At 63.9% G+C, this 57,178-nt stretch carries 50 protein-coding genes (1 of these 50 only partly in view); 27 read left to right on the top strand and 23 right to left on the bottom strand.

Going from position 1 to position 57,178, the window contains the following annotated elements; genetic code table 11:
* Positions 1-311 carry the 3' portion of a WYL domain-containing protein gene (locus OKA04_RS18140; RefSeq protein ID WP_264502618.1) on the top strand. 25 nt of this gene lie to the left of the window's left edge, so 311 of the gene's 336 nt are visible here — the last part of the coding sequence; its start codon lies beyond the left edge, outside the window; it ends in the stop codon at positions 309-311.
* Positions 312-457: 146 nt separating this feature from the next.
* Positions 458-730, top strand: a complete 273-nt coding sequence (locus tag OKA04_RS18135; protein WP_264502617.1) for a histidine kinase dimerization/phospho-acceptor domain-containing protein — start codon at positions 458-460, stop codon at positions 728-730.
* 24 nt (positions 731-754) lie between these two features.
* On the opposite strand, the gene OKA04_RS18130 is transcribed toward OKA04_RS18135, so the two are convergent.
* On the bottom strand, positions 755-3,376 hold the full coding sequence (locus OKA04_RS18130; RefSeq protein WP_264502616.1) for a GAF domain-containing protein: 2,622 nt from the start codon (positions 3,374-3,376) through the stop codon (positions 755-757).
* A 141-nt stretch (positions 3,377-3,517) separates the two neighbouring features.
* Between OKA04_RS18130 and OKA04_RS18125 the strand changes: the two genes are divergently transcribed.
* On the top strand, positions 3,518-4,195 hold the full coding sequence (locus OKA04_RS18125; RefSeq protein ID WP_264502615.1) for a hypothetical protein: 678 nt from the start codon (positions 3,518-3,520) through the stop codon (positions 4,193-4,195).
* 13 nt (positions 4,196-4,208) lie between these two features.
* Here OKA04_RS18125 and OKA04_RS18120 read toward each other — a convergent pair whose 3' ends face one another.
* The 5 genes from OKA04_RS18120 to OKA04_RS18100 form a co-directional block, all read right to left on the bottom strand.
* Complete coding sequence (locus OKA04_RS18120; protein WP_264502614.1) at positions 4,209-4,337, bottom strand: hypothetical protein; 129 nt, start codon at positions 4,335-4,337, stop codon at positions 4,209-4,211.
* Between the two features lie 287 nt (positions 4,338-4,624).
* Positions 4,625-6,175: a glucose-6-phosphate isomerase gene (locus OKA04_RS18115; protein WP_264502613.1), complete on the bottom strand. Its 1,551-nt coding sequence runs from the start codon at positions 6,173-6,175 to the stop codon at positions 4,625-4,627.
* A 107-nt stretch (positions 6,176-6,282) separates the two neighbouring features.
* Positions 6,283-6,810: an adenine phosphoribosyltransferase gene (locus OKA04_RS18110; RefSeq protein ID WP_264502612.1), complete on the bottom strand. Its 528-nt coding sequence runs from the start codon at positions 6,808-6,810 to the stop codon at positions 6,283-6,285.
* 354 nt (positions 6,811-7,164) lie between these two features.
* Positions 7,165-7,509 (bottom strand): hypothetical protein, encoded by a 345-nt coding sequence (locus tag OKA04_RS18105; protein WP_264502611.1) that lies wholly within the window; start codon positions 7,507-7,509, stop codon positions 7,165-7,167.
* 21 nt (positions 7,510-7,530) lie between these two features.
* Complete coding sequence (locus OKA04_RS18100; RefSeq protein ID WP_264502610.1) at positions 7,531-8,151, bottom strand: acyl carrier protein phosphodiesterase; 621 nt, start codon at positions 8,149-8,151, stop codon at positions 7,531-7,533.
* A gap of 73 nt (positions 8,152-8,224) precedes the next feature.
* Between OKA04_RS18100 and OKA04_RS18095 the strand changes: the two genes are divergently transcribed.
* On the top strand, positions 8,225-9,034 hold the full coding sequence (locus OKA04_RS18095; protein WP_264502609.1) for an aminotransferase class IV: 810 nt from the start codon (positions 8,225-8,227) through the stop codon (positions 9,032-9,034).
* A gap of 79 nt (positions 9,035-9,113) precedes the next feature.
* Here the strand turns inward: OKA04_RS18095 and OKA04_RS18090 are convergent, their stop codons facing one another.
* Positions 9,114-10,220: an Ldh family oxidoreductase gene (locus tag OKA04_RS18090; protein WP_264502608.1), complete on the bottom strand. Its 1,107-nt coding sequence runs from the start codon at positions 10,218-10,220 to the stop codon at positions 9,114-9,116.
* 306 nt (positions 10,221-10,526) lie between these two features.
* Here OKA04_RS18090 and smc point away from each other — a divergent pair, with 306 nt between their 5' ends.
* Together smc and mnmA are read left to right on the top strand one after the other, a co-directional pair.
* Positions 10,527-14,306: a chromosome segregation protein SMC gene (gene smc / locus OKA04_RS18085; RefSeq protein ID WP_264502607.1), complete on the top strand. Its 3,780-nt coding sequence runs from the start codon at positions 10,527-10,529 to the stop codon at positions 14,304-14,306.
* 365 nt (positions 14,307-14,671) lie between these two features.
* On the top strand, positions 14,672-15,760 hold the full coding sequence (gene mnmA / locus OKA04_RS18080) for a tRNA 2-thiouridine(34) synthase MnmA (protein WP_343226906.1): 1,089 nt from the start codon (positions 14,672-14,674) through the stop codon (positions 15,758-15,760).
* On the opposite strand, the gene OKA04_RS18075 is transcribed toward mnmA, so the two are convergent.
* The 3 genes from OKA04_RS18075 to ybiA all read right to left on the bottom strand — a co-directional run bounded on the left by OKA04_RS18075 (position 15,706) and on the right by ybiA (position 18,280).
* Positions 15,706-16,854: an acyltransferase family protein gene (locus OKA04_RS18075; RefSeq protein ID WP_264502605.1), complete on the bottom strand. Its 1,149-nt coding sequence runs from the start codon at positions 16,852-16,854 to the stop codon at positions 15,706-15,708. The two genes, mnmA and OKA04_RS18075, sit on opposite strands and share 55 nt — an antisense overlap.
* A 281-nt stretch (positions 16,855-17,135) precedes the next feature.
* Positions 17,136-17,705, bottom strand: coding sequence for a 3'-5' exonuclease (locus OKA04_RS18070; protein WP_264502604.1), 570 nt, complete (start codon positions 17,703-17,705; stop codon positions 17,136-17,138).
* Positions 17,706-17,722: 17 nt separating this feature from the next.
* On the bottom strand, positions 17,723-18,280 hold the full coding sequence (gene ybiA / locus OKA04_RS18065; RefSeq protein WP_264502603.1) for a riboflavin biosynthesis intermediates N-glycosidase: 558 nt from the start codon (positions 18,278-18,280) through the stop codon (positions 17,723-17,725).
* 303 nt (positions 18,281-18,583) lie between these two features.
* Between ybiA and OKA04_RS18060 the strand changes: the two genes are divergently transcribed.
* The 3 genes from OKA04_RS18060 (at position 18,584) to OKA04_RS18050 (ending at position 20,714) form a co-directional block, all read left to right on the top strand.
* Positions 18,584-19,867, top strand: coding sequence for a chloride channel protein (locus tag OKA04_RS18060; RefSeq protein WP_264502602.1), 1,284 nt, complete (start codon positions 18,584-18,586; stop codon positions 19,865-19,867).
* Positions 19,868-19,960: 93 nt separating this feature from the next.
* Positions 19,961-20,233 (top strand): hypothetical protein, encoded by a 273-nt coding sequence (locus OKA04_RS18055; protein ID WP_264502601.1) that lies wholly within the window; start codon positions 19,961-19,963, stop codon positions 20,231-20,233.
* A gap of 70 nt (positions 20,234-20,303) precedes the next feature.
* Positions 20,304-20,714, top strand: a complete 411-nt coding sequence (locus OKA04_RS18050) for an NYN domain-containing protein (RefSeq protein WP_264502600.1) — start codon at positions 20,304-20,306, stop codon at positions 20,712-20,714.
* Positions 20,715-21,061: 347 nt separating this feature from the next.
* On the opposite strand, the gene OKA04_RS18045 is transcribed toward OKA04_RS18050, so the two are convergent.
* From OKA04_RS18045 to OKA04_RS18025, 5 genes are all read right to left on the bottom strand, one after another.
* Positions 21,062-21,196: a hypothetical protein gene (locus OKA04_RS18045; RefSeq protein ID WP_264502599.1), complete on the bottom strand. Its 135-nt coding sequence runs from the start codon at positions 21,194-21,196 to the stop codon at positions 21,062-21,064.
* Positions 21,197-21,500: 304 nt separating this feature from the next.
* Positions 21,501-22,283, bottom strand: a complete 783-nt coding sequence (locus OKA04_RS18040; RefSeq protein WP_264502598.1) for a TatD family hydrolase — start codon at positions 22,281-22,283, stop codon at positions 21,501-21,503.
* Between the two features lie 57 nt (positions 22,284-22,340).
* Positions 22,341-22,799, bottom strand: coding sequence for a RidA family protein (locus OKA04_RS18035; protein WP_264502597.1), 459 nt, complete (start codon positions 22,797-22,799; stop codon positions 22,341-22,343).
* Between the two features lie 72 nt (positions 22,800-22,871).
* Positions 22,872-23,951: a M23 family metallopeptidase gene (locus OKA04_RS18030; protein ID WP_264502596.1), complete on the bottom strand. Its 1,080-nt coding sequence runs from the start codon at positions 23,949-23,951 to the stop codon at positions 22,872-22,874.
* Between the two features lie 13 nt (positions 23,952-23,964).
* On the bottom strand, positions 23,965-24,450 hold the full coding sequence (locus tag OKA04_RS18025) for a hypothetical protein (protein WP_264502595.1): 486 nt from the start codon (positions 24,448-24,450) through the stop codon (positions 23,965-23,967).
* A gap of 291 nt (positions 24,451-24,741) precedes the next feature.
* Here OKA04_RS18025 and OKA04_RS18020 point away from each other — a divergent pair, with 291 nt between their 5' ends.
* The 4 genes from OKA04_RS18020 to OKA04_RS18005 all read left to right on the top strand — a co-directional run bounded on the left by OKA04_RS18020 (position 24,742) and on the right by OKA04_RS18005 (position 31,131).
* The gene (locus OKA04_RS18020) at positions 24,742-25,707 is read left to right on the top strand and encodes an AEC family transporter (protein WP_264502594.1); all 966 of its coding nucleotides are present in this window, start codon (positions 24,742-24,744) and stop codon (positions 25,705-25,707) included.
* Positions 25,708-25,777: 70 nt separating this feature from the next.
* Complete coding sequence (locus OKA04_RS18015) at positions 25,778-26,596, top strand: IclR family transcriptional regulator (protein WP_264502593.1); 819 nt, start codon at positions 25,778-25,780, stop codon at positions 26,594-26,596.
* Positions 26,593-29,556 (top strand): PSD1 and planctomycete cytochrome C domain-containing protein, encoded by a 2,964-nt coding sequence (locus OKA04_RS18010; protein WP_264502592.1) that lies wholly within the window; start codon positions 26,593-26,595, stop codon positions 29,554-29,556. Before OKA04_RS18015 ends, OKA04_RS18010 begins: the two co-directional genes overlap by 4 nt.
* Before the next feature lie 120 nt (positions 29,557-29,676).
* Positions 29,677-31,131: a DUF1501 domain-containing protein gene (locus OKA04_RS18005; RefSeq protein WP_264502591.1), complete on the top strand. Its 1,455-nt coding sequence runs from the start codon at positions 29,677-29,679 to the stop codon at positions 31,129-31,131.
* Between the two features lie 186 nt (positions 31,132-31,317).
* Here the strand turns inward: OKA04_RS18005 and OKA04_RS18000 are convergent, their stop codons facing one another.
* Positions 31,318-31,572: a CopG family ribbon-helix-helix protein gene (locus tag OKA04_RS18000; RefSeq protein WP_264502590.1), complete on the bottom strand. Its 255-nt coding sequence runs from the start codon at positions 31,570-31,572 to the stop codon at positions 31,318-31,320.
* 107 nt (positions 31,573-31,679) lie between these two features.
* Between OKA04_RS18000 and OKA04_RS17995 the strand changes: the two genes are divergently transcribed.
* From OKA04_RS17995 to OKA04_RS17980, 4 genes are all read left to right on the top strand, one after another.
* Positions 31,680-33,347, top strand: a complete 1,668-nt coding sequence (locus OKA04_RS17995) for a 4-alpha-glucanotransferase (RefSeq protein WP_264502589.1) — start codon at positions 31,680-31,682, stop codon at positions 33,345-33,347.
* A gap of 257 nt (positions 33,348-33,604) precedes the next feature.
* Positions 33,605-35,515, top strand: a complete 1,911-nt coding sequence (locus OKA04_RS17990) for a DUF1549 domain-containing protein (protein ID WP_264502588.1) — start codon at positions 33,605-33,607, stop codon at positions 35,513-35,515.
* A gap of 22 nt (positions 35,516-35,537) precedes the next feature.
* Positions 35,538-36,845 (top strand): DUF1501 domain-containing protein, encoded by a 1,308-nt coding sequence (locus OKA04_RS17985; protein WP_264502587.1) that lies wholly within the window; start codon positions 35,538-35,540, stop codon positions 36,843-36,845.
* 209 nt (positions 36,846-37,054) lie between these two features.
* Positions 37,055-37,606: a hypothetical protein gene (locus tag OKA04_RS17980; RefSeq protein WP_264502586.1), complete on the top strand. Its 552-nt coding sequence runs from the start codon at positions 37,055-37,057 to the stop codon at positions 37,604-37,606.
* A 173-nt stretch (positions 37,607-37,779) separates the two neighbouring features.
* On the opposite strand, the gene OKA04_RS17975 is transcribed toward OKA04_RS17980, so the two are convergent.
* The 3 genes from OKA04_RS17975 to OKA04_RS17965 all read right to left on the bottom strand — a co-directional run bounded on the left by OKA04_RS17975 (position 37,780) and on the right by OKA04_RS17965 (position 38,992).
* Positions 37,780-38,040, bottom strand: a complete 261-nt coding sequence (locus tag OKA04_RS17975; protein ID WP_264502585.1) for a Txe/YoeB family addiction module toxin — start codon at positions 38,038-38,040, stop codon at positions 37,780-37,782.
* Complete coding sequence (locus tag OKA04_RS17970; RefSeq protein WP_264502584.1) at positions 38,037-38,291, bottom strand: type II toxin-antitoxin system prevent-host-death family antitoxin; 255 nt, start codon at positions 38,289-38,291, stop codon at positions 38,037-38,039. Before OKA04_RS17970 ends, OKA04_RS17975 begins: the two co-directional genes overlap by 4 nt.
* A 152-nt stretch (positions 38,292-38,443) precedes the next feature.
* Positions 38,444-38,992 (bottom strand): rhodanese-like domain-containing protein, encoded by a 549-nt coding sequence (locus OKA04_RS17965; protein WP_264502583.1) that lies wholly within the window; start codon positions 38,990-38,992, stop codon positions 38,444-38,446.
* 73 nt (positions 38,993-39,065) lie between these two features.
* On the opposite strand from OKA04_RS17965, the gene pssA reads away from it, so the two are divergent.
* Positions 39,066-39,947, top strand: coding sequence for a CDP-diacylglycerol--serine O-phosphatidyltransferase (gene pssA / locus OKA04_RS17960; RefSeq protein WP_264502582.1), 882 nt, complete (start codon positions 39,066-39,068; stop codon positions 39,945-39,947).
* A gap of 9 nt (positions 39,948-39,956) precedes the next feature.
* Here pssA and lpxA read toward each other — a convergent pair whose 3' ends face one another.
* The gene (gene lpxA / locus OKA04_RS17955) at positions 39,957-40,733 is read right to left on the bottom strand and encodes an acyl-ACP--UDP-N-acetylglucosamine O-acyltransferase (RefSeq protein ID WP_264502581.1); all 777 of its coding nucleotides are present in this window, start codon (positions 40,731-40,733) and stop codon (positions 39,957-39,959) included.
* A gap of 138 nt (positions 40,734-40,871) precedes the next feature.
* On the opposite strand from lpxA, the gene OKA04_RS17950 reads away from it, so the two are divergent.
* The 3 genes from OKA04_RS17950 to dacB all read left to right on the top strand — a co-directional run bounded on the left by OKA04_RS17950 (position 40,872) and on the right by dacB (position 45,456).
* A complete protein-coding gene (locus tag OKA04_RS17950; RefSeq protein ID WP_264502580.1) occupies positions 40,872-42,581 on the top strand; it encodes a GspE/PulE family protein in 1,710 nt (569 codons plus the stop codon).
* Between the two features lie 41 nt (positions 42,582-42,622).
* Positions 42,623-43,945: a type II secretion system F family protein gene (locus tag OKA04_RS17945; protein WP_264502579.1), complete on the top strand. Its 1,323-nt coding sequence runs from the start codon at positions 42,623-42,625 to the stop codon at positions 43,943-43,945.
* 77 nt (positions 43,946-44,022) lie between these two features.
* The gene (dacB, locus tag OKA04_RS17940) at positions 44,023-45,456 is read left to right on the top strand and encodes a D-alanyl-D-alanine carboxypeptidase/D-alanyl-D-alanine endopeptidase (protein WP_264502578.1); all 1,434 of its coding nucleotides are present in this window, start codon (positions 44,023-44,025) and stop codon (positions 45,454-45,456) included.
* A gap of 273 nt (positions 45,457-45,729) precedes the next feature.
* Here dacB and OKA04_RS17935 read toward each other — a convergent pair whose 3' ends face one another.
* Positions 45,730-47,034: a putative porin gene (locus OKA04_RS17935; protein ID WP_264502577.1), complete on the bottom strand. Its 1,305-nt coding sequence runs from the start codon at positions 47,032-47,034 to the stop codon at positions 45,730-45,732.
* A gap of 267 nt (positions 47,035-47,301) precedes the next feature.
* On the opposite strand from OKA04_RS17935, the gene OKA04_RS17930 reads away from it, so the two are divergent.
* The 5 genes from OKA04_RS17930 to OKA04_RS17910 all read left to right on the top strand — a co-directional run bounded on the left by OKA04_RS17930 (position 47,302) and on the right by OKA04_RS17910 (position 53,604).
* A complete protein-coding gene (locus OKA04_RS17930; RefSeq protein WP_264502576.1) occupies positions 47,302-48,114 on the top strand; it encodes a phosphate ABC transporter substrate-binding protein in 813 nt (270 codons plus the stop codon).
* A gap of 97 nt (positions 48,115-48,211) precedes the next feature.
* Positions 48,212-50,149, top strand: a complete 1,938-nt coding sequence (gene pstC, locus OKA04_RS17925) for a phosphate ABC transporter permease subunit PstC (RefSeq protein ID WP_264502575.1) — start codon at positions 48,212-48,214, stop codon at positions 50,147-50,149.
* Positions 50,149-51,267 (top strand): PstA family ABC transporter permease, encoded by a 1,119-nt coding sequence (locus OKA04_RS17920; protein ID WP_264502574.1) that lies wholly within the window; start codon positions 50,149-50,151, stop codon positions 51,265-51,267. The genes pstC and OKA04_RS17920 overlap by 1 nt, the downstream gene beginning before the upstream one ends.
* The gene (gene pstB / locus OKA04_RS17915) at positions 51,261-52,028 is read left to right on the top strand and encodes a phosphate ABC transporter ATP-binding protein PstB (RefSeq protein ID WP_319800624.1); all 768 of its coding nucleotides are present in this window, start codon (positions 51,261-51,263) and stop codon (positions 52,026-52,028) included. The genes OKA04_RS17920 and pstB overlap by 7 nt, the downstream gene beginning before the upstream one ends.
* 106 nt (positions 52,029-52,134) lie before the next feature.
* Positions 52,135-53,604 carry a hypothetical protein gene (locus tag OKA04_RS17910; protein ID WP_264502573.1) on the top strand — a complete coding sequence of 490 codons (1,470 nt, stop codon included), beginning with the start codon at positions 52,135-52,137 and terminating at the stop codon, positions 53,602-53,604.
* Between the two features lie 235 nt (positions 53,605-53,839).
* Here OKA04_RS17910 and OKA04_RS17905 read toward each other — a convergent pair whose 3' ends face one another.
* Together OKA04_RS17905 and OKA04_RS17900 are read right to left on the bottom strand one after the other, a co-directional pair.
* A complete protein-coding gene (locus OKA04_RS17905) occupies positions 53,840-54,607 on the bottom strand; it encodes a hypothetical protein (protein ID WP_264502572.1) in 768 nt (255 codons plus the stop codon).
* Positions 54,607-54,966, bottom strand: a complete 360-nt coding sequence (locus OKA04_RS17900) for a HesB/IscA family protein (RefSeq protein ID WP_264502571.1) — start codon at positions 54,964-54,966, stop codon at positions 54,607-54,609. Before OKA04_RS17900 ends, OKA04_RS17905 begins: the two co-directional genes overlap by 1 nt.
* A gap of 118 nt (positions 54,967-55,084) precedes the next feature.
* Here OKA04_RS17900 and mutL point away from each other — a divergent pair, with 118 nt between their 5' ends.
* The gene (gene mutL / locus OKA04_RS17895) at positions 55,085-56,914 is read left to right on the top strand and encodes a DNA mismatch repair endonuclease MutL (protein WP_264502570.1); all 1,830 of its coding nucleotides are present in this window, start codon (positions 55,085-55,087) and stop codon (positions 56,912-56,914) included.
* The last annotated feature ends 264 nt before the right edge of the window (positions 56,915-57,178 follow it).

Genomic DNA, 57,178 nt, shown 5'->3' with positions numbered 1-57,178 from the left:
AGCCGGACGCCGACGAAATCCGCCGGGCCATCCGCGAGCATCGCCTCGTGGAATTCTACTACCTCGGTGAGCTCCTGACCGTGGAGCCCTATATCCACGGGATGGGCAGGCGCTATCAAGCTCCCGTGTTGCTGGCGTGGCACCCGACGAACGGCTGGAAGGAGTATAGCTGCATGCGCATCCGTCGGCTACAGGTGCAGGAGCGCCGCTACACGGAGTCCCAAGAGGACTACGATCCGCAGGACCCGCGCATGAAAAAGGTGGACCTCGCTGCAAAAGTCATCGGTCGCCACGCTTCGGTCGCGGGCTGACTGCTCGTGCGCACCGCTCTCTTTTCCTGACTATCAACCGGCCCGTGACGAAGAGGTTCGCTGCCGCATCGCCGCGGGTCGGAGTTTTTCATTTGCATCGAGTTGCACTTGAAATGGGATGATCCATAAATGATATGACCCCTCAAGTGACCCAACCCCCGGATAACCCAATCAGCGCTCCCGCCTTCCCATGGGACAAGGCGGTGCGCCAAGCCGTGCACGACATGCGGACGCCCCTCTCGTCCATGCTCACCACCGTGGCCGTGATGCGGCAGATGCAGGCAGCCGCATCGCTGCCTCCGCAATGGGAGCGCCTCATCGGGATGATGGAGCGTCAGGTGCAGGATCTATCAGGCCAGCTCTCGCGCCTGAATGAGTCGCCCGCCAGTTTCCTGAAGGAAGAGCAGACAGCGGAGTGATGCAGCCGGGCTCCCGGCTACCATTCATGGAAGCCGTGCCTGGATGTGGGTGCCTCGTTTGGAAGAGGAGTCGATGACGAGTGCTCCGCCGATGGCATTCATGCGCTCCTGCATGCCGAGCAGGCCGAGCCTGCGCTTCACGTATTGCGGGTGAAAGCCCACGCCATTGTCCGTGATGTGGATGCATACGGTTGGCTCGGTCTCCAGCGTCACCTGCACCTCGGTGGCGGAGGAGTGCCGGGCGACATTCGTGAGCGCCTCCTGCGTCACGCGATAGAGCGCGATCATCTCTTCCGGCTCCAGCGTTCGCATGGCTTTGCCGCTGGTGGTGAAGCTGGCGGCGATGCGGGTCTGCTCGCTCCACTGGAGCACGTAGTTTTCCACGGCCACCTCCAGGCCCAGCTCGTCCAGCTCCGCGGGGCGCAGCTCCCATGACTGCCGGTGGGTCGCCTTGATGAGGGCGTCCACCACCTTGCGGAACTCGTCCAGATCATGGCTGGCGGCCTCGTTGCCCGACTGCATGAGCCGCCGCTGGAAGCCCTCGAGATGCATCAGCACGGCCACCATGTGCTGGCCCAGATTGTCATGCAGTTCACGCGCGACGCGGGCGCGCTCGGCTTCCTGCAGGTGGACGATGCGTTGGAGGAGGTCGCGCCGCTCACGCTCGATCTTCTTGCGCTCATCCGCCTCGTCCTGCAGGCGGCGCAGTGCCCCGGCCAGCTCGCGGGTGCGCTCCTTCACGCGGGACTCCAGCGCATCGTGCGCCTGGCGGAGTTGCTCGGCATGTTCTCGCGAGCGGGTGTCGTCGTAGATCACGCCGGTGAGCCGCAGCGCGCGTCCGCCATCGCACTCGACCGTCTGGCCAAAGCTGCACATCCAGCGGACCTCGCCATTGTCCTCGCGGATGATGCGGAACTCGGATTGGAAAGCACGCGCCTCGGCGACGGCGCTCGTCAGCTCCTCCACGACGCGCTCACGGTCCGCCGGATAGACGTAGGTGGAGAATTCCTCGAGGCTCTTGTCGCGTCCGTCCGGCACCAGGCCGAAGAGCCGGAAGTGCTGGTCATTCCACTTAACGGAGTCCGTGCCCACCTCCCAGTCCCAGGAGGCCATCTGCGCGGAGTCCAGCGCGATGCGCAGCCATTGCTCGCTCTGGTGGCGCGCTTGCTCGGCGCGGGCGCGCTCCACGGCGTCCCACGTTCTTTCCGCGGTCTCTTCCACCAGCGCGATCTCATCCGGGTGCCAATGGCGGGGAATCTTGTGATGCGCCGCCATGATGGCGACATGCTTGCCTTCCTTCAGGAGCGGGACCGCGACGTAGGCCCCGATGTCGATGTTCGGATACGCGGAGCGTTCATCGGCGGTGAGGCGGGTGTCCCGGGCGACATCGTCCACCACCAGTGTCTTGCCCGCGCGCAGTTCGTCGAAGAGCGTGCCGCCGAAATCATTCGCCCGGTAGCTGCCGGTCAGCTTGCTGGCATCCGGAGCATGGTAGTGCTGCAGCACCACGTGGTGGTCACCATCCTCGCCGCTGCGTACCTCGACATACACGGCGCGGCTGGCCTGGATCTGCTCGCCGAGGATGCGGGCTGCCGCGCCCTGGATTTCCCCGGGATCGACAAGCTGGCGCAGCGTGTCCGAGAGCAAGACGCGGTAGGCATCCATCGCTGCGGACTGGCGGAGCTTTTCATCCGTCTCGATCCGCCGTGTGACGTTGCTGAAAAGGATGGCGACGTGATTGTCCCCCGGCTCATCGATGCGGAAGGCGAAGACATCGTACCAGCGGTGCATCAGCTTCGCCTCCGCGATGAAGCGCTCCGGCTTGCCGCTGCGGGCGATGCGACCGTAGGCCTCGAACCAATGCGGCTCGTGGTCCGTGGAAATCTCCCGCATCGTGCGCCCGACCGCATCCGTGATGCCGGTGAGGCGGATGAAGGAGGGATTCACCTGGAGGAAGCGGTAGTCGCCCGGGTAGCCGTGCTCGTCGAAGATGACCTCGATGGTGCAGAAGCCCTCATCGATGGAGTCGAAGAGCGTGCGATACCGGCGCTCGGATTCGCGGAGCGCTTCCTCCGAGGTGCGGCGCTCGATGAGATCCGCCGCCTGGCGGGCGAGCAGGTCGAGGAAGCGCAGCTCGTGATCGGAAGGACGGTGACTTTTCCTCCAGTGCGTGGTGATCATGCCGATGGGGCGGCCTCGACGGTTCACCAGCGGTGTGGACTGCGCGGAGTGGAAGCCGGCATCAAGCAGCGGCTGAAGCGAGGGATCGGCCTCCTCGCCAGAGGATCTGTCGTAGTTCACATACGCGCGCTGCTTCGTCTTCAGGGCAAGTCCGCAGGAGGTGGGGGAGCTGATGTCCACGTGGTGGAAGCGGGCGATGAGGGTTTCGCTGAAGCCCTTTGACACGAGCACGGACAGACCCTCGCCATCTGGCTCCACGACCTGCACCGATCCGGCATCCGCCTTGGCGAGGGTGATCGCCGCGGAAAGGATCTCCTGATAGATCGCGCCGATATTGCTCTCATCGACGAGACGCGCGCCGAGTTCGTGGAGGAGGCGGGTGTCTTCCAGGTCTGCCGCGATGCTGCGGCTCGAGGAGACGAGGGCGGAGAGAGGTGACTCCGTGGGATTCGGGCCGCTGGCCATGGCGTGGATCGTGCGGGTGGGTAGGGTGAGGCGAATGGGAGACGGGAGTGACCCGAAGCAATCGCGCTTTCACCGCGCCAGATCAAGATCCAATCCGGTGATGCAGATGTCTGTCCCCGTGCCTACAATGGTATCAATACGATGATGAACGAACTCTCCGAAGGCCTCTGGGCGCTGCGCTACCCGCTGAAGGTGCTGGGCACTTCCCACGGGCGCACCGTGACCGTGATCCGCCTGACCAGTGGTAGGCTGGTGATCCACTCGATGGCCCCGTTCACGCCGGAGGATCTCGCGCAGATACGCCGGCTGGGTGAACCGGGTTGGCTGGTGGAGGCGATGCTGCTGCACGATACCTACGCGAAGGAAGGCAGGGCCTGTTTTCCCGCGCTGCCATTCCTCGGGCCTCCGGGATTCGGTGACGTGGTGGGCTTTGAGACAGGACCGCTGTTGCCCGCACCACCGGAGTGGGGCGGCGAGCTGGAAGTGATCCGTCTGAAGGGCGCGCCGAAGTTGGAAGAGCACGCCTTCCTGCATGTGCCATCGCGCACGCTGATCGTGGCAGATCTGGTCTTCAACTTTCCTGCGGACGAGGGTCCGTGGAATCACTTCTTCCACCGGCATCTGGCTGGGATGAAGCGCTACCCGGGCATGAGCCGCGTCTTTCGCTGGTGCATCCGCGACCGCGCCGCCTTCCGCGAGTCGCTCTCGGAAATGATGAAGTGGGATTTCGACCGCATCATCCCGGGACACGGGGAGATCATCGAGACCGGCGGGAAGGAAGGCCTCGCCCGCGCGCTGGAGGATGCGGGGGTGATTTAACCCGTGCGCTTGATCACGTACATCCGCGCAGGAAGTAGAGGATGATGAGGATCGGCACCGGGACGCCGATGAGCCAGAGGAAGATCCAGCCGAGCTTGCCGGGCTCGGATTTCAGGCGGATTTTGGGTTGGTTGCTTTTCATGCACCTCTGCTTTCGCACGAGTCGTGCCCGCGGAAATTGGTAGCATGTTATCTAACAGTTGAATGAGTCGCTTGCGGGGAAGCGTTTAAGGGCGAATCTGTTAGCAAGTCGGGACATGGGTTTCCCCTCCCCGAACAAAAGAGCGTTCCCCATGGCAGGTTGCCGGGGAACGCTTCTTTTTGCAAAGGGTAGGCCGCTGTTGGCAGATACGAAGAAGCGCATCCGACGGTATGCCGGATGCGCTTGGAAAAATCCTGAGGCAGGATGCCTCGGCTAATTTTTCTCGATCAGAGCGAGAAGTTGTCCTCCTTCGGCGTGGTGCCGATGGAGATCTGGACCTCGCCGTTCGCGGACAGGTGGGTCAGGCAGTGATAGACGTCCTCGGGATCGGCATCTACCTCGAAGGCGATCTGGTCGGCGGTCTTCGCCTCGGAGACCAGACGGCTGCGCACCGCGCCGAGCAGGTCGAGGAAGACGGCCGCGGCCTTCTTCCCCGCCTCTACGCCGGGTTGGTGGTAGGCGTTGATATTCACCAGCGAAGCGTAGAAGGAAACGGTCCGCTCGAAGAGCGCGATCAGAACGCCGAGCTGGAAGGGCGTCACCTCCGGGATGGAGATCGTGATGGACTTTCGGCCGGAGTCGTAAAGCGCCTTGCGGGTGCCGCGCAGGAAGCCCTGCAGGTAGTCGGCGGAGCTGTTGCCCGGCTCCACCTCGATCGAGTCACCGTGGCGGCCCTTGCGCACCTCGATGAAGGTGGCGAAGAAATTCGCCACGCCGTCGCGGAGCTGCTGCACATAGGCATGCTGGTCGGTGGAGCCCTTGTTGCCATAGACGGCGATGCCCTGGTTCACCACGGCACCGTCCAGGTCGTGCTCCTTGCCGAGCGACTCCATCACGAGCTGCTGGAGATACTTCGAGAAGAGGACGAGCGAGTCCTTGTAAGGGAGCACCACCATGTCCTTCTCGCCCTTGCCATTGCCGGAGGCATGCCAGGCGAGCGCGAGGCGCATGGCGGCATTGCCGTCGCCGGTCTTGCGCGTCTCGGCGTCCATGGCCGCGGCACCGGCGAGGAAGGCATCGATATCGATGCCCTGCAGCGCGGCGGGCACCAGACCCACGGTGGACATCACGGAGGTGCGGCCGCCGACCCAGTCTTCCATGGGGAAGCGCACGAGGAAGCCTTCCTTCTCCGCATACTGGTCGAGCTTCGAGCCGGTGCCGGTCACGGCCACGGCGTGCTTGCCGAAGTGCAGGCCCGCGGCGTCATAGGCGGCCTTTGCCTCGATCATGCCGTTGCGGGTCTCGGGAGTGCCGCCGGACTTCGAGATGACCACCACGAGGGTCTTCGCCAGTCCTGCCGCGCCGATGTCCGAGAGCACGCGGTCGATGCCTGCCGGATCGGTATTGTCGAAGAAATGGATGGGCATGCGCGCGCCATGGCCGATGGCCTCGGTCACGAGCTGCGGGCCGAGCGCCGAGCCGCCGATGCCGATGAGCAGGATGCGCTGGAAGACGCCGCCGCTGAGGGGCTTCACCTGGCCGGTGTGGACCTTTTCGGCGAAGGCCTTCAGGTCGGCGAGGGGCTTGGTGATCGAGTCGCGGAGCTCCTGGCTCGGGGCGAGCGCGGCATTCCGCAGCCAGTAGTGGCCGACCATGCGGCCCTCGTCGGGATTCGCGATCGCTCCGGACTCCAGTGCTGCGATGTCGGCGAATGCCTTCTCCACCTTGGGCGCCATCTTGGCGAAAAACGCCTCATCGAGGTCCATCAGCGAGGTGTCGAGGGAAAAGCCGAATTGAGGGTAGCGGATCAGCGAGGAAGCGTAGGTGGACCAGGACATGGGAAAATTGGGATTGCGCGCGCGCAGGATGGGAAAGCCGGGCTGACAGGGCAAGCGGCGGGACTGTCACGAGGAGGCGGTTCGCTTCATCCGCGGTATCAGGAAGGCTAATCGAATACAAGGATCGACGTGACCTTGTGGTCGCCTAACATCCGCCTGCCGCCGAGGAAACCGAGCTCGATGAGGAAGGTGACGCCGACGACCTGCGCGCCGAGCTGGTCCAGCAGGTTCAGCGCCGCACCGGCGGTGCCGCCGGTAGCGAGCAGGTCATCCACCAGCAGGACGGTCTCACCCGGGGCCACGGCGTCCTCGTGCAGCTCCACCACGGACTCGCCATACTCCAGCGAGTAGGCCTGCTGGCGGGTTTTCCACGGCAGCTTGCCCTTCTTCCGCACGGGGATGAATCCGGCTCCCAGCCGGTCTGCCACCGCGGCGGCGAAGATGAAGCCACGCGCGTCGATGCCCACCACCTTGTCGATCCGCTGGCCGCCGGCGCTGTCGCAGATCAGCGTGATCGCGTCGCGAAAGAGCGCCGGGTCCGCGAGGACGGGCGTGATGTCCTTGAAGACGATGCCCGGCTTCGGGAAATCGACCACGTCACGGATGGCGGCGCGCAGGGTATCGGCGGATGGCATGCAGGATTCGTTAGGCCGCTGCAGTCCTCAGGCCAAGGCGGGAATGGCCACCGGGCCTCGCCATGAAAAGAAATACGCCGCACGGAGTCGCCTATCCGTGCGGCGTGATTGGGTGTGTGGCCTTGCGGCCGTATTAGTATCAGGGTGAAGCAGCGATCTTGATGGGATCCATCCCTTCGTTGGAAAAACCGGCGGACAGCGCTGGGGAGGGCCGTACGGTGTCCGATGATCCCCTCGAAGGGCGAGGGAGGAGAGTCTGCTCGGTTCGCGGGCGACCGACGGTGATACGATGGCGGATCTGCGTAACTTCCACCATTACGCGATCACGGGTAAGTTTCTAACCCCGTCCAGATATCATTCGCCGGTCTTCAGTTTCTCCACCGCCTGGCGCGTCCGCTCCGTGAGTAGGGCGCGCACCACGGTGATCATGAGGACGCAGCACACGGCCGCCGCCCCCGCGTAATACCATTGCGGCTCCGAGCCGAGCTTTGGCAGGGAGCGTGCTGCCCCCAGCAGGGCGAGCACCCCGGCTCCGGTGATGCCATGCCATTTTGACCGGAGCGAAAAGATCCCACATATCACAAAGCCTCCGCCGAGGGTGAGTCCGCCCTGGAGCAGGACCGGGTCCTTCGTCTGCTGGAAGACCGCGAGGCCGAGGAGGGCGATCAGGATGCCGCCGGTGAAGATCAGGATGCGCACGGCGGGACGCTAGACGCTGCTTCACCTGCGGTCCATGACGACATTTGCCTCCGGCCCCTGATCGCGGACCCAGGTCCGGAGCAGAGGAAAGAACGCGCGGAAGCCCGCCTCGAATGCCGCCCGGTGCCGCCGCAGGTCGTCGATCGCCCCGCGGATCGGGCGGAAGCCGGGATGACGGAGTGAGACGCGGTGGAATACCCCGTCCAGCCCGTCATCCGTGCCTTGGTGGCCGAGCCAGTCGTCGGCGATGCGCTCGTCCAGCGTGTCCGCGAGGTCGGGTGGCAGCACGTCGCGGTGGGCGAGGAGTTCGCCATTGCAGCGGTCGATGAAGTCCCGCAGCGGCTGTGGCCCGTGCTCGTCCCAGTGCCGCGTGAGAAAGTGGTCATGGACGAGATCCACGATCACCCCGGCAAAGCGCCGCCTCTCCGGCGCGACGAGGGATTTCAACTCAGTTGTGGCTGGATGCTCGTCGGAAAAGCGATCGATGGCCCGGTGACGGACGATGCCCTGCACCACCTTCAGCGGAAACTTTTCCGTCAGGCTCTCGGGCCTCCCGGGCACGAAGTCCCCGAGCAGATTCCCGATCCGCGAGAGGGGATCGTTTTCCGCGAGCAGCAGGTGGGCGAGGTAGTTCAATGCCACATTGGACTGCCGGATCGCCCGCCGTGCAATGCGGGCTTTCCGCCGTCCGCCTCCTTGCCGCAGTCTAGCCGCCGTGAGCTGGACCTGGTGCAATGGCGACTTCTTCGATGGCCCGCTGGCCGTTTCCCCAACGGATCGCGGGCTGACGAATGGCCTGGGCCTCTTCGAGACGGTGCTGGCCATCGGCGGCTCGCCGCTGGCGCTGGACCTGCATCTGGCCCGGCTGAATGCGGGGGCGGCAAGATTGGGATGGGAGGTGGATGCCGGTGAAATCGCGCTGGCAATCCCAGGCTTGCTGGACCGTTGCGGGCTGGCACAGGAGGGTACGCGAGCGCGGGTCCGCATCGCGATCACCGCCGGGGCGGGGGACCTGCGGGATCTGGCCCGGGGCGTCGGAGCGCTGGCTTGGATCACGGCCTTCGCGAGCCCGGTACCGCCGGAAAGCCTCTCGCTGGTCACGGCTACCTTTCCCCGGAACGAGCGCTCGCCGCTGGCCGGACTGAAGTGCGCCTCGTATGCCGAGAATCTGTTCGCGCTCGATGCCGCCCGCCGTGCCGGGGCGGACGAGCCGCTTTTTTACAATACCCGCGGAGATCTCTGCGAGTCGGCCACGATGAATGTCTTCGTGGTGAAGGACGGGGTGGCTCTCACGCCGCCGCTTTCCTCGGGATGTCTGCCGGGCACGATGCGCGAGCGCGTGATCTGCCAGATCCCGGTGCGGGAGGCGGATCTCACGGCGGAAGACATCACGTCGGCGGACGAGGTTTTTCTCTCATCGGCGATCCGCGGCGTGGTGCCGGTATCCGCCATCGACGGTCGCTTGATTCCGACCGGACCCGTGGCAGAGCGGCTGCGCCGGACTGCCTGGGATCGGTGGACTTGAAAGCAGAGAAGGGGCGGGACGCCCCTTCAACGGACTGGAGCAGGATGCTCCAGCCACTTTCTTCAGAGGCTGTCCGCGTTCAGAGGACGTCCGCGTCGATGGGCTCCAGCTCTTTCAGTCCGAGTTCGGCAGCGAGTTGGTTGAATTCCATCAGCTCGGCAGCGGTGAAGTGCAGGCCACCGGCGGCGTCGGACTTCTTGCGGGCCTCGGCCTCGAATTGACCCGGCAGGATGCAGCCCTCGTTGCCGTGGCCGAAGACATCTTTCAGCACCGCCTTGAGGTTCTCCATCTGGTCGCGGCCCTTGGCGAAGTCGCCGCCGGAAATCGCGTCCGGGTGGATCACTTGGAAATAGAATGCAGCGGTGGTCTTTTCGCCCGCCGGTGCCTGCGCCTTGCGGCCGCGGATGGTCGGCAGCGAGCCGCCGATCATTCCGCCGTAGATCTCATTGATGAGGCACATGGCGTAACCCTTGTGCGCGCCGAAAGGGAGCAGGGCCGCGACCTCGTTCGGGTCGGTGGTCGGCTTGCCATCCTTGTCCACGGCGGCGCCGGGAGGCAGGGACTTACCCTCGCGCTTGAGCGCCTGCACGCGGCCCATGGCCACGGTGGAGGTGGCCCAGTCGCTCACGATCGGGAAGCCGAGCGCATCCGTGGTGGGGAAGCCCCACGAGTGGGGATTCGTGCCGAGGGTAGGGAATTTTCCGCCAAAAGGAACGACTTCCGCGAGGGTGGAGGTGCAGTTCGTGTAGGCGATGTAGCCGCGCTCGGCGGCCTCCATCACATAGCCGCCACCCCACAGGTAGTGGAAGGCATTGTCCACGCTCACCTGGCCGATGCCATACTGGTCGGCCAGCTCGATGCAGCGCTCGATCGCCCGGTAGGCGACGCTTTGGCCCAGTTTGCGGTGGGCATTCCACGTCTCGGATCCGGCGAAGCGAGATGGGACGACCTCGATCTCCGCTCCCGGGACACAGCCGCCGGTGGCGCTGCCGAAGAGGTGGTCGAGGTGCAGCGCCTTCAGCGCGTGGTGCGTGCGGATGCCGTGGCGGGCCGCTTCCGCTGCCAGCTTCGCGCCCTCGGCCGCCTCGTCGGCGGTGAATCCACGGGAGCGGTAGGCGGCCTCGACCAGGCTGTCGTGGGCTGCGCGGGAGACGGTCAGGAATTCGGAGAGCACTGCGGTGGACATACTTGCGGGCCGAAATTAAGCGACAGGTTGTCAGACAACTCAAGCCTCGATTGTGACTCGGGCCGCGTAGCAGGACCGGATGACACGTTAGATTGCCCCGCCTTGGTTCCGGCGGAAATTGCACCGAACGCAAATTTATAAAGAAACCTTAAAGTTCACAAAACTCAACAGGTGGTGTATAAAATTTATACGAACCACAATATGTAGAGCAAATCGGACCGGGTGCTTTCCCGCGGGGATTTCCCGGATACGCTGGCCGATGTCCGGAATCCCTCCCGGGCTGAACCTCCAACCCGCTTCTGTCGCATGTATTTAAAGTCCCTCGACATCCACGGCTTCAAGTCCTTCGCGGACAAGACGAAGATCGAGTTCCACAAGGGCGTGACCGGCATCGTCGGCCCGAATGGCTGCGGGAAGTCGAACGTGGTGGACGCCATCCGCTGGGTGCTGGGGGAAACATCGGCGAAGGCCCTGCGCGGCGGTGAAATGGCCGACGTCATCTTCAATGGCACCGAGCGCCGCAAGCCGCTGGGCATGGCCGAGGTGACGCTGACCATGGCGGACTGCGAGGAGGCGCTGAAGGTGGACTACAACGAGGTCTCGCTGACCCGCCGCGTCTTCCGCGACGGCAAGTCGGAGTACCGCATCAATGGCACGCTCTGCCGCCTGAAGGACATCCATGACCTGCTCATGGACACGGGCATCGGGCGGACGGCCTACTCGATCATGGCGCAGGGCCAGATCGACCAGATCCTCTCGTCGAAGCCGGAAGAGCGCCGCATGGTCTTCGAGGAAGCCGCGGGCATCACGAAGTACAAGCGCGAGAAGAAGGAGGCGCTGCGGAAGCTGGAATTCACCGAGGCCAACCTGCTGCGCGTGTCCGACGTGCTGGCCGAGCAGGAGCGCCGCATGAACTCGCTGAAGCGCCAGGTCGCCAAGGCCCGCCGCTACCAGGCTCTCGCCGGCGACGTGCGCATCCTGGACACCCACCTGGGCCACAAGCGCTTCGTGGAGATGTCCGCCGAGCGCGACGAGCTGAAGACCTCGATCCGCTCGCTGGAGGTGCAGGAATTCGAGCTCGAGCGCCAGATGGCCCCGAAGGAGGAGGCCGTGGCCGACGCCCGGCTGAATGCCCGCAATTTCGAAGGAGAACTCGCCGACCTCCGCCAGCAGCTCAACTCGCACCGCAACGCCCTCTCGGCCGCGCAAGGCCGCGTCGCCTTCAACGAAGAGCGCAAGGCCGAGCTGGAGAGCCGCATTTTCCAGAACCGCGAGGAAATCGAGACGACCCGCGAGAAGCTCGCCCAGCAGGAATTCGACGTCGTGGCGGCGAATGAAACGCTGGAGCAGCTCGCCCGCCGCATCGCCGAGCAGGAGATCCAGCTCGGCGATCAGGAGGAGCGCACGATGATGGCCCGTGGCGATCGCGAGCAGATCGAGGCGCAGCTCCGCGAGGCCCGTGCCGAGGCAAACCGCGCCCAGACGATCATCGCATCCACGCAGGCCCGCATCGAAAGCTCGCTCGCGCAGCTTGAGACCAGCCGCGAGCGCGCCCGCATGCTGGCGGATGAGGAGCAACGCCTGAACCTCGAGGCCGAGGAGGCGAACGAGCAGCGCAACCGCATCGTGGTGGAGCTGGAGGAACACTCCGCACGCACCGGCGAGCTAGAGGAGGCTTTCCAAAAGGCCGAGCGCACCTATCAGCACACCCGCGGAGACCTCGACGCCTCGCGCACCGCGGCGACCGAGGCAAACAAGATCCTCGCCCAGCGCGACTCACGTCTGAAAGTGGTGCGACAGCTCGTGGCGAGCGGCGAAGGTTTCCAAAAGGGCACGCGGAAGGTGCTCGATGGCCTTGACGATGCGGAGCGCTTCAAGCCCGGCATCCATGGCGTGCTCGCCGGATTCATCGAGGCGGACCGCTCTTGCGCCCGTGCGATCGAGACCGCCTTGGGCAAGCACCTTCAGGCCGTCTTGGTGGCCGATGAGAAGCTCGCGGATGCGATTATCTCGCGCCTCACCGAGAAGCGGCTCGGCGTGGCCGCCATCTTGCCGGAGACCTTCGTCGGTCACTCGGTCAGCACCCAGATGGAAGCCGTGCCCGAGGGCGCGGTCGGCTGGGCGCTCGACAAGGTGAAGTCCGACCCGCGCGTGTCCCGCGTGATTGAAAAGCTCCTTGAGAAGGTGCTCATCGTGCCGAATTACGCGACCGCGATGCGCCTGCGCTCGTCGCTCGCCGATGTGACGATGGTCACGCAGGCCGGCGAGCTGATCGGTGCCGAGGGCGTGATTCACGGCGGCGACGCGGGCGAGGGGAATGTCTCCGTGCTGGAGCTTCAGAATGAAGTGCGCGACTTGGAGACAGAAGTCGCCGGGCTGGTGCAGGCCGAGGAAGCGGCCCGCCAGCGCGTCACGGATCTGGAGGGCTCGCTGGGCCGGCTTCAGGAGGAAATGGAAGTCTGCCGCGAGCGCATCCAGCGCCACAAGGTGGAGCTTTCCACGCTGCAGGGACAGCTCACGCTCGCCTCGCGCGAGGTGGAGAGCGTGCAGACGAAGATCGAGAACGTGCAGTGGGAACGCGGCGAACTCGACAGCCGCGAGCAGGCCGCGAACGACAGCCGCAGCGGATTGGAGAGCGAGCTGGCCATGGCGCGCGAGCGTCTGGAAGGCCACGAGGAAGACCAGCGCCGCCTGCAATCGCAGGTCGAGGGTTCCCAGCGCGACGAGGCCGAGCTGGCGCAGGCGCTGAATGAACTGCGGACCTCTCTGGCCGTGGAACGCCAGGCGAAGCACGCCGCCGAGGCCCAGCAGCAGCCGATGGAGGCACGCCTGAGCGAGCTGCGCGAACTTTCCATCCGCCGCGAGACGGAGATCGAGTCCTTTGTCCAGCGCATCGAATCCGCCGCCGCGGAGAACGCCCGGCTGTCCGAAGAAGTCGAGACGCACCAGGCCGAGGCCGAGGACCTCGCCATGGAGATCGAGTCCCGCGCGAGCCGTCGCAATGAACTTCTCGAAGTGATCGACCGCGCGGAAGCCGAGCTTTCCGAAGTGCGGAAGCGTCTTGCGAAAGCTTCCGAGCAACGCGGTCGCGAGGAGGTCTCGATCACGAAGATCGAGCTTCGCCTCGAAAGCCTCGTCACCTCCATTCTGGAGCGCCATCAGGTGGAGCTCTCCACCTTCGAGCCCGACGCGCACGCTCTGCTTTCCTGCATCGCCTCGCAAAAGGCGCAGCAGTCGCGCGGCGGACGCCAAAGCTTCGTGGAGAATGAAGACGGCGAGGAGGAAGAGCAGCCGATCGTGGTGGTGGATGCCTCGAAGGACAGCGACGAGATGGAGCTGCCGCCGCAGATGACCGGCGAGCCGGACTGGGGATTCGTCGAGGCCATCGTCGGCGACCTCAAGCGCCGCCTCGACGGCATGGGCCCGGTCAACGTGGACGCCATCGAGGAGTATGAAGAACTCGAGGAGCGCTACAACGAGGTGCGCTCGAACTACGACGACCTCGTGAGTTCGAAGGCGAATCTGATCGAGGTGATCGAGAAGATCAACGAGGAGACCCAGCGCCGCTTCGCCGAGACCTTCGCGCAGGTGAAGATCAATTTCCGCGACATGTTCAAGGAGCTCTTCGGCGAGAAGGGCCAGGCCGACCTATTGCTGCAGGACGAGAACGACCCGCTCGAGTCCGGCATCGAGGTGATTGCAAAGCCGCCCGGCAAGAAGCTCCAGAGCATCTCGCTGCTCTCCGGTGGCGAGCGCTCGATGACCGCGGTGGCGCTGCTCTTCTCGATCTACATGATCAAGCCGAGCCCCTTCTGCGTGCTGGACGAGCTGGATGCTCCGCTCGACGAGTCGAACATCAACCGCTTCGTCAAGGTGCTGGACCGCTTCATCGACAACAGCCAGTTCATCATCGTCACCCACTCGAAGCGCACCATGGCACGCGCCGATGTGATGTATGGCGTGACGATGGAGGAATTCGGCGTGTCGAAGCCGGTGGGCATGCGCCTCACCAATGCCGACGACATGGCAAGCAAGGGCGAGGCGAAGACGGCCGCCCAGAAGGCCGCCCTGAGACTCGACGCGTAAGGGCAGGGGAGAACAAGGCAGCGATACTTTCCAACGATTCTTCCGACAGAAGAGGGATGAGGGACGGAGGGTGAACCCGGGTGGGTCTCGCTTTCCGTCCCTCGATTTTTGGAAGCGAAAGCGCTGGGAGCGCGCGGCCACTGGCCCGCTTGGCAGGTAGGCGAACCTAGGGAAAGAGCCGCCTTCATGGAGAGGCATCCGGAAAAGCACGCTCATCCCGTGCTTCGCCCACCGTCCAAGCGAGCCGGTGGCACGCGCTCCCAGGGGGCTGGCACCGCGGGAGGCGGCTTTCATCCATGCTTCTCACCGTTGGAACTTCTCACTTCCCACTTGGCACTTCCCGTTCCGCGCCTACCACTCCCGGCATGGCGAAGGTGCTGGTGGGACTTTCCGGCGGGGTGGACAGCTCCGCCGCGGCGGCGCTCTTGATCGAGCAGGGGCACGAGGTCGCGGGGGCATTCATGAAAAACTGGGTGAATGCCGAGGGCATCCCGGGAGATTGCCCGTGGGAGAGCGATCTGGAGGATGCGCTGGCCGTGGCCCGCTCGCTGGGCATCGAGTTCCGCGTCATCGACCTCATCGACCAGTACAAGGAACGCATCGTCGACTACCTCGTGGAAGGCTACCGCAGCGGCATCACGCCGAATCCGGACGTGTGGTGCAACCGGGAGATGAAATTCGGCGTCTTCCTCGACTATGCGCTTGAGCAGGGCTTCGAGAGCGTGGCCACGGGGCACTACGCGAGGAAGCGCACGCTGTCCGATGGCAGCCCGGCCATCCTGCGCGGCGCGGATCCGAACAAGGACCAGAGCTATTTCCTCTCGCTCATGACCACGGAGCAGGCGGCCCGCGCCGTCTTCCCTGCGGGCGAGCTGCTGAAGCCTGCGGTGCGCGAGGTGGCGCGGCGCTTCGGCCTGCCCACGGCGGAGAAGAAGGACAGCCAGGGGATCTGCTTCATCGGGGAGATCAAGATGAGCGACTTCATCAGCCACTACATCCCGGACAAGCCCGGGGAGATCGTGGACACCACGGGCAAGGTCATGGGCACGCATCGCGGCCTGCACCTCTACACGCTGGGCCAGCGGAAGGGCCACGGCGTCGCCTCCCCGCGCGAGGGGATGGCCTACGTGGTGGTGGGAAAGGACATCGGGCGGAATCGCCTGGTGGTCGGCTGGGATCTCGGGGAGACGCCCGGCCTCTACGCCCGCGAGTGCATCATCGGCAGCGTCTCCACCATCGGCAGCCCGCTGCTGCAGGGCGGCCCGCGCTGGCTGGAGGCACAGCCGCGCTACCGGGCAAAGGCGGAGCGCGCGGAGATACTGCCGCGCGAGGATGGCAGGGTCACGCTGCGCTTCCAGACGCCCCAGCGGGCCATCGCCCCGGGGCAGATCTGCGCCTTCTACGAGGGTGGCAGATTGCTCGGCGGCGGCGTCTTCGAGTCCGTGGAGGCGTAGCGGAAGTGGCGCTTCAGCGAGAGGCAGGGTCTTTCTAACAAGAGCCAGCTCGCCTGCGCCGCCAGCAGCGAGAGGGCGAAGGCGGCGAGCGTGAAGACACCCAGCGCCACCAGCGGCTGGCCGCCCAGCGCGCCCATGATCCAGCGGTCATGCAGCGTGCCCTTCAGCCAGGGGTCGAAGAGCGAGTGCAGGATGTAGAGCCCGTAGCTCAGCCTGCCCAGCGTGAGCAGCGGACGGGAGGAAAGCGCCCCCTCCAGCACGCCGCGGGACCCCAGCGCCAGCACCACCAGCGAGCCCCAGAGGAAGGGGGAAAAGGGCACCAGCGAGACCTGCTGCGGGAAGATGAGCCCGGCCACGGTGATGGCCCCGGCCGCGAGACACACGCGCCCGGCCCACCGGCTGAGGGCGGCCCAGCGCGCCTGGTCCTGATCCTGGAAGACGATGGCCAGCCATGCCCCGCCCGCCAGCGTATTCAGCCGCGTGGGGGTGAACATGTAGGAGCCGATGGGATTCCCCGAGTAGTGCAGCGCGTAGTGCACCGCCGGGGCGATGACGAGGCAGGCGAGGCAGACCTTCTCGAGGTGCCGCCGGGGCAGGAAGGCCACGAGGAAGGGCCACACCATGTAGAACTGCTCCTCCACGGCCAGCGACCAGAAGTGCCCCAGATCCACTCCCGCCGGGTGGTCCAGCCACGTGCCCTTCACCGTGGAGCCGATATTCGAGAGGAAGAGGAAGTACCACCACGGCGAGTCCTGCCCCGCCGGGCAGAGCAGGAAGACGAGCGCCAGCACCGTGTAGTAGAGCGGGAAGATCCGCAGCGCACGCCGGGCGTAGAAGACGCCAAAGGCGCGTGGCGTATCCATCCGCGACTTCAGCAGGATGCCCGTGATGAGGAAGCCGGAGAGGACGAAGAAGAGATCCACGCCGACGAAGCCGCCGAGCGACAGGCGGCCCCACCAGGTGGCCGTGGTGACCTCGTGCCCGGCCTTCAGGAAGTGGCTCAGCATCACCAGCAGGATCGCCAGGCCGCGGATGCCATCCAGCACCGGGTAGTGCTTCGGTTCGGAGGATCCGGCGGCTGCGTCTGATGACATGGAGGAGGGTCCGGCTGGCAGGGTGGTGCCATCCGGACGGGAAAAGAAAAACCGCTGTGCCGTCCTAGGAGCTGAGAGCCACGTTCCAGTTGCTCAACAAGTGGGAGGTCCGATCCTGGTAGGTCGTCCTGAGAAGGCATGACCCGTATTCTGGATGCGGTGAGTTCTCCCCGTTTTAATACATCGGTCCGGGCACGCTACCTTTGCGTAACGAACACAGCAGTCGGGAGGGACTCTAGGCTGCGAACCGGGGCTGGCAACCCATTTCACGAGCAGATGCGCTACGAGTTTTTGCGCCCTCCCGGCATGAGAATTTCCTTGTAAACGCGGGCGATATTCCTCGCGTCATCGATGCCCCGGTGAGGCGTGCCCGAGAACTCCAGGCGGAGCCGTCCGAGCGCTTGTCCCAGACCGAAGCGCTTCTGCGAGCCGATGGCCGTGGAGAACTCCGCCTTCAGGTTGCGGTGGCCGTTTAAGAAGGGATAGGGGAGCCCGTGATGGTCGCAGTCCTGGGCGAGTTGCTTGCGGTCGTAGTCGCCCCACGAGCAAAAGACGGGGAGTCCGGATCGTGCGATCCACGCGGCGAATGCAGCCAGGGCATCCGGGAATGCGGGTGCCATGTCCACGTCTCCTTGCGTGATGGTGGTGAGGTCCTTGCAGAAGTCCGTGAGCTGCGGATGGCGGACCGGACGGATGAACGTGCCGAACTCGGACACGACATCGCCGCTGGCCGCATCCACTGCCACCGCGCCTATCTCGATGATCTCCATCTCGTGGCGTGGGAAGCTCAGCCGGTCGCAGCAGGTCGCCTCGAAATCGACGATGGCGAGGGTGGGGGAAGATTGGTTCATTTCGTTGGCATCGGGGTCTAACAGGCCCGGAGCCGGGAGCGGACTTCCATGAGAGCGAAGCCAAGGAGGTTCAGGCCGTTCCATGCCACCGGATTTTCCACATCGCGATGATCTGCGGACATGCCGATCCCCCAGATCTTGTCATAGGGGCTGGCCTCGACCAGGACCCGCTCTCCGGTGGTCAGGAGGAAATCCTTCATCGGGGGATTCCGGGAAAATTTCCCGAGGTTGCCCTCCACCACCAGACGGTATCGCTCGCGGGTCCACGTCGCTTCGTCAAAGCCGCGGACTTTCCGACCGAGTTCCTTGGCTTGCTTCGGATGGGATGACTTCAAGACGCGCTCCTCGATCTCCCGGTCGCCGAACAAACGGGCCTTGGCAGCCATCATGAAATGCTCGGCGGTGGGGTAGCAGATGCCATCCACGGTGAAGGGCGAAGGGAACCATTGGCTGAAGCATGACTTGGAGACCGAGCCATCTGCGGGCGGAGTATGCCCCCAGAAGAAGAGATATTTGAGGGGCTCTCCCCGTTCCGTAGCGGCGAGAAGATCATCGAGGGAAAAGATACCGGGCATCTGGAGACATCGGGGATGTGATCAACTTCTAGTTCATGAGGTCATCGTGGTAAATCACGATAGCTCGACCCCATTCCTCGCCACTGCCGACGCTTCTAACAAGACGGGCAACCGGTTCCGGCGGCTCACGCTGCCGGCTACTATCCTGCACCCCTTCAGGGTGAAAGCTCCACTGGTCTCCGTCCTCTGATTTCGGATCTCCGGTTTCCGATCTCCGACATCTGCCCTCCGTCCTCCGATCTCCGGCACGCCGCCCTATCCTTGCTTCGCGGTCGTGTCCCGGCTTCACTCCTGCCCGAGACGATGGCGGCCCTCCTCCAATTGCGGGCAAAGTGGGCATGGGCGCGGCTCATCGCCCTGGCGGTGGCGATGGCGGTGCTGGTGGGCTCGGCGTGCGCGTTCTTCCTGTGGAACCTGGAGGCGGTCACGCGGATCCGCTTCGATCACCCCTGGCTGCTGTGGCTGCTCCCCGTGGCGGGGATGGCGGTGGCGTGGCTCTACCATCGCCATGGCGGCGAATCCGACGGGGGGAACAATCTAATCCTCGACCGCATCCACGATCCCGGCGGTGGCGTGCCGCGCCGGATGGCCCCGCTGGTGCTGCTGGGCACGCTGGTGACGCATCTCTTTGGCGGATCTGCCGGGCGTGAAGGCACGGCGGTGCAGATGGGCGGCAGCATCGCCAGCGCGGTGGCTCGGCCATTCCTGCTGGCGAAGGGCCACGTGCGGATGCTGCTGATGGCCGGGGTGGCGGCGGGCTTCGGGGCGGTCTTTGGCACGCCCCTCGCCGGGGCGGTCTTCGCCGTGGAGGTGGCCGTCGTCGGCAGGCCCGGCCTGCGTGCGCTGCCGCTGTGCCTGCTGGCGTCCTATGTGGGGGATCTGGTCTGCCGGGCATGGGGGGCAGGGCACACGCACTATCACATCGATGGCGTGGCGGGCCCGCTCGCGGCGGGGTATCTGGATGCGCTGCTGCTGGGGAAGATCGCGCTGCTGGCGCTCGCTTGCGGTCTGGTGGCGTGGAGCTTTGCCACGCTCTGCCACGGGCTCTCTGCCCGGCTGCGCCGCTGGGTCCCGCAGCCCGTGTGGCGTCCTGCCATCGGCGGGCTGGCGGTCATCGTGCTCTTCCTCATCGCCGGGCGGGCGGATTTCCTCGGGCTCGGCGTGTGGTCGCCGGATGCCGGGGCCGTGACGCTCACGTCGCTCTTTTCCTCGCCGGAGATCCATCCGTCGGCGTGGGTGTGGAAGCTGGCCTTCACGGTCGTGACCATATCCGCGGGCTTCAAGGGCGGGGAAGTCACGCCGCTCTTCTTCATCGGGGCCGCGCTTGGTAATGCATTGGCCGGGGCGCTGGGGGCGCCACCGGAGCTCTTCGCCGGGCTGGGGATGGTGGCGGTCTTTGCCGGGGCGAGCCAGACGCCGCTGGCCTGCACGCTCATGGGAATCGAGCTTTTCGGCCCCGGGCACGCCCTGCCGCTCGTGCTCGTGTGCGGCCTCGCCTTCCTCGCCAGCGGGCACTCCGGCATCTACCGGTCCCAGCGGTTTGCGATGCGGAAGCCCCTCTGGCGGCGGCCTCCCGGGCACCCCTGATCCGGTGCCGCGCGGGGCGGGTGGTGAAGAAAAGAGGGCATTTCCCCTTGCTACGCGTCCCGGCAGCGGATTAAACCCCTCGCCACCAACACCATGGGCCAGCAAACCAAGACCATCGTCAAACGCCGCCGCCGCAAGCTCTACCTCAAGCGCAAGAATGAGCAGGCCAAGGCAGGCGGTATCGTGAAGAAGACCGCCGTCGCGAAGAAGTCCGCTGACGACGAGGACAAGAAGGCCGCCAAGAAGGCTCCTGCCGCGAAGAAGGCCGCCAAGAAGGCTCCTGCGAAGAAGGCTGCCAAGAAGGTGGAAGAAGAGACCGAGACCACGACCCCGGCTGCCGAAGCGGCTCCGGAAAGCGAGGAGTGAAGACTCTGGGATCCTGATTTTTTTCCGAGGGCCGGTTGCGACAAGCTTCCGGCCCTCTTTCTTTCGCGGCATGGAGCAGCTCCTCATCGTGGACGGACACAGCGCGATCTTCGGCATGGAAGACCTGCGCGAGCTGCACCACGGGCCGAAGCGCCACCTCGCCCGCATCGAGCTGGTGAAGCGCCTGCGCGACCTGGGCGACCGCGGCGAGTGGAAGGTGGTCGTGGTCTTCGACGGCCGCCAGACCGACCGCGGCTACGAGGGTGGGAATGACGAGGGCATCCTCATCATCTACTCGAAGGCCCGCGAGACTGCCGACGCCGTGGTGGAGCGCCTCGCCGCCCGCTTCTCGGAAAAGGGCGATCGCGTCCGTGTGGCGAGCAACGACAACATGGTCATCCTCACCGCCACCACCTTCGGCGCGGAAGCCATCCGCATCGAGGAGTTGGAAGACTGGTGGGAAAGCGGCAGCGGCGGGTGAGTGTTTTTTGGGGGGAGGGTAGCAAGGGACGCAAGGATCGGCGGAGCCGGGAGTGCTGGCTTTAGCCGGCTTGGCAGGTAGGCGAAGTATGGGTGGATGCAGCTTTTCGCGATTCCGGCTTCGCTGGGAGCGCGTGCCACCGGCTCGCTTGGATGGAAGGCGAAGCGACCAGTGAAGCATGCTTCCCCGGATGCCTCTCCATGAGGCCCGCTTTTTCCGTAGGCGCGCCTACCTGCCAAGCGCGCCAGTGGCACGCGCTCCCAGGGGGCACAAGGATCGGCGGAGCCGGGAGCGCTGGCTTCAGCCGGCTTCGCAGGTAGGCGAAGCAACCCTTCCAGATCGCTCAATCATCCGCTCTCCGCCAGCCGCCCCGAGGTCACCTTCAATGCCGACGGAGACCCTGTGCCACCGTGGTCCGCATCGCTCCGCGTGCGGTCGAAGCAGTTCTGCAGGCGGGCCTCGATCTCTGGCTCTTGGCGCACGGTGTGAAATCGGGCTTTGATAGGTAGCTTCCCGGACCGGCGCACCGCACGCGGAGCGATGCGGACCACGATGGTCTCAGGTGGCATCAGCTTTTGAGGTCACTTCGCCCGCACGTCCAAGCGAGCCGGTGGCACGCGCTCCCAGCGGTCCGCCCCATGAGGTGCAGCTCTTTTCTTGGCTTCGCCGATCCATCCAAGCCGGCTAAAGCCAGCGCCCCCGGCTCCGCTTATCTTGATGGTGCGGCTTTCAGGCAAGAGGCATGTTATTTAGCGCTTCGCGGTCGGCTGCCAGCCACGTCTCAGGTCAGTGCCCGGAGCGATCAAAGAAAGCCCGGTGATTCTCCGCGGTTTGTGCGACGAGTTCTTCGAGCAGGATCTCCAGACGTTCCGCGAGGCCAGCGGCGATGCTCGGCAGGTTGGCAGGATGATTTCCTTCGTCGCAGGGATGGCTGATGTATTCCTCCGGTGGCATCATGTCCGGGGCGTCGGTCTCGATCAGCAGTCGGTCACGGGGCACAGCCTTGAAGGCTTCCACCACCTTGACCTTCCGAGGCTGAAGAAAGTAGCCGGAAAAAGAAAACCACGCACCGAGATCGGCGAGGCGCTTCACGAGTTCCGCTGATCCGCCGAAGGAGTGCAGCAGGAAGCGAGGTGGCGGAGGCTCGTCCTTGAACGCATCAAACAGCGGCTCCCAAGCTTTCAGCGCGTGGATGGTCACCGGCAATTTCCGCTCACGGGCGAGGGCGACTTGCCGGAGGAAGACCGGCCGCTGGATCTCCAGCGCTGGCGCGGCGATCCAGCCGTCTAGCCCGCATTCCCCGACGGACGCATCCGGAAAGCGATCGAGGTAGCTCTCCAAAAGAGGAAGCCACCTCGGCGAGGCGAGGTGCGCTTTCCACGGATGGAGGCCGAACGCGGGCCAGACGAAATCAGGAAACTGATCGGCGAGGCGGGCGACGGCTTCCCAGTCGTCCTCGCCCGTCCCGTTCACGACACATCCGGCCACCCCGGCGTCCCGCATTTCCGCGACGATCTTCGCGGGATCGGCGAAACGCTGGAGGTGGTTGTGCGAGTCGTAGGCAGTCATCGGTCCGTGGTCATGAGACAACGGGGAACCGCCGGAGGCAATCGACCGGGACGTCGATTACTCGACCTCCACGATCAAGTTGATCTCCACTGCCACGTTCAGCGGCAGGGCGGCGGCACCGAGCGCGGTGCGGGAGTGTTTTCCCTTTTCGCCGAAGATCTCGATGAGCAGCTCGCTGGCTCCGTTCACCACCTGCGGGTGGCCGAAGAAGTCCGGGGCGGAATTCACGAAGCCATTCAGCGCGACGATCTGCTTCACCTTGTCCAGCGAGCCGATCTCCTGCTTCACCACGGCGAGGCGGTTCAGGATGATGATGCGGGCGCCTTCCTGAGCTTCCTCGATGGAGACGTCGCCGGGCACCTTGCCGATCACCTTGCGATCACCGTCGATGGGCAGGCCGCCGGAAAGGAAGAGCAGGTTGCCGCTGCGGACGCAGTTGACGTAGGCAGCGACGGGGACGGGGACTTCAGGGAGCGTGTGGCCGAGGCTTTCGATGCGGGCGAGGATGGAATCCATGCCGGGAGCTAAGAGACCCCGGCCGGAAGTGCCAAGTGCCAACCCTCGCCGATCCGCGGAAGTTCCGCCCGCTCACTCGCCCGCAGGCGCGGCACTGGATGCCGGGGTGACCGAGGTGGCGGGTGTGGGAATGGGGAAGTCATCCGTCAGCAACGCCAGGAGCTGCTTGCCGGAGCGGGTCAGCACCGCCTTGTCGCCCTGGCCATCGATGAGGCCGCGGGTCAGGTGGCGGTGATTCACTCGCGAGTCCCGCACGGCGGTCACGACCGGCTCGGAGACCGGCCGCTGGCTGGGCGCGATGCCGGTGATGAGGCCGGTGGCGGTGAAGGACAGCTCCCACGATGGCGAGGCTTCCATGATGTCGCCCTTCACCATCCAGCGGTGGCGGCGGGCGAAGTCCCACTCGCCATCGCGCGGGATGGTCAGCTTGAAGTAGGCGGGGCTGTTCAGGACGAAGTCCTGGATGCGCAGGGCCGGGTTCTTCTTGTGCTCCAGATAGAGCGTGGCCACGTCCATGCCGGCGAGATTCAGGCCGCTGTAGTTCCCGTGGTGATTCAGGCCGCCCGAGAATGCCTTGTGCCAGCCATCGAAGTGATCGCTCATCTTCAGGCACATTTCCAGGTGCAGGTGGGCGCGCACGTTGCTGCCGTAGAAGCCATCGCCCGTGTAGCCCATCTGGCCGAGCACGGAGCCCATCTTCACGGGGTCGCCCGCTTTCACGGTCACCTTCGCGAGGTGGGCGTAGAGGCTGTAGAAGGCATCGCCGCCGTAGTTGTGCTCCACCACGATGTATTTCCCGTAGTTCGAGCGCCCGGCGACGTCGCTGGCGTGGACCACGATGCCGTCCGAGACGGCCATGATGAGGTCGAGCGGGTTGCCTGCCTTGTCACGCTTGTCCGGCTTGATGTCGATGCCCTCGTGGAACTTCGTCAGCACCACGTCCTTGCCGATGCGCAGCGGCGTGCGGACGTAGCCGTAGGCACCGCCCTCCCATGGCTTCGAGGTCTCGCCCTCGAAGATGCGGTCCACGTACATGTAGAACTTCTCCGGCTCGCCGGTGAAGAGGTGGTGATTCTCCGTCGGAAGCTGGAGTTCCAGCGCGGAGAGGGGCGTGAGGAGGGAGGCGAGGGCGAGAGCGAGGGAGCGGAGCATGTCGGGATGGGAATCAGCGGCGTGGCTTGGCTTCACCGATGCGGGGAACCTGGGTGTCGAAAGCGTCGATCTCGGCAGCGCCGATGCCCTTCCAGATCACGAGGTGGCCGTCGTCCACCTGCTTGTCGATCATCACGGCATCGACCCGGCGGCCATTCACCACGGCCAGCATCCAGCGGTTGACGTTGGCATTGGTCACCGCGACGAGGCGGTTGCGTGCGTTGGGCTTGAGCTGGAGCACCACGCCGAAGCCCTGTCCATCCTCGGAGGGGAAGGGCTTGAAGGCGGCAATGTCCTTGGTCATGAACTCGGGATTTCGCCGGAAGACCATGTTTTTCCCGTGATTGAACTGCTCGAAGATCATCTTCGGGTTGTCCGAAGGATCTCCCTGCATGTGGAAGGAGATACCGGCGTTCTCGCCTTTCTTCCCGCCGGCGTGGGCGACGAGGCCCGGGCAGAGGGTGAGCAGGACGATCGCAAGCAGGCGCGGCAGGGTCATGGAGCGGGAGCTTGGCTAGCGTGCCGCGCTTTGGGAATCGGAAAATCGGGCCGTTAGCCCGGGGCAGGCGTGGTGAAGAGAGGATTCACCGCCAAGACGCCAAGGTCGCCAAGGGAGGAGGATGCAAAGGGGGGGGCATGACCGGGACGGCCGCAGTGCGTCGCATTTCTTCCTTTCGTCCATTTCGCTCGTTTCGTTGTCCTCCCATCTAAGGTCCTCACTGCGAATCCTAAGCTATTCCGTGTGGAATCCGGCTTGTGGGGGAGGGGTGGGCTGGAAATGCTCCGCGCCGTGGATACTTCCCAGGCGGTTCTCGCGGCGGTCTTTCCGGTCTATCTGATCATCATCGCGGGGGCAGTGCTGCGGAAGTTGCGGATCCTCAAGCAGGATCAGGACGAGCCGGTCTTCCGCCTCGTCTTCGGCATCCTCTACCCCTGCTTCATCCTGGACAAGATCCTCGGCAGTTCGAGCGTCCGGGACGGCGGGGCGGTGCTGTGGGGCATCGGGGTCGGCTTCAGCCTCACGGTGCTCGGTTTCGCCGGGGCGTGGTTCTTGGCGGGCCTGATGAATTTCCAGAAGGGCGCGGGCAAGCGGACCTTCACGCTGACGACCGGGGTGCAGAATTTCGGCTACACTGCCATCCCCGTGGTGGAGCAGGTGTGGGCGGGCACCGGGGCGATCGCGATGCTCTTCGTCCACAATCTCGGCGTGGAGCTGGCGATCTGGTCGGTGGGCGTGATGATCCTCTCCGGAGAGAAGAATGTCCCATGGAAGAAGCTGGTGAATGGGCCGGTGATCTCCGTGCTGCTCGGCCTGGTACTGGTCGGCTCGGGCCTCGACGGCTATCTGGCCACGGGTGGCGGGCATCCGGTGGGCGAGCCAGTGCGGAAGGCGATGGCGTGGCTCGGAGCCGGGGCTTTCCCGGTGGCGATCCTTATCACCGGCGCGCTGGTCATCGATCTGGTGGGTGCTGACAAGCTCTCGCCCAAGGTGGTGCTGGGCGGCACGGTGGTGCGTCTGGCGGTGCTGCCGATGCTGTTGTTGGCGGCGGCGAAATTCCTTCCCGCCCCGGTGGCGCTGAAGCAGGTGCTCATCGTGCAGGCTGCCATGCCATCTGCCATGACGCCGATCATGCTGGCAAAGGTTTACGGCGGGAGGCCGGGCGTGGCGGTCCAGGTGGTGATCGCGACAACGGTGGTGAGCCTTTTCACGCTGCCCTTCGTGATTGTATGGGGCCGCCAGTGGGCGGGTTTGTGATAGATTTCTTCGCGAAATTCTGAAAGACACGGAGCATCCCCTTTGTAAGGGGCCACGCACCGTGTTCGATATGACAAACGAATCTGACTGGGAGAACAGCGCCGACAATCCTCGCGCGCGCTATATTGTACCAAATCTCGACCGTGCACTCGTGATGCTGGAACTCCTGAGTTCCCGTCCCGAGGGGATCAACGTCAGCGACTTGGGCGTTGAACTGAAGATCCCGAAGAACAGCGCCTTCCGCATCGCGGTCACGTTGGAGAACCGCGGCTTCCTCGAAAAGGTCGAGGGCACCAAGCGCTACAAGCTCACCCCGCGCCTGCTGGTGCTCGGCGCGATGTCGGTGACGGACGCGAATCTTTTCGAGAAATCCATCGATGTGATGCGCCGCCTGCGCGACGCGACGGGCGAGACCGCCCTGCTCGGCACCATCATCGATACGGAGGGCGTGGTCCTCGACCAAGCGCTCGGCACGCATCACTTCAAGTTCGCCGTCGATCCCGGCACGCGCTTCTGCCTGCACACCGCCGCCCCGGGCAAGGCGATGCTGGCGGCCATGCCGGAGGAAGAGCGCACCCAGCGGGTGATGAAGATGAAGCTCCCGCGCTTCACGGCAAACACGATCACCACGCACGATGCCTTCCTCGCCCATCTGAAGGAAGTCGGCGAGCGCGGCTATGGCTTCGATCTCGCCGAAGAGATGGAAGGCCAGACCTGCATCGGTGCCGCCATCCGCGGAGCCACCGGTGGCGTGATCGCCGCATTGTGGATCACCGCTCCATCTTCCCGCATCCCGGATACCCAACTCGACACCTTCGGAGCCGTGGTGAAAGCCCACGCGGATGAAATTTCCGGCCGCTTCGGAGCTGTCTTATCCCAAATTTCATGAGGAACACGCTGGTCATCGGTCTTGGCGCACTGGGTTTCGCCGCCACCTCTTCGGGTGCGGCGGAAACGGAAGGCGTGGAGTTCTTTCGCAACGAGGTGAAGCCGATCCTGGAGCAGAATTGCTTCAAGTGCCACGGCGGCGTCGATGAGAAGGGACACCCGCGCGTCCGTGGCGGGCTGCAACTCATCAGCCGCAAGGGTCTGATGAAGGGCGGCGCGCACGGCCCGTCATTCAACGAGACCGACCCGGCGAAGAGCCCCCTGCTGGAGGCGATTTCCTACAAGAACGAGGACCTGCAGATGCCGCCGCGCGGCAAGCTGCCGGACGAGGATCTGGCGAAGATCACCCGCTGGCTGGAGATGGGCGCGCCATGGACGCCGGAGGATGCCGACGTCATGGTGGAGATCCACGATCCGCTGGCCGGGGTGACCGAGGTGAATGAAAAGACCAAGGCCCACTGGTCCTACAAGCCGATGGAGCGCCACGAGCCGCCGAAGGTCTCCGACCCCGCGTGGTCGGAGAATCCGGTGGACGCCTTCATCCGCGCGAAGCTGGACGAGAAGGGCCTGCAACCGGTGGGCGAGGCGTCGAAGGCCGCCTTGCTACGACGTCTCTCGTACGACCTGACCGGCCTGCCGCCGTCGCTGGAGGAGATCCGGTCTTTCGAGGCGGATACCTCCCCGGACGCGTGGAGCAAGCAGGTGGACCGCCTGCTCGCCGCCCCGCAGTATGGGGAGAAGTGGGCGCGCCATTGGCTGGATATCGTGCGCTACGCCGAGTCGAATGGCTTCGAGCGTGACAATGAGAAGCCCTTCGTCTGGCGCTACCGCGACTACGTCATCCGCAGCTTCAATAGCGACAAGCCGTACGACCGTTTCGTGGCCGAGCAGATCGCAGGCGACGAGCTTCCGGACAAGACCGCGGATTCGCAGGTCGCCACCGGCATGCTGCGGCTGATGGCTTGGGACGACGAGCCCGCCGACCGCAAGCAGCACTTCTACGACGTGATGGACGACAATGTCCGCACCGTGACCGAGGGCTTCCTCGCGATGACCGCCGGGTGTGCGCGTTGCCACGATCACAAAGGCGACCCGATCCCGCAGTCCGACTATTTCAAGTTCGTCTCCTTCTTTCGCGGCACCGAGCCGATGGGGAAGGGGGGCAAGCAGACGCAGTTCATCCAATCGCCCGAGTTGGCCGAGAACCGCGGCGAGCAGCTCGCGGAATTCCGCGCCGAGGAAAAGCGCATTCGCGACTGGATGGCGCGCACCGAGCAGGGTGCCCTGAACAATGTGAATCGCACCCGTCCGGAGATTGCCGCGCGGGTGAGCAATATCGCCACGACGGACCGCTGGCTCGTCACCGATGCCCGCACGCGTCCGACGACGTGGCATTACACCACGCAGAAGCCGGCGGAGGATTGGTCGTCGGTGGGCTTCCGCGCAGAGAATGCGAATTGGCAGCAGGGTCCTGCGGGCTTCGGCACCGCGGCTCCCGGCGTGCAGGCTCGCACCGTGTGGACGGGCTCGGACATCTGGCTCCAGACCACATTCGGCCTCGAGGCCGTGCCGAAGTCGGTGCTGCTGCACCTCTATCACGACGAGGACATCGAGATCTACCTGAATGGCCAGCCCGTGCTCCAGCGCGAGCACCACGTGGCGGAGTACGAGCAGATCAAGGCACCGCGTGAGTTCATGGCCGCGCTGCAGACCGGTCGGAACGTCCTTTCCGTCCACGTCCGCCAGACTGCCGGTGGGCAGTTCTTCGACCTCGGTCTGGAAGTCGATGCCGTCACGCCGTCGGACTTGGTGCTGAATCGCCAATATCGCGCGGTGGCCCGGAAGGATCGCGAGACCTACCGCCGCGGCCAGGCCCGGTTGGAGGAGATCGAGCAGCAGAAGAAGTCGCCGGGCATCGAGGCGATGGTGATCACGGAAGTCGGCCCTGTGCCTCCTCCGACGCACATCCACCTGCGTGGCAGCGCCCATGCGGAGGGGGATGAGGTGCAGCCGGGCTTCCCCGCAATCTGGGGTGGTGCACCTGCTCCGGTGCTTCCTCCGGCCGCCGATGCGAAGAGCAGCGGCCGTCGCCTCGCCCTCGCGAAGTGGATGACGCAGCCGGATAATCCGCGTACTGCACGGGTGATGGTGAACCGCATCTGGCAGCACCATTTCAATCGCGGCCTGAGCCCGACGCCGAATGACTTCGGCTACCTCGGCACCGCGCCGACCCATCCCGAGCTGCTCGACTGGCTCGCCACGGAATTCGTCGCGAAGGGCTGGAGCGTGAAGGCGATGCATCGCCTGCTGCTGAACTCGAAGGCATACAAGCTCTCCATCGCCTCGAACGAGAAGGATGCCACGGTTGATCCGGCCAATGACTTCTTCTGGCGCTTCAATCCGCGCCGCCTCGGTGCGGAGGAATTGCGCGACTCCATCTTGCTCAGCACCGGCGAGCTGAATCTGGAGATGAGCGGTCCGAGCGTCTTCGTCCCAATGCCGGAGGAGGTGCTGGCCACTTCTTCAACGAAGGGCGGCAAGTGGGGCGTGAGCCCGCCGGACCAAGCGAATCGCCGCAGCGTGTATGTGAAGATCAAGCGCTCGCTGCAGCCGCCGATGTTCACGGACTTCGACCTCGCAGATACGGATACCACCTGTCCGACGCGTTTCACCACCACGGTGCCGACCCAGGCGCTGGCGATGATGAACAGCGAATTCATCCACGAGAAGGCCACCGCCTTGGCGAAGCGTCTCGAACAGGAGCACGCCGGTGACCTGCAGGCGCAGGTGAAGCGAGCCTTCGAGCTCGTGGTCTCCCGCCAGCCGGACGAGAGCGAGGTCATCCGCTCGCTCGCCTTCATCAATCAACTCAAGACCGAGAACCAGCTCGCACCCGAACTCGCCTTGCAACGCTTCGCGGTCGCCGTCTTCAGCTTCAACGAATTCTTCTATCTGGATTAAGACAAAACACCGGAAGACTCCAGACATCAGACTGGAGCCTTCGGACAAGCAGCTCCTTTCGATCGCTTTTGGAGCCTTCCGCCTGTCGTCTTCAAATCTTCAGCTCCTGCCCACACTGCCATGATCCTGCGCCCACCTACCGGTAATTTCTGCGGACGTGTCCATCGCCGTGAGTTCCTCCATCAGATCGGTGGCGGCTTCACCTCGCTCGCACTCGCCGGCATGCTTTCTCGCGATGGTGCTTTTGCGTCCGAGATAGGATTCGAGAATCCGCTCGCGCCGAAGCAGCCGCAGCTCCCCGCGAAGGCGAAGGCGGTGATCTTCCTCTTCATGTATGGCGGCCCGAGCCACATGGATACCTTCGACTACAAGCCGAAGATGTACCCGCTGGATGGCAAGAGCATCCCGATCAAGACCTTCGGCCGCGGCGGCAAGAAGAACGAGGGCCGCGTGGTCGGACCGAAGTGGAATTTCCGCCAATATGGCGAGTCCGGAAAGTGGGTCTCGGATCTCTTCCCGAATGTCGGCGGCTGCGTCGATGACATCGCCTTCATCCACTCGATGACGGCGGACTCTCCGATCCACGGATCGGCAATGCTGATGATGAACAGCGGCTCGCTGCTGACGGGCAAGCCGTCGCTTGGCTCGTGGATCAACTACGGTCTCGGTTCGCTGAACGAGAACCTGCCCGGCTACGTGGTGATGCTCGACAAGACGGGCGGCCCGATCTCGGGCGCGAAGAACTGGAGCAGCGGTTACATGCCCGCCAGCTATCAGGGCGTCGTCTTCCGGTCGCAGGGAAACCCGATCCTGAATTTGCAGAATCGCCCCGGGATGGATCGCGTGCAGCAGCGCTCGATGCTCGATTTCCTCGGCGACATCAACCAGGGCCACATGAAGGGCCGCGAGCACAACAGCGACCTGGCCGCACGCATCGCGTCGTATGAGCTCGCCTTCCGCATGCAGGCCACCGCGCCCGAGGCCATCGACGTGGACAGCGAGCCGGAGCACATCAAGAAGCTCTATGGCATGGACGGCAGCCGCACGGATGACTTCGCGCGCAAGTGCATCCTCGCCCGCCGCCTGGTCGAGCGTGGCACCCGCTTCATCCAGATCTATTCCGGCGGCGCGCACAATGACGACAACTGGGATGCCCACGGCGACCTCGTGAAGAACCACGAGTATCACGCTGGCAATACCGACAAGCCGATCGCCGGCCTGCTCCAGGATCTCAAGCAGCGCGGCCTGCTCGATGAAACACTCGTCATCTGGGGCGGCGAATTCGGCCGCCAGCCGACTGCCGAATACGCCGAGGGCACCGGCCGCGATCACAATGCCTACGGCTTCACCACCTGGATGGCCGGCGGCGGCATCAAGGGCGGCACCAGCTTTGGCGAGACCGACGAACTCGGTGGAGAAGCGGTGAAGGACCGCGTGCAGGTGAAGAACCTCCACGCCACCGTCCTCCAGCAGATGGGCCTCGACCCGAACCACCTCACCTACTTCTACGGTGGCCTCGACCAGAAGCTCGTCGGCGTCGAAGGCGCGGATCCGATCCAGGAGCTGATTGCCTGATCCCCGCGACCGGGGATCATCACTGGGAACGCGGAATTCATTCCGCCCGTCAACGCTCTCCACAACCGCTCATCATCCGCCCGGGTGATGAGCGGTTTCGCTTTTCACGGAAGACCCTTCGCCGCGTCTTCCGATAAGTTGTGAAGTCGGAGCCTGGCGTGATGAGGAAGAGAGGCCGGGTCCCGGTCAGGATTGAGAGCGCTTGCCAAAGTCCAGGGAATGATCGGGATTCGAGGACAGGTCGCCGATGTCGCTGGCACCAGAACCGCAGAGATCGAGGCTCTGTTCCAGAAGACTCGGCCTGTTGTCTCGGGCCAATGATTCAAGCTTCTCTTCCAGAGCTTCGCGGATGATGGCAGATCTACTGGTCCGCTGCGCCAGTGCCGCGGCGTCCAGCCTCGATGCAAGCTCATCCGGGATCTTCAGCGAGATCGACGTCATGGCAGGATGGTATCACCGCACGCATCGCACGGCGATATTTCCGTAGGGTGTTCCGCGCCAAAGCGGTTCCTGCTGGATCGTGGCACGATGCCTGCCAGCCTCCCCGCATGCCCGTCCGACTTGCCGGTCTCCTCCTGCCTGCCTTCACGCCCCGCCGCGATGGGGACCTCGGCATTGGCGACACGCTCGCCTTGAAGCACTGGATCGACGTGGCCGCCGCGAATGGCATCGGCTTCCTGCAATTGCTGCCGCTGAATGAAACCGGCAGCGATGACAGTCCCTACAACGCGATCTCCTCGGTGGCGCTGGAGCCGCTCTACCTCTCCATGGAGCCGCGCGACGTGCCCGGGCTGGAGGCTGCCGATGTGGAGGTGGCACGCGCGGAACTCGGCGAGATCCTGGGTTCGGACCGGGTGAACTACGCCGCCGTCCGCAAGGTGAAGCGCGCCCTGTTGGAAAAGGCCTGGCTGCGCTTCAATGCCGGGCCGGGCGATGTCGGCTTCTATCGCTTCCAGCGCGAGGACAAGGCGTGGCTGGAGAACTACTGCATCTATCGTTGGTTAATGGATCAGGCGGGAGGCTCGGAGGCGTGGGACTACTGGCCGGAGCCGATGAGGACCGTCGAGGGTGCGCTGGCACATCTGGAGGCGGCTAGGGCTATCGACGCTGCCGCGGTGGAGGAGCGGCTCGGCTTCTACGCCTGGGTGCAATGGCTGTGCTTCGTCCAGTGGCGTGCGGTCCGCCAGCATGCGGATCACAAGGGCGTGCGCCTGATGGGCGACATCCCCATCGGGGTGAGCCGCTATTCCGCCGATGTATTCTTCAATCGCGATGACTTCGATCTCGGCTGGTGCGGAGGCGCGCCGCCGGAGCGGATGTTCAAGTATGACCTCTTCATCCAGCAGTGGGGACAAAACTGGGGCATCCCGCTTTACCATTGGGAGCGCATGGAGGCCACCGGCTTCCCGTGGTGGCGGCAGCGCATCTCGATGCTCACGGATGTCTTCCACATCTTCCGCATCGATCACGTCCTCGGCTTCTACCGCATCTACTCCTTTCCGTGGCAGCCCCAGAGGAATTCGGAATTCCTCGACCTGACCGAGGAGGAGGCCGCCGGGATCACAGGCGGTCCCTTGCCCGGGTGGAATCCCCGGCCGGACGATACCGCGGACAACAAGGCGGAGAATCGCCACGACGGCGACGTGCGGTTGCGCATGGTCATCGAGGCCGCGAAGGGCGCGGCGGTCGTGGGCGAGGATCTCGGCTGCGTGCCGGACTACGTGCGTCCGCACCTCGCCTCGCTCGACGTGGCGGGCTTCCGCGTGCCGCATTGGGATGCCGATGAGGAGGGTAATGTGATCCCGCCGGAGGAGCTGCCCGAGTGCTCCTTCGCCACCTACGCGACGCACGACCACGAGTCGCTGCCCGCGATGTGGGAGAATTTCCGCACGCTTGCAGATGACGTCCGTGCCGACGAAGCCGAGCGTGACGGTGCCGCGAACAACCTCCGGCTCATGGCGGAGTTCGCCGGGATAGAGCCGGACCAGCCCTACGGCGCGGAGGTGAAGCGGGCGCTTTTCAAGGCCTTGCTCGACTCGAAGTCACGCTACGCGGCGATCATGATCACGGATCTGTGCGATCTCACGGATCGCATCAATTCACCCGGTACCGTGGGACCCCACAACTGGAGTTTCCGCCTGCCGGTATCGCAGGAAAGCATCGCGATCGCCGAACTCGCGAAACTGCGCCCGGTGATCCAGGAAGCCGGGCGCTGATCTTTTTTGGATCGAGCGCGCCCCGGATGTCCGGGATGCCGTGGAGCAGGCCTGTGCCGGGAAATCCCGGGTCGCAGTGGCTTGGCGTTGAAAATTGCAAGGCATCCGCCGGGATTGTCACCGCGATTGGTTTCCAAATGCGTTTGGTTTTCGGGAAAGATGCCCTTTCTTGTAGGCGTAATCGACCGATCCCATGTCTTGGCGTCGAATTGACGTCGTCTCGTGGGAGGCCTACTTTCGACAAAACCCCAAGACCCATGAAATCACGCATCTTCGGCCTCCTCGCCTGTTGGCTGTCGGTCATTCCCCACGCGAGTGGCGCGGAGAAACCATCGCCTGCCGACGATCCGGCCTTCATCGCAAAGTCGGCGCGCGCGATCGATACCCACGTCGCGGCGTGGTATCGGAAGGAGAAGCTGCCGGTGCCGGCCGTGACGGACGATGCCACTTTCCTGCGTCGTACGTTCCTCGTGGCGATCGGGCGCATCCCGACCGCTGAGGAGGCCCGCTTTTTCCTGGAGATCCACGAGGCGGACAAGCGCGTCCAGCTCATCGACTACCTGATGAAATCGCCCGGCTACTCCAGCCACATGACGAACTGGGTCTTCGACCTGCTGCGGGTGACCGATGACAAGCCGGGCTTCAATGGATCCTTCGAGCCCTACCGTCACTGGGTGAGGAACGCGATGGAGTCGAACATGCGGTGGGACGATTTCACGCAGGCTCTGCTTTCGGCCTACGGCGACGGCTGGGATCCGGAGACCGCCGCGGTGGGCTATTACACTCGCGACCGGGGCATGCCGCTGGACAATCTGGCAAACTCGATGCGCATCTTCCTCGGCTCCCGGATGGAGTGTGCGCAGTGCCATGACGATCCTTTCGGCACTACGGAGCGCCACGATTTCTTCGAGCTGGCCGCCTTCACCGAGGGTCAGGGGGCGCTGCGGCAAAACCTGATGCGCGACCTGTGGGACGAGCTGGCCGATGATCAGCGCGAGCGCTCCACCGAGTATGAGGTGGCGCGGATCATGTGGGATCGCGTTTACGGCCTCAGCCTCGGCGGCACCGGCGATGGCAAGATCAAGCTGCCGGAAGACTACCAGTATCGCGATGGCGAGCCAGGCAAGCTGATCGGCGCGAAGACCCCTTTCGGAAAGGGCGTCCGTATTTCGGAAAAGAACGACAAGGGCGGTGGCCGCAAGGAGCTGGCAGATTGGGTCGTCGGCAAGACCGGCGAGCAATTCGCTTCCGTGGCTGCGAACCGCATGTGGAAGCGCGTGATGGGCCGCGGGGTCTATGAGCCGGTGGACGAATACAAGCCGACCAAGGAGCTGCATCACCCCGAGCTGATGAACACGCTCATCTCCCTGATGGTCCAGCTCGACTACGATCTGGAGGCTTTCCAGAAGGTATTGCTCAATACGAAGACCTTCCAATTCGTGCCGAATCCCGAGCCATCGAAGGTGGTCACGGGGGATGATTTCCACGGTCGCCAGCTCACCCGCCTGTCGGCGGAGCAGCTCTGGGACTCGCTCATCACTCTGGCCTCCGGCGATCCGGATAAGAAGCCGCGCCGTGGGCTCGACGACCGCATTTACATGAACCGCAAGCCGGTGCTCGTCGGGAAGAAGAACATGGTGCAGGTCTCCAAGGAGGTGCTAGCGCTGGAGAGCGAGGCCGAGGTGCGCGCCTACTTCGACAAGCTGCTGGACGAGGTGAAGAAGGACGGCGGCAGTGCCGGTGGTGGCGACAGCATGATGGGCATGGCCCGGGTGCAGAGCTACGATGGCAAGGCGCAGGTCCGCGCCTCCGAGCTGCCGAGCCCCGCGCCGCGCAATCACCTGCTGTATCTCTTCGGCCAATCCGACCGCATCGTGGTGGAAGGAGCCAGCCGCGAGCCGAATGTCGGCCAGGTGCTCTCGCTGATGAACGGCTATGTGCAGGAGCAGCTCGTGAACAACCCGGGCGCGCACCTTTACAAGAGCCTCGAGGACGCCGGTAGCGACGAGGAGAAGATCCGCCGTCTCTACATCACCATCCTGAACCGCCCGCCGACCGACGAAGAGATGGGCTGGATGCGCGACGAGGTGAAGAAGTCCGGCCAGAACGGCTTCCGCAACATCGTCTCGGCGCTCGTGATGTCCTCCGAGTTCCTCTTCCTGCAATAAACCCCGCCACCCTCGAAAAACCATGAACGCCAGCGATTTCAACCGCTTCGACGAGCCGACCCGCCGTCGCTTCATCACGAACGCCGCGAAGATGTACCTCGGGGTGCAGCTCATGCCCTTCTTCAACAGCGCCGCCTCCGCCGCTCCGACCGGCGCGAAGGAAGCTGCCGCAGCGAAGGCGAAGAGCGTGATCTACCTCTACATGTCCGGCGGCATGAGCCATCTGGACACCTTCGACCCGAAGCCGAAGAAGAAGGAGGTGATGGGGCCCACGGAAGCGATCCCGACCAAGGCCACCGACATCTTCGTCGGCAAGAGCCTGCCGAAGACCGCGGAGGTGATGGACAAGGTCTGCGTGATCAATTCTCTCACCTCGCGCCAGGGCGCCCACGAGCAGGGCACCTACATCATGCACACCAGCTACGACATGCGTGGCACGGTGAAGCACCCGTCGCTGGGTGCCTGGGTGATGAAGCTCGGCGGCCGCCACAATCCGGATATCCCGGGCTACGTCGCCATCGATTCGTCGCAGGAATACTCCGGCGGCGGCTTCTTCGGCGCGAAGTATGCCGCCGCTCCCATCGGCAGCCCGACCGATGGTCTGCAGGATTCGCACAAGCCCGGCGGTGTCTCAAAGCAGGATTTCGAGAGCCGCCTCTCGCTAGCCGACCGCCTGAACAAGCAATTCCACGGCAAGTATCAGAATGCCGACGTGAAGGCCTATGAGGAGCTTTACCAGGAGGCGATCCGCCTGATGAACAGCAAGGACCTGAAGGCCTTCAACATCAAGGACGAGTCCGCCTCCGTCCGCGCGATGTATGGCGAGGGCCGGTTCGCGCAGGGATGCATGCTGGCCCGCCGTCTGGTGGAGCACGGCGTGCGATTCGTGGAAGTCCAGCTCGGCGGATGGGACACGCACTACGACAATTTCGCCGCCGTGGAAGGCCGTTGCAAGGAGTTCGACCAAGCCTACGCCGGCCTGCTCAGCGATCTTGAGAAGAAGGGCATGTTGAAGGACACGCTGGTCGTCGTCGCCACCGAATTCGGTCGGACGCCGACGATCAAGACCGAGCACCAGAACGGCCGCGACCACCACCCTGCGGCGTTCACCTGCCTGCTCGCGGGCGGCGGTGTGAAGGGCGGCTACAAGCACGGCGAGACCGATGCAAAGGGCGAGCGCGTGAAGGAAAAGCCGGTCACCGTGCAGGACTTCAATGCCACCATCGCTTGTGCCCTAGGCCTTCCACACGACCTCACCGTCATGTCTCCCACGGGTCGCCCGTTCCAGTTCGCCGACCAAGGCAAGCCGGTGATGGATGTGTTTGCCTGAGTTTCAGGACACCACTTGATTTATCGAACAGGCCCGGCATTCGCCGGGCCTGTTTCGTTTCCGGGCGGCGGAAACGACAAGGCTCCTTTTGCCCGTAGGCGCGTGCGCATTCGTAATCCCGTGAAAGCTGGAAGTGCCGCGGTTGAGTTTCCCCGATTCTTCCCCGACCGCTCATCGGAATCGCATGGAATTGCGGTCACTCCCCGCTGGTGAATCTCCTTCCCATCGAAACCTACTTGCTCCTCATCGTGATCATCCCTGTGGGGGTGTGCCTGGCGAAATGGAGGCACTCCCTCTCCTGGTGGTCCGCAACCGCCGCGTGCGCGGCGATTTCCTGGGTCTATTTCAACCTGTGGATGGCGGTTCTTGATCCTCCGGACAATGGCTTTGCCAATGCAGTCTATTTCGTGACGGGTTGGGCGTGGCTGCTTCTCCCGTTTGCATTGGTGGCACCAATCTTCCGGCTCATCGAATCACGGTGCCCGGGTGAAGCCACATGTCGTATGGTATCCATCGGCTATCGTCTCTGTCTGATGCTGACCGGAGCGATCGTGATTTGGAACCTTATTGGAAACATGGGCAAGGAACGCGCAATCGTTGAGGCCCGGCGTGAACTCCGGGAGCACGGCTACGAGCCCGTGGGCGAAGAGGTCCCTCACCGCGAATTCGGCGGGTGGATCATCCGCTATCCCGACTCGGACTTCGGGGAGATCCGGCTGACTCGCAACGGCAGGATGTCGTGGATCGGCGGGCAGGGGTGAGTGGTGGAGTCAGGGCTGCGATTCAATCCACCTCGATCTCGCTTTCGGGGACTCGGGTAATCTTCATCCCATGGTTGCGAAGCAATGTTCAGGTATGCAGCAAATTGCCTGAAGGCCGGGACGCCACTTACATTCATCAAACAGGCCCGGCATCCGCCGGTCCTGCTTCGCTTTCAGCTCTCGTAGTGATAGCGCAGTTGCGCAATGAGCAGATCGCCATCCTCGACTGCATACACGAAGCGATGCTCGGCTGTGATCCGGCGGGACCAGAATCCGGCGAGTTGATAGCGTAGCGGCTCGGGCTTCCCTAGTCCTTCAAAAGGATTCCGGGTGGTGTCTTCGATGAGTAGATTGATCCGCTTCAGCGTCTGCTTGTCGGTCCTGATCCAGTATTGATAGTCCTCCCAAGCTCTCTTGGAAAAGATCAGCCTCATTCGGGGGTCAGGTTGCGCTCCTTGCCCTTGCCTGCCCGCAGTTCCTTCACCGACTCCATCAGCCGCGACGCATTGGCAGGGGAGGAGAGGAGATGCGCGGTTTCCTGAAGTGCTTCGTATTCCTCCAGCGCCATCATCACCACGGCTTGATCGCGATTTCTCGTGATGATGACAGGGGCTCTGTCGTCGCAGACCTTCTGCATGGTGGCCGCCAGATTTTCGCGGGCGGCGGTGTAAGAGATTGCCTCCATGGCTGGACGTTATCCTGTCCAGTGAATCTGGTCAAGGAGCCTGCATCTCCGGCTGGGAGATCCAGTCGCTTGAGGAGTCACGGCATCAGCGGGTTACGCGCCTGGCCTGCCGGGTCTTTGATGCTGCTTATTCGCGAAGCGGATTGGGGGTCTCAATCCACCTCGATCCGGTACCTCGGCAGCTTCGGGTCGATCTCGCGGCTCCAGGCGTCGATGCCACCCCGGAGAGCGCGGGTGTTCTTCATGCCGTGGCCGAGGAACCACGCGCAGGTGTCCAGCACGTGCTTGCCGGAGTGGTCGTGGAGGATGACGCGACGCTTCGGGTCGCCGCCGAAGAGTTGCTGCTGGAGCTCCTGGGTCATGAATTCCGCCCCGGCGATGGCCACGGCCTCGTGTTCCTCGCGGGTTCGGCAGTCCAGCAGGATCGGCGGGGCGGGGGACTCCAGCTCGGCCTTCAGCTCCGCGGGGGAAATCATCATCGACTCATCGTGCGCGTGGCTGTCCAGCAGGTGCTGGAGCACTTCCTCCACGTCCAGTTCTCCGGCGCGGGCGCAGAGTTGGCCCAGCGTCTCCGTGTCGGCGAAGCCGCAGCTCTGGCAGCCGCCCAGATGGTAGCGCGAGAAAAGCGCACGGCGGGCACCGGGCAGGGCGCTCATGATTTCCCCCATCGGGGTGTCGGCAGTGATGGTCGCGAGGTCCACGCGGCGGACCCTAACTGCCGCCCGGGGATTTTCCACTGTTTCAAAGCATACTTTTGGGCCACCTTGCCGCGACATGTTCCGTTCCATCGACCCTGACGAACCGCGCATCTACTTGCTGCCGAACCTGATGACGGCAGGAAACCTCGCTTGCGGCTTCTTCGCGGTGCTCACGATCTTCAAGGGGATCATGAAGGCGACCACGCCGGAGGGCTACATTTTCGCCGAGGCCCAGCCCTACTACCAGCAGGCGATCCTGCTGATCTTCGCATCCTGTATCTTCGACTTGCTGGATGGCCGCCTGGCGCGATTCGGCGGGCAGGAGTCGCCCTTCGGCCGGGAGTTCGACTCTCTGGCGGATGTCATTTCTTTCGGCATGGCTCCGTCGATGTTGATGGCAAAGGCGGTGCTTTTGCCCTTGGACGAGGACCTAAACATGGAGGGCGTCGGCTGGGGCCTGGCTTGCGTCTATGTCCTTTGCGGAGCGATCCGCCTGGCGCGTTTCAATTGCCTGGCCGCCATGCCGAAGCGTGCGAATGCCAGCACCGATTTCCGGGGCCTGCCCATCCCCATGGCCGCCGGCTTCATCTCATCGCTGACTTACGTGGTCATCTATTTTAACGAAACGGACCGGAATCTCGGCGTGTGGAAATACGTCCTCGCGGGTGCGATGCTGGGCCTGTCAGTCCTGATGGTGAGCAGTGTCCGCTACCCCAGCTTCAAGAAAGTCGGCTGGCGCACCCGCGGAACTCCGCTCGTCATCGTTGGCGCGGCGCTTCTCCTGATCGTCACCGTGCGATTCCACTACATCATGCCGGCGGTGCTTTTCAGCGCCTACCTGCTCTACGGCCTGGTGGTCCGGCCCTTCCTTTCGCCAAAGATCCAGCGGGAGATCGAAGCCGAGACGCCATCGAAATCAGGCGAAGCGGAAGACGACCAGACCGGAAATCCCGGCTGACACCCGGGCTCACGGGCTCATCACGCCCTTCTTGGAGGGCGACGAGATCGCTGCGAGGAATCTCGCGGCAGGCTCCGGCCAGTCCTGCGTGGCTGCCTCGGCCAGTGCGGCTTCGCGGGTCAGCCCGGACAGGAAGACCAGCTTGTAGGCGCGTTTGATCGCCGCCCGTTCATCCGCGCTGAAGCCCGACCGGCGGAGGCCCACCGTATTCAGGCCGGCTAGCTGGTTGATCCCGTAGGCCGTGCAAAACGGTGGCATATCCTGGCTCACGGCGGTCAGGCCCTGGACCATGGCGAGGTCGCCGACCTTGATGAACTGGTGGAAGCCAGCACCGCCGCCGAGGAATGCCTTGTTTCCCACGTGGACGTGCCCGGCCAGCAGCACGCTGTTTGCGAGCACGTTCCCGTCGCCGAGTCGCACGTCGTGGGCGAGGTGGACGCCGGTCATCAGCAGGTTGCCCTCGCCCATCACGGTGTTCGTGCCTGGCTTCGAGCCACGGTGGACGGTCACATATTCCCGCAGCGTGTTCCGCGGGCCGATCTCCACGCCTGAGTCGGTCGCGGGATCGAAGGAGAGGTCCTGCGGATCCGCCCCGATCACCGCGCCCCAGCCCACGCTGGAGGCCTCGCCGATGCTGGTGCGGCCGGAAATCCATGCGTGCCCGCCGATCTTCACCCCGGCGGCCAATTTCACCGGTCCCTCGATCACCGTGAAGGGACCCACGCTCACGTCGTCGGCGAGTTCCGCTTCCTTGGAGACCTGGGCAGTGGGGTGGATCGTCGGCACGGGGTGGTTCTAGGGGGGCGTTTTCAGGCCTACAAGCCTCCCGGATGGAGGTTTTTTTGCCTGCTGACGCATGATCTTGGATTTTCCAGAGACAAAGTTGCACCTCCGGCGGTTTTACGGGACAAGACCGCCAGCCGCATGACCGAATTGTTGATCGACCCCGCCCGCCGTAGCGGATGCCAAGATTTGGAAAAACTCGGGGAAGTATTGGAGGGCGCGAGCGTCCGCCAGCGCTCACCCATCGATGACGTGCTGGATGCCGGCGTCGTGGACGAGGAGCCCTACATGCGCGAGCTCGCCTCCGAGCTGGGCATGGAATGGCTGGAAACCATCCATTTCCCTGAGACCCCGCTGCCGCTGCGCGTCGCCTGCGGACCGAAGGTCGCGCTGCGCCATCGCCTGCTGCCGATCGAGTTCATCGGGGAGGGCGAAGATGCCCGCCTGAAGCTGGCCACCTTCGATCCCTTCAATCTCGTTGCCCGCCAGGCAGTTGCCCAGGAAATCGAGATGCCCGTGGAGTGGGTGATGGCTTCCCGCCGCCGCATCCACGAGTCGCTCCGCCGCCTCTATGGTGTGGGTGCCGATACCTTCGAGCAGATCCTGGAAGGCCGCGAACTCGACTACGACAATCTCGAAAGCCAGGACGAGGCGAACGTTATCGACGCGGACGAAGACGAAGAGGCAAGCGTCGTCAAATTCGTGAACCAGATCATCCGTGAAGCGCTCGAGCAGCGCGCGACGGATATTCACGTCGAGCCGCTGGCTGACAATCTCCGTATCCGCTACCGCATTGACGGCAAACTGCTTGCGGTGACTGTCCCGGAAAATATCAAGGCGCTGCAAAGCTCCGTGATCGCCCGTCTCAAGATCATGTCGCGCCTCGATATCGCCGAGCGCCGCTTGCCGCAGGACGGACGTATCAACCTCCAGTTCGAAGGCCGCACCATCGACGTCCGCGTCGCCACCGTGCCGACCGTGGAAGGCGAGAGCGTCGCCCTGCGTCTCCTCAACCAGGAGAAGTTCAATTTGGACAAGCTCGGCATGGAGCCGCACGTCCGGACGAAGATCGAGGGCCTGCTGCACCTTTCGAACGGCATCATCCTGATCACCGGTCCCACCGGTTCGGGTAAGTCCACCAGCCTTTACTCCTTCCTCAGCGAGATCAACCACCCGGACCGCCGCATCGTCACGATCGAGGACCCGGTGGAAAACAAGCTCTCCGGGGTGATGCAGATCGCGGTGAAGTCGGACATCGGCCTGACCTTCGCCGCCGGCCTGCGCTCCATCCTGCGTGCCGACCCGAATGTCGTGATGATCGGGGAAATTCGCGACCTTGAGACCGCGGAAATCGCCATCCGCGCCTCGCTTACCGGTCACTTGGTCTTCTCCACCCTCCACACCAATGATGCTCTCGGCGGTATCAGCCGTCTCGTTGACATGGGCGTGGAGCCCTTCCTCGTCTCCGCCGCCGTCCGCGCCTTCCTCGCTCAGCGCCTCGTCCGCCGCCTCTGCCCGCACTGCAAGGTGCCGCGCGAACTGAGCCTCGACGACCGCCGCGATCTCGGTATCCCGATGAATCTGGAAGGCCAGCCGCACGTGGCCAAGGGCTGCGACCGCTGCCGCAATACCGGCTTCCAGGGCCGACTCGCCATCTACGAGGTCGTGGTGCTGAGCCAGACCATGCAGGACATGGTCGCCCACGGTGCCAGCGCTCCGGACATCCGTGCGCAGTCGATCAAGGAGGGCTTCGTCCCGATGCGCGGCTACGGCTGGATCAAGGTGATGCAGGGCCTCACCACCATTGAGGAAGTCATCTCGGTGACCTCCACGGACATCGCCACGGAGTGACCTGAAGTCCCGGATTCGAAATCTCATCTCTTCATCCCAGCGTGCCTGTTTTCGCCTATAAAGCCCTCAGTTCCTCCGGCGGTGTCCAAACCGGGGAGGTGGATGCTGCGGACCGTCCTGAAGCCCTGCGCGTGCTCGACAAGCGCGGGCTCCAGCCGGTCAGCCTGAAGGAATCCGCATCCGCTGCGGCACCGGCGAAGAAGTCGAAGGAGCCCGCTCCCGCCGCCAAGAGTGCACCGAAGCCCGCGGCGAAACCGGCTGCCAAGCCTGCGGGCAAGGCCGCCTCGAAGGACACCGAGGACAAGACTCCCGAAGGCCCGCTGAAAATGAAGCGCCCCGAGGTGATCATGTTCACCGAGGAGCTTTCCGACATGCTCGCCGCCGGTCTCCAGCTCGAGCCGGCGCTGAAGTCTATGGAGAACCGCCAGGAACTCGGCGGCCTGAAGGAGGTCGCCAGCCGCGTCCGCCAGCTCGTCCGTGACGGCATGAATTTCTCCACGGCCATCAAGCGCGTCAGCCCGAGCTTCGGCCCGCTGTATTGCTCGCTGGCTGCTGCCGGTGAGGCTTCCGGTGCGCTGGATACCATTCTCAAGCGCCAGGCCCACTACTTGAAAACCATCGCGGAGCTGCAAAGCCGGCTCATCCTCGCGATGATCTATCCGGCCTTCCTCATTCTCGCGGGTATCGGCGTGTCGATCGTCTTCGTCACCACCCTGATCCCGCAGCTCACCACACTCATCGAGAGCACCCCGGGCGGCAAGCTGCCGGGCCCGATCAAGTTCATGGTGACCACCGCGGACTTCATCAAGGCCTACTGGTACATCATCCTCATCGTCCTCGCTGCCGCCGGTCTCTTCTTCAAGGCGTGGAAGGACAATCCCGAGAACAAGATGACTTGGGACCGCTTCAAGCTGCGCGCGCCGCTGATGGGCCCGGTCGTCACCAGCCGCTTTTACGTGCAGTTCCTGGAAACCATGGCGAACCTCGCCGGAAACGGCCTGCCGCTGCTGCGTGCTCTGGAGCTTTCCCGCGATGCCACGCAGAACCAGTCCCTGCGCAACGAGCTGAACACGGTCATCGACCAGGTCGGCGACGGTCGCGCCTTCTCGAAGGCACTCATCCGCACGGGGGCGTTCCCACCGCTGCTGATCGACATGGTCTCCGTCGGCGAGCAGACCGGCAAGCTGGACACCGCCCTGCGCAAGGCTGCGGAGCGCTATGACAAGGAGCTCGACAAGAGCCTGTCCCGCATCATGGCGCTGATCATGCCGATCATCCTCATCATCATGGCCAGCCTCATCGGCACCATGGCCTACCTGATGATCACGGCGATCTTCCAGACGATCAAGAACCTCGGCGCGTGACGCGCGCCGGGCGGGTCGGCCGGAAAACTTCCGCCGACATGCTGGATCTGGCCCGGGGCTCGACTTAGCTTGCCTGCATGAGTTGGCCGCGGGTGTTCGTGAATGTCGTGTTCCTGTCTATCGGGGCTGCGGTGACGTGGGTGTTTCTGAATGGGCGGGCGCCGCAGGCCGCTTCGCCTGTGTCCAGGCCGGTCCCGGGTTCGGTTGAGACGGCACCGGTCGGTGCTATTCAACGAGCATTTGAGGAATGGTCCGCTGATCCAGCGCTGGGCGGTGCTTTGATCGGCTTCTGCGTTCTCGATGAGAACGGTGAGATCGAATACGCTTCGCCGCTCGCGTGGAAAGCCCTGTGCCCCGCTTCGGCGCTGAAGACCGTCACGACTGCCGCGGCGTTTGACCTGTTAGGTCAGGAATATCGCTTCGAGACCGCGATCTCCGCCGCGTCGAAGCCCTCGGCTGCGGGCGTGATCGCCGGGAATCTCGTGTTGGTCGGCGGAGGCGATCCCACGCTTTCGACCACGGATCTCGATGTGCTCGCGGCGGATCTCGTGAAGGGCGGGCTGAAGCGGGTGGAGGGGAAGGTGATCGCGGATGCATCGGTTTTCCGCGGACAACCGGTGAGCGATCACTGGAATTGGGGCGACATCGGGAATGCCTACGGAGCCGGTGCCTTCGGCGTGAATCTGGATCACAACCGGCTGGAGCTTTCCTTCACTCCCGGCTCCAAGCTCGGCGATACCGCCAAGCTGCTGCCCGTACCGGGGTCGGGCAAGGACACCCGCTGGCTGAACACCGTGACCACGGGTCCGGAGGGCAGCGGGGATCAGGTCGTGGTCTATTCCCAGCCCTACGGCACTGCGATCACGCTGCAGGGCACGGTCCCGATGGGGCGGACATTCACCATCACCGGCTCGCTGCCGGATCCTCCTGCGACCGCTGCGCGGCTGCTCACGGCGGCTCTTGAGAAGGCGGGCGTGGTGATCGGGGGGAAGACATTTCCAGCCGCGGCGGCCAGCGAGAAGCTGGCAGTTCACCGGTCAGCGCCCTTGCCGGAGATCATCGATCACCTGCATCGCGTGAGCGACAATCTGGAGGCCCAGTGCCTTTTCCTCACCATGGGTCGGGCGAAAAAGGAGGACTCGTCAAAGGCCCTGCGAGGCTATTGGGAAGGGAGGGGGATTTCCTTCGAAGGCCTGCGCCTCATCGACGGCAGCGGCCTCGCCCGTGCGAACATGATCCGCCCGGTCGATCTCGCGAAGGTGAATCACGTCGCGCGCCGGGGCCCGCATGGCGACCGCTTCCGGCAAAGCCTTTCCACCTATGTCGGTGGCCGGGTGAGCTCGAAGCTCGGCGCGATGTCCGGCGTGAAGACCGACGTCGGCTTCATCACCACGTCGGACGGTCGTGAATTGACCTTTTGCCTGATGGCAAACGGGCTCGATCCCGCGCTCGGGTTTTGGCCGCTGCGCGACAAGCTGTTGCTGGCAGTGGCGTCGGCGGGTTCGGAGTGAGGGGGTCTTTCGGGAGTGATTGCTGGCAATCACCTGGGAACGCATGCCACCGGCTCGCTTGGAAAGTAGGCGGACTGCGGGAAAAGCTGCTGTCAGGGGCTTTCTAGGAGGCGTGCTTTACTGGTAGCTTCCACGCCCCTCCAAGCGAGCCAGTGGCTCGCGCTCCCAGGAGGCTTTCCAGAAAAAACGGTCTCGCCACCTCACTTGGAAAAAAGAAGCACCGGCCCTTGCGGACCGGTGCTCTTTTTAACCGAAGATGCGCAACCGAGCGCGTCAGAAGAAAGAACGGAAGCCGAACATCCAGGTCAGCGCTTCCACGTCGCCGTCACCTGCATTTGGCGTTTCGAGGTGGGCGTATTCAGCACCGAGTTGGAATTTCAGGTTGTCGCCGCAGACGAGGTAATTGAGGCCCGCGTAGATGGTGTGCAGCGAGTCGCCGCGGCCGCCATTCACGACGTTCGGGCTACCACCGCCGCCGTAGTTGGTGGCGCGGACGTAGCGGCTGTTCATGCGGATGCCCTGGTTTTCCTCGGCACCGGCATAGGCATACTGAACGACGGCCTGCAGCTTGGCGGGGACGATCCAGTAGTAGGGAGTGGCGACGAAGCCCCAGAAATTCCCGCGGCGGGCGGCATTCGACTGCATCTCGGCGCCACCGTTGTCGCCGTAGAAGCCTTCCACGTTCACACCGCCATTGCCGATCGCGTATTCGGCGGAGACCGTGGTGGCCCAGCGGTAGTCCAGCAGCGAGTCCTCGTTGGCGAAGCGCTCGTCCGCGTTGTTGTAGATGAATTCCCAGCCGAGGCGCAGGTCCTCCGTGGCAGAGTAGATCACCTCGGCATTGTACATCAGGCCGTCGTTCCAGCCGCCCCAGCCCTCGACGTTGCCGTCGTCCGCGCCGGTCTCATCGGTGCCTTCGTCGGTGCTGTAGATACCGGCGATGACGTTCCACTGGCCCTTCACGGCATTCACGAAGAGACCGGTTGGACGCGCGCTCTGGTAGAGCTTGTTGGAGATCGCCGAGCGCTCGACGGTGAGCAGCGCGTTTGAGGACGTGCGGGCTTCCAGGCCGCCGTGCCACTTGATGCGGCCGAAGTTCGCGGTCAGCGCGTCGAGTCCGCCGAAGTTGAAGGCCTTCAGCATGTCGAAGGTGAAGTAGGACTCGTCGAAATCGATGTAGTCGTAGTCGAGTTCGCCGCCGTTGAAGCGCTGGTCGTCCACCATGTTGACCACGCCCTTGTAGGAAAAGTAGTTCAGGAAGCCGATCTTGCCGCCGAGGCGGAAGCGGCGGGCGTCGGTGTAGTCCTCGCTGAAGTCCTGGCCATTCGTGCCCTCGCCATCCACGTAGGCGGCATTCCAGTGGTAGCGACCCTCGAAGACCAGGCTCTGCACCCACGGATTGTCCGGGATCTTCACCGTGCCCGGCTTGCTGGAGAGCCAGTCACAGAAGTTGAAGTCGGCGAACATCGAGCCGCTTTCCGCGGCCGGGGCGGGCTCGACCACCGGATCACCGGCGAGGGCGAGACTGGACAGACCGCACAGGAGGGCGGCGGTGACTTGGGTCGTTTGGTATTTCATGGATGAAATAATGAGGTCGTTTGCCGTGAGGCGGCGGGAATCGATGCGAAGTGACAGCTCTGTGACAGGTTCGTTGCGTGACGGTCCTGTCACATGTGGCGGGATCGGGTCCTACCGGCTGATCGATAACGATTTGTGGTGTGATCCGCCCAATCCTCTAGCTGGGTTTCGTGACAAACCCGTCACAATGGACCGGTGGACGTTTGTGACGGGGCTGGCATCCATCCTAGCGAGCGTCGCTTGCGGCGCGGAAATCCATATCACATCATGCGCACCATCATCCGATCCGCCGCCGCCAGCCTCTTCGCGGGAGCCATGCTCGCCGCCACCGCCGGCGCGCAGACCATCAGCATCAAGGGCTCCGATACCCTTGGCGCGAAGCTCGTTCCGCAGCTTTCCGAGAGCTTTTCCTCGAAGAACAAAGGCGTGAAATTCGAGATCGCCGCCGAAGGTTCTTCCACCGCCTTCCCGGCGCTGGCCAATGGCACCGCCCACATCGGCATGTCTTCCCGCAAGGCCAAGCCCGAGGAAATCACGGCCGCCCGCGCCAAGGGCATCAAGCTCAAGGAAGTGGAAGCCTGCCATGACATGATCGTCGTCGTCGTGAACAAGGGCAACCCGCTCAAGACCCTCACCAAGGACCAGGTCGCCAAGATCTTCACCGGCCAGGTGAAGGACTGGAGCGAAGTCGGCGGCGCCCCGGGCCCGATCTCCATCTACACCCGCAATACCTCCTCCGGCACCTACAAGGACTGGCAGGGTCTTGCGATGAAGGGCCGCAACTACGCCAGCGGCTCCCAGAAGCTCGCAGGCAACGAGCAGATCGCCCAGGAAGTGGCGAAGAACAAGAACGGCATCGGCTACGTGGGCCTCGCCTACGCCAAGAGCAACGGCATCCATGACGTGACCATCGACGGCGTCCAGCCCGTCGCCGCGAACGCCAAGAAGTATGCCTACAGCCGCGCCTGCTACTACTACATCCCCGAGAATGCCGACGCCACCGCGAAGGCTTTCGTGGACTTCGCGATCGGCGCAGAAGGCCAGAAGATCGCCCAGCGCCTCGGTTTCGTCCCGAACTAAGGGATTGATCTGACGAATTTGACACGCGATCCCGGCGCGGCGACCACCCGCCGGGATTGCCATTTCCACGCCTTCCCCCCACGCTCGCCGCGCCTGCATGCCTGAGACCCCTTCCCAAGTTCCTGCCGGTCATCCTTTCCGACGAAAGGGCCGTGGCACGGACGGCTTGATCAAGTTCTTCTTCGCCAGCAATGCCGGCCTGACGATCGTCATCCTGGTCCTCATCATCGTCTTCCTGGTCAGGGAAGGCGCGGGCTTCTTCCCCGACTATCGGAAGGAGCTGGATCTCTACCGGAAGTCCGGTCTGGAGCTGATCGACATCCCGCGCAAGGACCTGACCGCTCACGAGCAGATGAGCTCGCTGCTCAACCGCGCCTACTATGCGCAGGTAAATGCCGCGTGCCGCACGGAGATGCTCCGCTCGCAGGAGGCCTCCGCGGTCATGAGCTATCTCGGTGAAGCCGTGGCACCGGCCCAGAGCGCCCTCCAGCGGGTGACGGAGAATGCCGGCGACGCGGGCGTTCCCCCGGAACTCCAGCAGTCGCTCACCGCGAAATACAAGGCCCTCGTCGCCGACGGCCTCGCCGGGAAATTCGGCGACGGCGTGCCGCCAACCCCTCATCTGGCTCCCGAGGAGCGTGCGCAATTGCTCGCTGCCTTCGAGGCCCGTGACCCTCTTTCCTCGGACGATCCTCCGCTGATCGCCGCCCTGCAGGAACAACTTTCCGCCAAGCAGGCCGCCGCGGGCGAGCCGCTGGCATCCTTCCGCGAGGCCATCGATGCCTTCGCCGATGCTTCCGTGAATCTCGACACGCTGGTGATGGAAACCGGCGACACCGTGAAAGCGACCAAGGCCGCAGCCACGCTTCACGAGATCGAGGTGACAAAGCGCGATACCCTGCTGGAAGCCTCCGCCAAGGCGAAGTCTTCTGAACTGCGCCAGCAACTCGAGACCGAGGCCCGCGAGTCCGTCACCACCGAGGCGGTGGACTTTGCGACCTCGCTCCAGCCCGTCCTCGACCGTCTGCCGGAATTCACCGCGGCGAATGCCGAGCTGGCGACCGCCATCAACGACGTCCAGCCGAAGCTGCCCGCCAAGCTGGAGGACGGAAAGGCGGACCGCTATCTCTCCACCTTCCGCAAGGCGGCAGGGGAGTACACGAATGAAATCTCCGACACCACGGCCGCGATGCAGGCGTGGAAATACGACGTGCCGGTCGGTCTCGGCGCGACCATCTGGGGCTTCATCACCGGTCGTGACTGGATCACCGGCGGCGAGTGGCAGGACTTCTACGGCATCATGCCGCTCTTCACCGGCTCCGCGATCATCGCGGTGATCGCCCTCACGCTGGCCATCCCGCTCGGCGTGGGTGCCGCCATCTACACGAACCAGCTCGCCGGTCGCAGGCAGCAGAATTTCATCAAGCCGGTCATCGAGTTCCTCCAGGCGATCCCGTCGGTGGTTCTCGGTTTCCTCGGTATCGCGGTGCTCGGCACCATCCTGCAGGAGACCTCGATGAAGGACGCCTTCTCATGGGTGCCCGGCTTCCCGATCCAGCAGCGCCTGAACATGTTCACCGCGGGCTGCCTGCTCGGGCTGATGGCCATTCCCACGATCTTCTCGCTCTCGGAAGACGCGCTGAACAATGTCCCGTCAGCCTTCGCCGAGGCGTCCGACGCGCTCGGAGCCTCGAAGCTCCAGACCGTCTTCCGCGTCATCTGCCCGGCGGCCATCTCCGGCATCCTCGCCGCGGTGCTGCTCGGCTTGGGCCGCGTGATCGGGGAGACGATGGTGGTGCTGCTGGTCGCGGGCAACCGCATCGAGATCCCGGACTTCACGGAAGGCCTCGGCGTCTTCTTCCAGCCCGCCCACACGCTCACCGGCATCATCGCGCAGGAGCTGGGTGAGGTGCCCTTTGGCAGCGTCCACTATCGCGCGCTCTTCGTCGTCGGCATGGTGCTCTTCATCATGGTGCTCGGCATCAACTGGACCGCGCAGCGCATGCTCCACAAATTCCGCATCGGCCACGACTGATGGACAATCCCGAACAACTCATCCGCAAGGGCGTCGATCGCAACGCTCTGAAAGAAGGCGTGGTCAAATCCATCCTCGGGGGACTCACCTGGGGCGTGGTGCTGGTGGCGCTGCTCATCTTCGGCCGCATCTGCATGGATGGCGCTCCCGTGCTGCTCAAGCCGGAGTTTCCCTTCATCGATACCGCCTTCCTCACGGAGCGGACGCAGACCTTGCACGTCTTTGACGATGCTGCCGGGACCCGTCACAGCCTGCCTGCCGACGAGTATCACGCATGGACGGAGAAGAACGGCTCCGAGGCGGTCTTCAACGAAACCTCCTACTCTTACTCGGGCGGCGGCATCGCCGGTCCCATCGTGGGCACCGCCTTGCTGACGCTGCTGAGCACGGTCCTCGCGCTGTTCTTCGGCGTGGCGGCGGCGATCTATCTCAGCGAGTACGCGAAGCAGGGGAAATTCATCCAGTGGGTGCGCCTCGCCATCCTGAATCTCGCGGGCGTTCCCTCGATCGTCTTCGGCCTCTTCGGTTTCGCCGTCTTCGTGCTCGCGGCACCGGTCTTCACGGAGGTGCCATCGGACCGCTCGCTGCTGGCGATCCCGCTCGGCTTCACCTACTTCAGTTTCCAGGGGTGGAATTCCTCGCTCATCGCGGGCTCCGCCACGCTCGCCTGCATGATCCTGCCGGTGATCATCACCGCATCGGAGGAGTCGCTGAAGGCCGTGCCGCAGGGCTTCCGCGAGGCCTCGCTGGCCCTCGGCGCGACCCGCTGGCACACCATCCGCAAGTGCGTGCTGCCCTTCGCGCTGCCGGGCATCCTGACCTCGTCCGTGCTCTCGCTGGCACGTGCGGCGGGTGAAACGGCGCCGATCATGTTCACCGCGGCGGTGGCCGCAAAGGATACCTTCCCGTGGGAAGGCGGCGGACCCTTCGGCGTCTTCCAGAGCCAGGTGCAGGCGCTGCCCTACCACATCTACACGCTGGCCGCGCGTATCCCCACCTCGGACTACACGCAGCGCGCCCAGTATGGGTCGGTCTTCGTGTTCCTGCTGATGATTTTCATGTTCTCGACGATCTCCATCGTCCTCCGCAACCGCGTCCGCTCGAAGCTCAAATGGTAACCGGCACCCCAGCCATCTCGGTCGATAACCTGCGCTTCAACTACGGGGCGAAGCAGGTGCTCCACGACATCAGCCTCGACATCCAGTCGCGCGAGATCACCGCATTCATCGGGCCGTCCGGCTGCGGGAAATCGACGCTGCTGCGCTGCTTCAACCGCATCAACGACCGCATCCCCGGAGCGAAGGTCACCGGCGGCGAGATCCGGATCGCAGGCATCGACATCTCGCGCCCGGACCTCGACCTGCAGGTGCTGCGCCGCCGTGTCGGCATGGTCTTCCAGAAGTGGAATCCCTTTCCGAAGTCGATCTACGACAACATCGCCTACGGCCTCCGCATCCACGGCGAGAAGAACCAGAAGATCATCGACGAGCGCGTCGAATACTGCCTGCGCCGCGTCGCGCTGTGGGACGATGTGAAGGACCGCCTGAAGTCCAGCGCCTTCGGCCTCTCCGGCGGCCAGCAGCAGCGCCTCTGCATCGCGCGCACCATCGCGACCAAGCCGGACATCATCCTGATGGACGAGCCGTGCTCAGCGCTCGACCCGCTCTCCACACTGAAGGTCGAGGAACTCCTGCTCGAGTTGAAGCAGGAATACACCATCGTCATCGTCACCCACAACCTGGCCCAGGCCAGCCGGTGCTCTGACAAGACCGCCTTCTTCTACCTCGGCAAGCTCATCGAACACGGCACCACCGCGAAGATGTTCTCCACCCCGAGCGTGAAGCAGACCGAGCAGTATGTCTCGGGGGCTTTCGGTTGAGGGATGGGGGCGGGGAGGCAATTCCGGCTTCTCTGCCGCGATTCGTTCAACTATGCCTTCGGGTAGTATGAATGTAGTCGTATGGAGGCGTTTGCTGTTTCAAATCTTGGCCTTGGTGCTGGGGCTGCAGGTTTCGCTCGCCGAATCTACCAAATTCAACATCCGCCTCATCCAGAATGATCACCCGAGTCCGACATTGTTCCAATGTGAGGTAGTGGTGGAGAAGGGTAGCGTCTCGATTTCCGGCTCGGGATACAGCCTGCCACTTCACGAGTTGATTTGGGCTCGTCAACTTACGGGTCGGGAACTCACGGAAATACCGAAGTTCGAAAAGCACCTGATCAAGATTGAGGACGAACAATTTGCCGTGAATCTCAGAGCCGTGGCAAAGGGCTTCGATCTTTGCCGTGAAAGATTATTGATGAGATCTGTAAGTGGCGGAACAATGGTAAAGGTTCAATGCGCCGTTGATTCTGCGGCTCCTTCGCAGGAGGCATCCTACATCAATATCGATCCGTCGAGCTGGCGGTCGAATCTGATGGATGATATCAGCCGGAATATTCAGATTTTGGTGGTAAATGATGTCTTGGGAAAGGCCAAAGCAAATGAGGGGACGTTGGAATCCATAAAACAGAAGTCCACGAAGCTGGCATTAAACATCGTTCAATATGAGCAGGCTTTTGCGATGCTGGAAGATGCCTGCGAGAAGGACGCGGAGTTGGATTGGACGAAAGTCGCCGATTTGGTCCGGCTTCGACCGGGCCAGCCAGCGCTTGATAAAAGTACGAAGCTTGTGCAGACGGCTCATGAGGTGCTGACAGCGTCCTGCTCGCGACAGGGATTGGAGTACATGCTCGGAGAGAATTTCTCGGGAGTGGATGCCATGGTGATCAAGATTGGAGAGGTTCGCCAATGCAGGGATAATTCTTCGTATTTGACTAATCCAAGGGGATTTGATGATGTTGGTAGAAGCTTGGGATTCACGTATCTGCCGCGCGATCCAGCGGTGAAGGTGGGGGTTTTGGATGTGGGACTCGAGCGGATCTTGCTTCATTTCCTTCTTCAAGATCTGGCTGATGGTTCTTCTGCGTATCAGAAATTCTCTTTGGTTATTGCGGGTAGGAATTGGCAAGTCGCTGATAGATGGCCCATCGGGAATGAGAAAATGCCGGCGAGTTTCTCAAGGCGGTTACAGTATCTTTCTGCTGGGAGCGGGCTATTGGAGTATCTGTTGAATGGCGAGCAGGTGGAGAAAGCGGTGCTTCTGGATGTCGAGGCCATTGTGATCGACGATGACAAGCAGCAATCTGCACGGCTTGATTATCGGTTAGGAATGTTAGAAGGTGTTTTGCCTCTTTTTCGGACCGAGGAGAAGTGGGTGCCAAATCGTTCTTGGTCCGAAAAAAGTTATAGGAGTATTGGAGGGTCGATCCAGAATAGGAACTATTTCCGGTCACGCGCGGACGTGGAGAAGCACAATTCCAGCCCGGCAGGAGATTCTGGAAAAGATCTCGATTCCGAGCACGAGGGGGGCAGCCGTAGATCCAAAACCTGGGAAGAACTCTTCCCGAGATGACGCCATGTGGATGCTAGTTCCGGTCAAACCGGACCACCACTCCTCCTTTCGGTTGAGCATTTCTTTCCGCGTTTGCGCACTTACCAATTTGGCAAGCTCATCGAGCACGGCACCACCGCAACGATGATCTCCACTCCGAGCGTCAAGCAGACCGAGCAGTACGTCTCGGGGGCTTTCGGTTGAGGCGCACAGGGACGGGAGGGCTTCCGGCAGGATGCCGGAGCCACGGTTCCTGTCACTGCTGCTCCTCGGGCGGGAAGACCGGCAGGGGGCCTGCGGGATTCAGCTCGGCCGGGGCGCGGAGGACGAACTTGCGCTCCTTCTTCTCCTTTCCGACGGTGAAGTCGCCGAAGGCGATGGGCACCACGGTCAGGATCATCACGGGCGTGTCTTCACCGGTCACCTTCGATGCGTGGAGAAGCATCGCGCAGTTGGGAAACTTGGCGACGGAGAGCGAGTCCCCGGGCAAGATCCACCCTGCCGCCTCTTCGTTGTCGGTGGGGAAAAGGTATTCCAGCACCACCGGCCACGGGGCGGGTTGGGAAAATTCGTCCGGTGCGATCATCGCTTGCGCGCGCACGGCAAATCCCGGATGAAAGAGATCGTCGGGACCGAGCTTGCGGACCTCCTTCACCAGATAGTCGCCTTCGGCGTACTGGATCAGCTTCGGCTCCTTGAGATTGAGCAGGTAGTTCCGCATCAAGGCGGCATTGAAGGTTTGCAGCGCCTCATCGGTGAGGCCCGCGTAACGCCGGTAAAAGGCGCGCGGATCGGCGGACTCGCCTGCCGGTGCCTGCATGGGCTCCAGCGGTTCCGGCGGATCGACCCGCTTCAGCATCTTGAGAAACTCGTAGTTCCGCGGGATCTCCGGGTGACGGAAGACATGCAGGCAGCCCAGCCAACTGATCACGGCCAGGCAGAGCGCCACGACATTCGCCAGAGCCCACCAGTAGTAGGCGGGCGGGCGTTTCTTTTTCGGCGGCGGCTGCTTGTCGTGCGGCATCAGCGGCACTCCTCAGGCTCGGGCGTCGGCTCGTGGGCGGTTTCGAAGGAAGTGCCGCAGCCGCAGGAGCGGGCGGCATTCGGATTTTCGATGCGGAAGCCGGCGTCGTTCAGGTCGTCGCAGTAGTCGATCTGGCAGCCCTGCAGCTTGCCCGTGCTGTCCTCGGCCACGATCATCCGGGCGCCGTGGGCTTCCACGATGGTGTCGCCCGGCTCCGGGGCGGCGATTTCCATGACATACTGCCAGCCCGCGCAGCCGCCCTTGCGGACGGCGAGGCGCAGCCCGCTATCCGGAGTCGCGCCCTTGCGTTCCAGCAATGCCCGCAGCTCGCCAGCCGCCTTTTCGGTCACCGTGATCATCTGGGAGAAAGACAAGACGCAAGACCCGAAGACGCAAGACCCAATGTGGTCCGCATCCAAGGACAGGGAGCGCATTCTTGGTCTTGGAACTTTCCACTGGCGGCTCCAAGTTCCCCGCGTGCCGCGCATCCGCATCCTGCCCGAGATCCTCGCCAGCCAAGTGGCGGCGGGGGAGGTGGTCGAGCGGCCGGCCAGCGCCGTGAAGGAGCTGGTGGAAAACAGCCTCGACGCCGGGGCGGGGGAGATCCTGGTGGAAATCCGCCGTGGCGGTGCCGCGCTGCTGCGCGTGATCGACAATGGCTCGGGGATGTCCCGCGACGATGCCCTGATGAGCCTGGAGCGACATGCCACCAGCAAGCTCGCCGACTCCGCCGGTCTGGCCTCCATCTGCACGCTCGGCTTTCGCGGCGAGGCCGTGCCGAGCATCGCCAGCGTCTCCCGCTTCCGCCTGACCACCCGCGAACCGCAGGCAGTGGCGGGCACCGAGATTTCCGTCGAGGGCGGCGTCATGCGCGATGTCCGCGAGGCCGGTTGCGCACCGGGCACGACGGTCGAGGTGAAGGATCTTTTCTACAATGTGCCGGCCCGCCGGAAATTCCTCCGGGCGGAGACCACCGAGTCCGCCCACGTGGAGCACCAGCTGCGGATGCATGCGCTCGCCGCTTCCGGGGTGCGATTCCGCTTCCGCAAGGACGAGCGGGAGGTCTTTGACCTGCCGGCGGGGATGTCCCGGCTGGACCGCGTGCGCTGGATGACCGGCACGGAGCTGGGCCGGGAACTCATCTCCCTGCCGCTCACCCACGGGAACGGCGTCTCGGTGGAGGGTTTCGTCCTCCCCGCCGCCCACGCGCGGAAGGGGCGGCGTCACCAGTGTGTCTTCCTGAATGGCAGGCCGGTGGAAGACAGCGCGATTTCCCGTGGTCTGGCCGAGGGATTCCGCGGTGCGCTGGGCGACGGGCTGCACCCGGCGGCGTGGATGTGGATCGAGATCGAGCCGTCGATGGTCGATGTGAATGTCCACCCGGCGAAGCGGGAGATCCGCCTGCATCGCCCCCACGAGCTTCGCGAGGTGATCGCGGAGTCGGTGCGCGAGGGCCTTGCCAAGGCGGAGGCGGCACGACGCCCGGTTTACAAGCAGCCCATCGCCCCCGGTCCATCGGTTCCGGCGAATGTGGTGGAGGATCGCCCGGTCCTGCGAAGTCCGGTCGCCGAGGTACGGCCTGTTTTCCCAGCCAAGAGCGCCCCGCGCGAGTGGCCGGCTTCCCTGCCGGTCCAGCGGACTTTCGAGACCATCGCTCCCGCGGTCCCGTCCCCGGTGGCTACGCCCCAACCGGCGCTTGCCGTCCCGGAGCTGGAGGAAAAAGCCCCGCCTTTCCGCTACGTCGGCACCCTCCGGGATCGCTTCGCCCTGCTGGAGTCCGAGGATGGCCTGGTGCTGCTGGATCCCCGGGCGGCGCGGGAGCGCATCCTTTACGAGCGCTGGCTGCACGATGCCGATGGCCGCGGCGTGGAGAGCCAGACGCTGCTGGTGCCGGTACTGCTGGAGCCGGGACCGCGGGAGTGCGAGCTGGCGATCCGCCACCGGGACGAATTTGCCAAGGCGGGGATCGATATCGAGGACTTCGGCTCCGGCACGCTGCGGATCGGCTCGCTACCGGATTTCCTCAAGCTCGCTGATGCCCGGGCTTTCCTCTCCGGGCTCCTCGACGAACTCGCCGGAGGGCAGTTGCCCGGCAGCCGGGTCGCCTTCGATCACTTGGCGAAGCTGCTTTCCCGTCGGGCGGCCTTGGCCGAGGCCCCGCGACCGCAAGAGGCGATGCGGCTGCTTGAGGCGCTCTTCCGCTGCGAGCTGCCTTATTGCGCTCCGGATGGCCGGCCAACCCTCAGTGAATTCTCCATGAGGGAGTTGGAGCGACGCTTCGCAGGCGGGAAGTCGGGTGGTTTTTGAAATTTCGGGGCTGTTTTCCTTTCGGGGTCCCGATTATTCAAAATAGCCGAAAATTTCATTGTTCAGGGGCATTCCACCTGCTTCTTTTACGGAGTCCATGAGTTCGATCGTTCCGCGTCATTTCCTCGCCGGTGCCGATTAGGCCAAGCGGGGGAATGACGACGGGAACTCCCGGAATCCCTTATATGACGGGGAATTTCGGCGATCGTGGATTTTTTGATCTAACGTGATCGCGGAATGGGCGGAGTGAAAAGTTCCTGAGAC

The organism is Luteolibacter flavescens, assembly GCF_025950085.1.
Classification (GTDB): Bacteria; Verrucomicrobiota; Verrucomicrobiia; order Verrucomicrobiales; family Akkermansiaceae; genus Haloferula; species Haloferula flavescens.
The sequence above is the reverse complement of the archived record's forward strand: the minus strand, read 5'-3'. Positions and strand labels throughout refer to the sequence as shown.

What these genes read in the sequence shown, in the direction of transcription:
- OKA04_RS18070 (WP_264502604.1), bottom strand. Translation starts at nt 17,705, where the DNA reads ATGAACCAATCTTCCCCCACCCTCGCCATCGTCGATTTCGAGGCGACC.
- OKA04_RS17935 (WP_264502577.1), bottom strand. Translation starts at nt 47,034, where the DNA reads ATGAAATACCAAACGACCCAAGTCACCGCCGCCCTCCTGTGCGGTCTG.
- OKA04_RS18055 (WP_264502601.1), top strand. Translation starts at nt 19,961, where the DNA reads ATGGGCCAGCAAACCAAGACCATCGTCAAACGCCGCCGCCGCAAGCTC.
- OKA04_RS18005 (WP_264502591.1), top strand. Translation starts at nt 29,677, where the DNA reads ATGATCCTGCGCCCACCTACCGGTAATTTCTGCGGACGTGTCCATCGC.
- pstC (WP_264502575.1), top strand. Translation starts at nt 48,212, where the DNA reads ATGCCTGAGACCCCTTCCCAAGTTCCTGCCGGTCATCCTTTCCGACGA.
- OKA04_RS17905 (WP_264502572.1), bottom strand. Translation starts at nt 54,607, where the DNA reads ATGCCGCACGACAAGCAGCCGCCGCCGAAAAAGAAACGCCCGCCCGCC.
- OKA04_RS18115 (WP_264502613.1), bottom strand. Translation starts at nt 6,175, where the DNA reads ATGTCCTGGTCCACCTACGCTTCCTCGCTGATCCGCTACCCTCAATTC.
- OKA04_RS18035 (WP_264502597.1), bottom strand. Translation starts at nt 22,799, where the DNA reads ATGGATTCCATCCTCGCCCGCATCGAAAGCCTCGGCCACACGCTCCCT.
- OKA04_RS18075 (WP_264502605.1), bottom strand. Translation starts at nt 16,854, where the DNA reads ATGTCATCAGACGCAGCCGCCGGATCCTCCGAACCGAAGCACTACCCG.
- OKA04_RS18040 (WP_264502598.1), bottom strand. Translation starts at nt 22,283, where the DNA reads ATGACTGCCTACGACTCGCACAACCACCTCCAGCGTTTCGCCGATCCC.
- OKA04_RS17995 (WP_264502589.1), top strand. Translation starts at nt 31,680, where the DNA reads ATGCCCGTCCGACTTGCCGGTCTCCTCCTGCCTGCCTTCACGCCCCGC.
- OKA04_RS18120 (WP_264502614.1), bottom strand. Translation starts at nt 4,337, where the DNA reads ATGAAAAGCAACCAACCCAAAATCCGCCTGAAATCCGAGCCCGGCAAG.
- mnmA (WP_343226906.1), top strand. Translation starts at nt 14,672, where the DNA reads ATGGCGAAGGTGCTGGTGGGACTTTCCGGCGGGGTGGACAGCTCCGCC.
- OKA04_RS18060 (WP_264502602.1), top strand. Translation starts at nt 18,584, where the DNA reads ATGGCGGCCCTCCTCCAATTGCGGGCAAAGTGGGCATGGGCGCGGCTC.
- OKA04_RS18030 (WP_264502596.1), bottom strand. Translation starts at nt 23,951, where the DNA reads ATGCTCCGCTCCCTCGCTCTCGCCCTCGCCTCCCTCCTCACGCCCCTC.
- OKA04_RS18010 (WP_264502592.1), top strand. Translation starts at nt 26,593, where the DNA reads ATGAGGAACACGCTGGTCATCGGTCTTGGCGCACTGGGTTTCGCCGCC.
- ybiA (WP_264502603.1), bottom strand. Translation starts at nt 18,280, where the DNA reads ATGCCCGGTATCTTTTCCCTCGATGATCTTCTCGCCGCTACGGAACGG.
- OKA04_RS18050 (WP_264502600.1), top strand. Translation starts at nt 20,304, where the DNA reads ATGGAGCAGCTCCTCATCGTGGACGGACACAGCGCGATCTTCGGCATG.
- OKA04_RS17990 (WP_264502588.1), top strand. Translation starts at nt 33,605, where the DNA reads ATGAAATCACGCATCTTCGGCCTCCTCGCCTGTTGGCTGTCGGTCATT.
- OKA04_RS18025 (WP_264502595.1), bottom strand. Translation starts at nt 24,450, where the DNA reads ATGACCCTGCCGCGCCTGCTTGCGATCGTCCTGCTCACCCTCTGCCCG.
- OKA04_RS17900 (WP_264502571.1), bottom strand. Translation starts at nt 54,966, where the DNA reads ATGATCACGGTGACCGAAAAGGCGGCTGGCGAGCTGCGGGCATTGCTG.
- OKA04_RS18000 (WP_264502590.1), bottom strand. Translation starts at nt 31,572, where the DNA reads ATGACGTCGATCTCGCTGAAGATCCCGGATGAGCTTGCATCGAGGCTG.
- OKA04_RS17930 (WP_264502576.1), top strand. Translation starts at nt 47,302, where the DNA reads ATGCGCACCATCATCCGATCCGCCGCCGCCAGCCTCTTCGCGGGAGCC.
- OKA04_RS17920 (WP_264502574.1), top strand. Translation starts at nt 50,149, where the DNA reads ATGGACAATCCCGAACAACTCATCCGCAAGGGCGTCGATCGCAACGCT.
- OKA04_RS18090 (WP_264502608.1), bottom strand. Translation starts at nt 10,220, where the DNA reads ATGTCCACCGCAGTGCTCTCCGAATTCCTGACCGTCTCCCGCGCAGCC.
- OKA04_RS17975 (WP_264502585.1), bottom strand. Translation starts at nt 38,040, where the DNA reads ATGAGGCTGATCTTTTCCAAGAGAGCTTGGGAGGACTATCAATACTGG.
- OKA04_RS17985 (WP_264502587.1), top strand. Translation starts at nt 35,538, where the DNA reads ATGAACGCCAGCGATTTCAACCGCTTCGACGAGCCGACCCGCCGTCGC.
- dacB (WP_264502578.1), top strand. Translation starts at nt 44,023, where the DNA reads ATGAGTTGGCCGCGGGTGTTCGTGAATGTCGTGTTCCTGTCTATCGGG.
- OKA04_RS18015 (WP_264502593.1), top strand. Translation starts at nt 25,778, where the DNA reads ATGACAAACGAATCTGACTGGGAGAACAGCGCCGACAATCCTCGCGCG.
- smc (WP_264502607.1), top strand. Translation starts at nt 10,527, where the DNA reads ATGTATTTAAAGTCCCTCGACATCCACGGCTTCAAGTCCTTCGCGGAC.
- OKA04_RS17970 (WP_264502584.1), bottom strand. Translation starts at nt 38,291, where the DNA reads ATGGAGGCAATCTCTTACACCGCCGCCCGCGAAAATCTGGCGGCCACC.
- OKA04_RS18130 (WP_264502616.1), bottom strand. Translation starts at nt 3,376, where the DNA reads ATGGCCAGCGGCCCGAATCCCACGGAGTCACCTCTCTCCGCCCTCGTC.
- OKA04_RS18110 (WP_264502612.1), bottom strand. Translation starts at nt 6,810, where the DNA reads ATGCCATCCGCCGATACCCTGCGCGCCGCCATCCGTGACGTGGTCGAT.
- pstB (WP_319800624.1), top strand. Translation starts at nt 51,261, where the DNA reads ATGGTAACCGGCACCCCAGCCATCTCGGTCGATAACCTGCGCTTCAAC.
- OKA04_RS18125 (WP_264502615.1), top strand. Translation starts at nt 3,518, where the DNA reads ATGATGAACGAACTCTCCGAAGGCCTCTGGGCGCTGCGCTACCCGCTG.
- pssA (WP_264502582.1), top strand. Translation starts at nt 39,066, where the DNA reads ATGTTCCGTTCCATCGACCCTGACGAACCGCGCATCTACTTGCTGCCG.
- OKA04_RS17950 (WP_264502580.1), top strand. Translation starts at nt 40,872, where the DNA reads ATGACCGAATTGTTGATCGACCCCGCCCGCCGTAGCGGATGCCAAGAT.